Raw genomic sequence first — 56,276 nt, 5'->3', positions numbered from 1 at the left:
CCTGACCCTTCGAGCTCTTGCCCTCGCGGACGCGTGCGATCCGCTCTTCGAACTTCTCTCGGCCGCCGACGATCAGACGGCCGGGAATGCGGACGTCCTCCAGCACCACCTCGGCGGTGTGCGACGCCCTGATCCCGTGCTTGAGGAACTTCTGCCCCTGCCGGAATCCGGGTATGTCCGGCGGAATGATGAACGTCGCCTGGCCCCGCGCACCGAGTTCGGGATACACCGATGCGACGACGATGTGAACCTCCGCGATGCCACCGTTGGTCGCCCACGTCTTCGTCCCGTTGAGCACCCATTCGTCGGTCGCCTCGTCGTAACGCGCGCGGGTGAGAATCTCGCCGACGTCGGACCCGGCACCCGGCTCCGACGAGCAGAACGACCCCACCTTCGGGTCGTCGACGGTGCCGAACATCTGCGGCAGCCACTCGGCCATCTGCTCGGGTGTGCCGTTGCCGGCCAGCGACGCCGCGGCCAAGCCGGTGCCGAGGATCGACAGTGCGATCCCCGCGTCGCCCCAGAACATCTCCTCGAACGCGACGAGCATGCCCAGTCCGGACGGCTCGGCGGCCTGTTCGGCGAAGAACTCCATCGAGTAGACGCCGACCTTGGCCGCCTCCTGGATGATCGGCCAGGGCGTCTCCTCGCGTTCGTCCCACTCCGCCGCGGCGGGGCGAATCACGTCGGCGGCGAATTCGTGCACCCAGTCACGAATGTGCACCAGATCGGGGGACAGCTCCAGTGAGAAGGACATGCGCCTATCTTACTTCTGAGTAAGTTAGGCGGGAAGGTCTCTGTGGCCCACCTAACGTTCGCGACATGGCGATTTCGGCGTGCGCAGTCACGCTCAGCGTGACCAGCCACGCCGAAATCGCAAATCACGCACAATCCAGAAGATGACGATGGTCGAGGTCGAGCCCCAGCCGCGCATCGACACGATCGTGCGGCTGCTCGACGGCTCCGAGGCGCGGCGCACCGAGTACGTCGGCACCGTGTGGTTCGACGGGAAACCGCAGCTCGCCGGGCTGTTGCTGCGACGGGGTCCGAACGCGCCGCGCGGGATTCGCACGCCCAACTTCACGACGTCGTTCTTCATCCCAGACAGCCTGGCTTACGACCGGGCCAAGCTCGGCGATCCGACGTTGTCGATCTCGGTGGTGCTGCGGGCCGCGGGCGACACCAGCGCAATCGTCGACGCCGCCGCCACGTTCACCGACGATCCGTCTGGTACGCCGACGTGGATTCAGGTGCATCTTCAGGGCCACCTCGGCTGGCCGGCGGGTGTCGGCTACCGAATCGTGGCGATCACGCCGCCCAGCGCGGTTCGGTAAGGGGCAAACGTCCACGTAGACTCGTCGGTCGGACGTTGAGCACGACTTCTAGGAAGCGAGTAGTACACGCATGAGCGGCCATTCCAAGTGGGCCACCACAAAGCACAAGAAGGCCGTCATCGACGCACGCCGCGGCAAGAACTTCGCAAAGCTGATCAAGAACATCGAAGTGGCCGCGCGAGTCGGCGGCGGTGACCCGGCCGGCAACCCGACGCTCTACGACGCGATCCAGAAGGCCAAGAAATCGTCGGTGCCCAACGACAACATCGAGCGGGCCCGCAAGCGCGGCGCCGGCGAGGAAGCCGGCGGCGCCGACTACCAGAACATCACCTACGAGGGCTACGGCCCCAACGGCGTCGCGGTGCTCATCGAATGCCTGACCGACAACCGCAACCGCGCCGCGGGTGAGGTGCGCGTCGCGATGACCCGCAACGGCGGCAACATGGCCGACCCCGGCTCGGTGTCGTATCTGTTCTCCCGCAAGGGACTGGTCACCCTGGAGAAGAACGGGCTGACCGAGGACGACGTGTTGACCGCGGTCCTCGAGGCCGGCGCCGAGGAGATCAACGACCTCGACGACAGCTTCGAAATCGTCTGCGAGCCCACCGATCTCGTGGCTGTCCGTACCGCGCTGCAGGATGCGGGTATCGACTACGAGTCCGCAGAGGCCAGCTTCCAGCCGTCGGTGACGGTGCCGGTCGACCTCGAAGGGGCCCGCAAGGTGCTCAAGCTTGTCGACGCGCTCGAAGACAGCGACGACGTCCAGGACGTCTACACCAACATGGACATCCCGGACGACGTGGCGGCGCAACTCGACGAGGGCTAGCCCGGTCGCGCCATATGCCCAGCGCCGAGGAGGCACGAAACATCGCGGCGTTCAAGCGTTTCCACGACGCGGTGAACGCACACGATTTGGAGGCCCTCGCGCGAACCATCGACGACTTCGTTCTGCTCGATGCCGAGATCCGCACGCCGTTGCCGATCGACGCGACGGGCCCGGAGAAGCTCAAGCGGGTGTGGTCGATGCTCTTCGCGGTCTATCCCGACCTGCACCTCGCCGTCGACGACCTGATCGCGGCGGGCGACAAGATCGTCGTCCGCAACACCGTCACCGGCACGCAGCTGGGCGAGTTCATGGGCACCGCGCCCACCGGTACATCGGTGACCTACAACGAGATCTTCATCTTCCGCTTCATCGACGGTCACGTGGCCGAGACGTGGGGTGTGGTCGACGTTCTGGCGCAGATGCGACAGATCGGCCTGCTGGAGCGCTGAGAAACTCGCCGATCGCCCGCGCGGTCTCCTCAGGCTGGTCGAGCATGATCAGCACCTTCGCGTCGTCGACGTAACGCAGTGTGCCGCCGGTCAATTCGGCCAACGCCTCAGCGTGGGCCACGGGCATCACGCGGTTCCGGCTCCACAGCACCAGCACGTCCCCGCGAAAGTCGGCCAGCCGGTTGGTGGCACGCGCCAGATCGGCCTTGTCGAACTTGGTGCGCGCATACTTCAGCAGGTCGCGACGGATCCGGATGTCGGCGAGGCCGGCGTCCGTCCACGCCTCGGCGATGTCCTGGGGGATGGGCTTGGCGGCCATCATCCCGAACATGAAGAACCGGTTGCGCAGCCGGGCGATGCGCAGCTGCTGCATCGCCAGCTTGACGGTGCCGGTGCTACGCGTGGCCGCCCACGTGACCTTGCCGGGGAACCCGGGCGGGAAGTTCGTGAACGCTTCCGACGGGCAGATCACCATGCGCGCCACGCGACCGTCGCGACCCCGGTCGGTGAGGAACAGCGGGCCACCCCAGTCCGTGATCACCAGCGTGACATCGGTGAGATTCAGGGCGTCGAGAAAGTCCGCGACGACGTCGACCATCCCAGGCATCGTGAGGTCCGCGTCGTCGCGCATGGGGATCCGATGCCCGCCGATCGGCAGGACGGGAAGCAGATAGCGGAACCCCGTCGGCAGGTGGGGCAGCGCGAGGTTCCACTGCGTGTCGTTCATCAGCAGGCCGTGCAGCAGCACGACGGGCGCACCGGTGGGGTCGCCCTTCTCGCGGTACTCGATGGTCCCTGCGGTGACGTCGACGGATTTCATGGCGACCTCTCATTAGAACGTTGATTCTAGAACGTATGCTCTAGTCTGTCCTCAGGAGGTGCGAATGGCAAGGTCCACCAGGGAGGCGATCCTGACCGCCGCGGCCGAGCTGATGCGGCACAAGGGCTACGGCGCGGTCGGCATGAAGGACATCGCCGCGGCCTCCGGCGCCCCGATCGGCTCGCTGTATCACCACTTCCGCGGCGGCAAGGTCCAGATCGCACGCGAGGCGCTGATCAACGCCGGCATGGCGTACGGCCTGCTCATCCCGTCGATCGTCGACACCCACACCGACCTGGGCGAGGCGATCGACGCACTGTTCACCCAGGCCGCAGAGGACATGGCCCAGACCGGCTTCGCCAACATGTGCCCGGTCGCGAGCGTGGCCGCCGAGGTCGCCGACACCGTCGAGGAACTCCGCGAAACCTCCGCGGCCGTGTTCAGCAGCTGGATCGACGGCGGCGCCGCGTATTTCACCGCCCGCGGCCTGGACCCGGCGACGGCACGCGACGTAACGCTGACGATCGTCGGCGCGTTGGAGGGTGCGTTCGTACTGGCGCGCACGCTGCGTAGCACCGAGCCGTTGCTCGCCGCGGGGCGGGCGCTCGCGCCGCAGTACAGCGGCGTAGCGCTGACTCAGCGTGCACCCGCTAGCCGCGGTGTTGGCATCGTCACATCGACCTGATGCGTGGCCTTCAATCGTGCGGAATGCCCACTCTGACAAGCAAAATAGCTCCCCGTGGCAGTTATCACGGATCGCAACGGCGTCGAGTGGTCGATCAAGAGGCGGTGGTGGCCCTTCCCCAACGGGCTGCTCGATGTGACCTTCGGCTGGGTGGAGAGTCTCATCGCGCTGGTCTTCACGGTGCTGTGGCCGTTCTGGCTGCTGGCCAAGTTCTGCGGCGTGCGGTGGGTGATCACCGTCGAGCGCGACGGTGAACGGGTGCGCAAAGAGTTGGTGCGCGGGTGGACCACGTCGAAGCTCCGCATGAACGAGATCGCGCATGAAGTCGCGCCGGACGACCGTCCCGGGTACTTCCTCGTCTAGCCGCGTGTCCTCCCCGGTGCGGTCGGTGCTGCGGGCTAGTCTCTCGAACAGATGTTCACAGGAGGCTCTGACGTGCGGGTTATGGGTGTCGACCCCGGGTTGACGCGCTGCGGGTTGTCCGTCATCGAAGGCGGCAAGGGCCGGCAGGTCGTCGCCCTGGACGTCGACGTCGTGCGCACGCCCTCCGATGAGCCGCTGCAGCACCGCTTGCTCACCATCAGCGACACCGTCGAGCACTGGATGGACACCCACGTGCCCGACGTGATCGCCATCGAGCGGGTGTTCGCCAACCAGAACGCGAACACGGCGATGGGTACCGCACAGGCGGGCGGGGTCATCGCGCTGGCGGCGGCCCGACGGGGAATCGACGTTCACTTCCACACGCCCAGTGAGGTCAAGGCCGCCGTCACCGGCAACGGTAATGCCGACAAGGCGCAGGTCACCGCGATGGTGACGAGAATCCTTGCGCTGCAGACCAAACCGACACCCGCCGATGCCGCCGACGCACTGGCGCTGGCGATCTGTCACTGCTGGCGCGCCCCGATGATCGCGCGGATGGCGGCGGCGGAGGCGCTGGCCGCGGAGCAACAACGCAAGTTCAAGGCGACGATCAAAGCGAAAGCAAAGGCGACACGATGATCGCATCCGTTCGCGGCGAGGTCCTCGACATCGCCCTCGACCACGTCGTCATCGAGGCCGCAGGCGTCGGCTACAAGGTCATGGCCACCCCGTCCACCCTGGCGACACTGCACCGCGGTGACGAGGCCCGGCTGATCACCGCGATGGTCGTGCGCGAGGATTCGATGACGCTGTACGGCTTCGCCGACGCGGACGCCCGCAACCTGTTCCTGACGCTGCTGGGGGTGTCGGGCATCGGGCCCAGCATCGCGCTGGGTGCCCTGGCGATGTACGACGGGCCCACACTGCGGCGTGCGATCGCCGAGGGCGACATCGCCGCGCTGACGCGGATACCCAAGGTCGGCAAGAAGACGGCCGAACTGATGGCGCTCAGCCTGCGCGACAAGGTGGGTGCGGTGACGACGTCCGGCGCCGCCGCGCTCAACGGCCATTCGGTGCGTGGCCCCGTCGTGGAAGCGCTTGTCGGGCTTGGTTTTGCGGTCAAGCAGGCTGAAGAGGCCACCGACAAGGTGCTCGCCAACGAACCCGAGGCCACGCAGTCGACGGCGTTGCGCTCGGCTCTGTCGATGTTGGGTAGGAAATGAACAGGTTCGACGACGACGCGTCCGAGGAGCGGGAGGTCAGCCCGGCGCTGACCGTCGGCGAGGGCGACATCGACGCCAGCCTGCGGCCCCGGTCGCTTGCGGAGTTCATCGGCCAGCCTCGCGTCCGCGAGCAGCTGCAACTGGTGCTCGAGGGCGCCAAGAACCGCGGCGGCACACCGGATCACATCCTGTTGTCCGGTCCGCCGGGGCTGGGCAAGACCTCGCTGGCGATGATCATCGCGGCCGAACTCGGCACGTCGCTGCGGGTCACCTCCGGGCCCGCGCTGGAACGTGCGGGCGATCTGGCGGCGATGCTGTCCAACCTCGTCGAGCACGACGTGCTGTTCATCGACGAGATCCACCGCATCGCCAGGCCGGCGGAGGAGATGCTCTACCTCGCGATGGAGGACTTCCGGGTCGACGTCGTGGTCGGAAAGGGTCCGGGTGCCACGTCCATTCCGCTGGAGGTCGCGCCGTTCACCCTCGTCGGGGCCACCACCCGCTCCGGTGCGCTGACGGGCCCGTTGCGTGACAGGTTCGGCTTCACCGCCCACATGGATTTCTACGAACCCGCCGAACTCGAGCGGGTGTTGACCCGCTCGGCCGGCATCCTCGGCATCGAGTTGCAGGCCGACGCCGGAGCTGAGGTCGCCCGGCGGTCACGCGGCACGCCGCGTATCGCCAACCGGCTGCTGCGACGGGTCCGGGACTTCGCCGAGGTGCGCGCCGACGGCGTCATCACCCGCGACATCGCCAAGTCCGCGCTTGCGGTGTACGACGTGGACGAGCTTGGGCTGGATCGTCTGGACCGGGCCGTATTGTCCGCGCTCACAAAGAGTTTCGGCGGCGGGCCCGTCGGGGTGTCCACACTGGCGGTCGCGGTGGGGGAGGAAGCCACGACGGTCGAGGAGGTGTGCGAGCCGTTCCTCGTGCGTGCCGGCATGATCGCCCGTACGCCCCGCGGACGTGTCGCCACCGCCCAGGCCTGGACCCACCTCGGAATGACGCCGCCTGCCGGAACCGCCGGTTTCGGGCAGCCCGGTCTGTTCGAATAGGGGAATGGCGTTGATTTACGCAGGATTGGGGTTCGCGGGTCTCGCGGCCCTGTTGCACGTCTACATCTGGGTGATGGAGTCGTTGACCTGGACCTCGCCACGCACCAGGGCGACATTCGGGATCAGCGAGGAAGAAGCGCTGGCCACCAAGGAACTCGCCTTCAACCAAGGCTTCTACAACCTGTTTCTGGCGATCGTGACCTTCGTCGGCATCGTCGTCGGCGCGCTCGGGCACTGCGGCGTCGGGTTGGCTCTCGTCTTCGCCGGCACCGGATCCATGCTCGCCGCGGCGCTGGTGCTGCTGCTGTCGTCGCCCGACAAGGCACGAGCCGCGATCACCCAGGGCATTCTGCCCCTGATCGCGATCGTGCTCTTGGGCGTCGCGCTGGCGACGTAGCGCCGCTTACAGCAGCCCGAGCAACTGCAGGTCGGTGATGTACTTGACGATGATGTCGGCCGTGACATGTGGGATGTCTTTGTCCGGACCGATTTTCGCCTCCTGCACCGCGGCGCGGAACCGCTCGGTGGTGGCCAAGGCACCGCGAAGCGGCTTGGCGGGCTGCGCATAGCTGTGCAGCAGCGGCAGTAGCGACGCCTGACGCTGCCGATCCGGCAGGGCCCGCATGCTCGTCTCGAACCGCTGTAGCCACTCCGCGTAGTCCGCAACCCGGTCGATCGGGTAGCCGGCCTCGACCAGCCAGTCGACGTATTCGTCGAGCCCGATGCCGTCGTCGTAGGGGTTCATCACGTGGTAAGTCTCGAACCCGTGGGCTTGGCGCGCGCCCAGGGTGGAGATCGCCTCGGCGATGAAATCGACTGGGAGACCGTCATAATGGACCCGCTGCCGATGCCCCGCGGCGTCCAGTTCGTAGAACGATCCGGGTGCGATTCCCGTGGCCACCAGACTCAGCAGCAGCCGGGTGAACATGTCGGGCACGTTGAGCTGACCGGCGTAGCGGGGCTCGGCCAGGATCATGTCACACCGGAACACCGCCACCGGCAGACCGCTGAGATCGTGGGCTTCGCGCAGCAGCACCTCACCGGCCCACTTGCTGTTGCCGTAACCGTTGGCGTAGCCGTCGTTGACCGAGCGCGTCGCGCTCATCTGCCTAACGTCGGCGTCCTCAACGAACTTCGACGGTTCGACCTGATCACCGACGCCGACCGTGGACAGGTAGATGAACGGCTTCAACTTCGTGGTCAGCGCCAATTTGATCAGCTCGGCGGTCCCGACGACGTTGGGTCCGAACAGCTGGTCGTACGGCAGGACGTGGTTGACCAGTGCGGCGGGGTCCACGATCAGGTCGACGGTGTCGGCCAGTCGCTGCCAGGTCTTCTCGTCGAGTCCGAGATCTGACTCACCCTTGTCGCCGGCGAGCACCTCCAGATGCTCGGCCGCCAGTCGCCGGTAGTGGTTCAGCAATGCCGGGTCGCCGCTGTCGAAGGTTTCGTCGAGGCGCTGCCGCGCGGTGGCGTCGTCCTTGGCGCGAATGAGACAGATCACTTTGCCGTCGACGAGATGCATCCGCTCCAGCCATTCCAGGGCCAGATAACGGCCCAGGAACCCGGTCGCGCCGGTCAGCAGCACGGTGCGCACCTCTTGGCTGGGATACGGCAGTGCCGGTGCGGACGCCAGGGTGGCGGCGTCGAGGAACTTGTCCAGGGTCAGCTCGGCGGCGTGCACCGTGGTGGCACCGCGACCGTGCACCGACGCGAACGTCGGACGGCTGCTACCGGAGCGTTCGGTCTCGATGTAATCGGCAAGCGCGGCAAGGTCATTGGCGGGGCTCACGATCACGCCGACGGGGACCTCGATGTCGAAAATGTCGTGCAGCAGATTGGCGAACGTCAACGCCGACAACGAATCCCCACCCAAGTCGGTGAAGTGGGCGTCGGGTGACAGGTCTGCCGCCGCGGTACCGAGCTGCGCTGCGGCCGCCCGACTGACGGTCTCGATGACGGGCCGCGCGGCACCGTTCTGTCGCAACTCGCGCAACTCGGCGGCCTGGCCCTCCGCATGTTCGGAGTACAGCTCCTCCAGCCGAGGACCGTAGATCTCCTTCAGCTTGGGCCGGGCCAGCTTACGGATCCCGGTCAACAGACCGTTCTCCAACGTGAATGCCGTTGTCTCCACGATGAAGTCACGCGGCACCTCGAAGGATTGCAGACCGGCCGCCTTCGCGACGTCGGCCAGCGATTCGCTGATCGCGGCGCGCAGTTGCTCACCGTCATAGCGGGCGAGCGCTTCGGGGGTTGGCACGATCACCGCGAGCAGGTAGGCGCGGGCGCTGTTGCCGTAGATATAGATCTGCCGCACCAGGGGACTGGTTTCGAACACCGGCTCCAGCTTCGACGCGGTAACGAACTCGCCCTGCGACAGCTTGAGGACGAAGTTCCGCCGGTCCACATACTGCAGCTGATCCGGGCCGAGCTCGGCCATGACGTCGCCGGTCCGGTAGTAGCCGTCCGCGTCGAACACGTCGGCGGTCACCTCGGGACGCTTGTAGTAGCCGGGGAACATGTTGGTGGTCTTGAGCAGCAGTTCGCCTCGGGGATAAGGGCGGTCAGTGCTGAAGTAGCCCAGATCCGGCACGTCCACGAGCTTGTAGTCAAGGACCGGTGGGCGCTTCAACTGTCCGTCGAGGAGCACTCCGCCCGCCTCGGTGGATCCGTAGCCGTCGTGCAGGTCCAGGTCGAGGAAGGACTCGACCCAGGACGTCAGCTCCGGCGACGTCGGGGCGGACCCGGTGACCGCGGTCAAATACCGGTTGCCGATCAAGCGATCCCGCACCACGCCGAGGAATTCGGCGTCGGACAGGGTGTCGGCGCCGTCGGCCGCGTGACGGTTCAACTGGCTGTGCACTTCCGCGGACAGCATGTCCCAGACGCGCGGCACGAAGGACAGCTGTGTCGGCCGCACGAGACCGAGGTCGTCGAGGAAGGTCGAAAGGTCGCTCTTGGCGGCGAAATACGCTGTGCCGCCGTGGGCCAGCGCTCCGTAGAGGCCGAAGCGTCCCATGACGTGACTCATCGGCATGAAGCTCAGGATGATCGACGGTTCCAGGCTGTCGGCCCAGCCCCAATGGTGGGGCAGCCATAACTTGGCGAACAAACTGCGGGTGTAGATCGCGCCCTTCGGCGCACCCGTGCTGCCCGAGGTGTAGATCAGCAGTGCCAAATCCTCTGCCTCGCGATGAGCAACAGGCTTCGGGGGCAACTTCTTTCCGCGCTCCAACACGTCCTGCAGCGTTTCCACTACGACGGGGTGATCCGTTAGGTGAGCGCGCGCGGCGTCATAGGCCTCGCGATGGTCGGTGATCTCAGGGTCGTAGTCGAAGACGATCAGAGTGGTCGGCGTGTGGCCGGTCAACACGAGTTCGACTGCGTCGTCGACATAGTCGATGCTCGACGCGATGACGGTGGGTGCGGTTTCGGTGACGATGGGACGCAGCGATGTGAGCGGGGCGCTGGTCTGCAGCGGCACCGAGACGGCGCCGAGCGTGATGGTGGACATGTCGAGCACCGTGTAGTCGACGCTGGCGAAGCCGAGGATCGCGACGCGATCGCCGGGACGGACGTCGGCAAGGGCGCTGGTGACCGCGTTGACCCTGTTCCACAGCTCGCGATAGGTGATGGTGTTGAAACGGGGGAGAAGCTTTGCGGTGGTGCGACCCTGCGCGTCGGTGACGTGTTCAATCGCGCGTTCGCCGAGTGCGGGACGGTCGGTGTAGCCCTCCATCACCACGCGCACCAGCTCGTCCAGCGGCAACCCTGGCTGTTCGATGGCCTCGCTGATCGTCGCGTCGGGTTTGGCGGCGGCGAACTGTGGATCGGTGGCGTACAGATTTGCGATGCGGCGCTCCAGGCGCTCTTCACGGGTATCAGTGGACATCGAGGAATCCTTCGATAACACAAATCAATTGGTCGGGCGCCTCGTTGAGCCCACTACTAGAAGGATCGTTAGCGAAACTAAAGCTATTCCGGCTGGTTGCTGTCAGTTCGCTGTGAGCGCCTTGGATGGCCAGCTGGGCCACATGGGTGGTGGCGACTATCACAGGCGTCAGGTTTGCGGTGGCCACAACGGTTGTCGCGGCCGCCGGAGGCGGGTTACGGGTTGTCTGGTGCGGGTACTCCGACCTACATGACTGATACGCGAGTTCGGACCCGCGGGGGCCGCCTTCAGATGCAGCGCAGTCGGGGCGCAATGAGCGGTTTTCTGCTGGTACTTCTGGGCGCCTGGGGCGCTCTCATTCCGTTCGTCGGACCGTTCTTCGACTTCGCCTTCAGCCCCGACCGGGCCTGGACGTGGACCGAGGCGCGCGGGTGGCTCGAGGTGCTGCCCGGTGCGGTGGCGGTAGTGGGCGGACTTCTGTTGCTCGTTTCCCGCAATCGGGCCACCGCGATGTTCGGGGCGTGGCTGGCCGTGCTCGCGGGCGCCTGGTTCATCGTCGGTCGCGCGTCGGCAGGACTGCTGGGCATCGGTGACGTGGGTGCACCCGTCGCGGTGACGGAGACCAAGGCAGTGGTGCTCGAGTTGGCGTACTTCTACGGACTCGGTGCGTTGATCGTGTTCCTCGGGGCGGCGGCGGTGGGCCGCATTTCGGTACGCAGCGTGCGTGACGTCGAGTACGTCGACCGCCCGGTCGCTGCTGAGCAGGCGGAGTCGGCGCTCGCGGACACCGATGCGGTCACCGAGATCCAGCCGACGGCCAGTTCGACGGGGCGCCATCGCTGGCGTGACACGTTCAGCCGGCGGCGGACGCACGCGCACTGACGCTTCCTCGAAATAGCATTCCGGGTTGTCGGGCTACGGCTTCGACGGCCCGGAATGCTATTTCGCCGCCGATATTTGGCGTGGTCACGTCCGCCCCAACACCCGGCCGGTGGGACGAGCCTCACAAGCGGGATGTGACTTGCATGACTGACCACCGGGGCCGCAGAAGATAGCCTGACTATCTAACTCTGATCGAAAGTACGCCGACCGGCGGATGATTCGCGGCTCGGCGCAACCGATAGTCGACTTATCTACTCGTTTTCAAGGAGGCCGAGATGACCTACAGGCCGGGTACCACGGATTCCAATGCGGCACGCCAGCATTCGGTCGTCGCCATCTGCGAGGCGCTCGGCGTGCCTGAGCGGGACTGGCGCCTGTTCACACGGTGGGCCGAAACCCCGATGTCGTCGAAGTCGCGTGACGCGCTGCACCAGTACGTCGACGTCATGATCGCTGACCGCTGCACGCACCCCACCGACGATCTGCTCTCGCAGCTGATCGATGTCGAGATCGACGGACAGGCGCTGACGACCGATGACATCCGCCGGTTCGTCGCGGATCTCGTCGTCTGCGCCGGTTAACTCCTCGACTCTTTGGGGTCCAATTCGTCGAGCAGACGCTGCATCGTCCGCGTCATCTGCGCGAAGTTCCGCTCCCCGACGATCTGTGCCCACCTGCGTTCGATGTCGATGACGCGTTCGCCCGCGTCAACCATCAGCGCCTGACCCCGCTTCGTCAGGTCGATGAGCTTGGCACGGCCGTCCGCCGGATCCGGGCGGCGGGTCAGATAGCCGAGGTCGACGAGATCGTTCACCAATTCCGAAGCGGCGGCCAGGCTCAGCTGTGCACGGTCGGCCAGTTCGGTGAGGCGGATCCCGCCCATCCGGATATTGCCGAAGATCTGGAAGTGCGTCTCGCGTATATCGCTGTAACCGGCTTCGGCGCGCGGCGCGGCGAGGTCGTCACGAAACTCACGCAACAGCCTGACCAGGAGCTGCCCGATCGCCAGGCGGTCTTGCGCCCGATCCCTTGACGCGGCCATGACAGGTGAGGATACTACGGATACCGAAGTTTCGGTTTCCGAAGTAATTGGAGCGGCGCGATGATCACCCCGAGCCCGAATTTCGTCAGCACCGACCTCGGCCGGCTTCATGTCCAGCGCAGCGGAACAGGTCCGCCGGTTGTGTTGTGGCACAGCCTGTTTATCGATTCCCGCTCGTGGAAGCCGCTGGCCGTGGCCCTGGCGGCCGACCGCACGGTCTACTGCATCGACGGCCCGTCACACGGCAAGAGCGAAGAAGTGCGGCGGGATTTCACGTTCGAGGAAGTCGCTGCCGCCGCGGAGCAGGCACTGGACCGTCTCGGTCTGACCGGACCCGTCGACTGGTTGGGCAATGCGTGGGGCGGGCACGTCGGGATTCGGCTCGCCACGGGATCGCGGCTGCGGACATTGACCACGATCGGTACGCCCGTGCAGGGATTCAATCTGCGGGAAAAGCTCGCCACGGCGTGGCCGCTCGTCGCGATGTACCGACTCGCCGGGCCCAGCGGGTTCATCATGAAGCAGCTGTTCGACTCGTTGCTCGGCGCCGATGCGATCGCCGCACAACCGGAACTGGCCGAGACGATCATGGCGTCATTCCACGACGCCGATCGCACAGCGATGTATCGCGCGATGCGGTCGATGATGCTGAAACGCACCGGCATCGAAGATCTGCTGCCGCGCATCACGGTGCCGACGTTGGTCATGTCGGTGCGCGACGACGTCACCGGATGGCGCCCCGCCGAGGCCCGCGAAACGTGCACCAAGATTCCGGATTGTCGTGTCGAGGAGGTCGCAGGCACCGGTCACGTCTCGCCGTTGCTGCTCGACCGCGACCGGATCCTGCGGCTCGTCACCTCCTTTTGGCGAGCAGACGTGAAAACCCCCAAAATGCCGTCGAAATAAGGGTTTTCGCGTCTGCTCGCGCAGGAAAAGCTAGCCGGTGAAGGCCATCACGTGCTTGATGCGCGTGTAGTCCTCGAAACCGTACATCGACAGGTCCTTGCCGTGGCCCGACGACTTGAACCCGCCGTGCGGCATCTCGGCGACCAACGGAATGTGGGTGTTGATCCACACGCACCCGAAGTTCAGCGCTGCCGACACCCGTAGGGCCCGCGATACGTCCTTCGTCCACACCGATGACGCGAGTCCGTACTCGGTGCCGTTGGCCCACGCGATCGCCTCGTCCTCATCCGAGAACGACTGCACCGTGATCACCGGTCCGAAAATCTCCTGCTGCACCAGACGGTCGTCCTGGTGCAGCCCGCCGATGACCGTCGGCTCCACATAGAAACCCTTGTCGCCCTGGCGTTTTCCGCCGACAGCCAGGTTGGCGTGCGACGGCACATCCTCGAAGAACGACAGCACCCGCTCCATCTGGTTGACATTGTTGACCGGCGGCACCCAGGCGTCCTCGTCGTCGGCGGCCTTGCCGAACGTCGTCGTCGCACCCCGTGCCTGCTCGGCCAGCGCCTCGGTCAGATCCGAGGCCACCTTGGCGGTCGCCAGCACCCGGGTGGCCGCGGTGCAGTCCTGGCCGGCATTGAAGTAGCCAGCCGTCGCGATGCCCTCGGCGGCGCTGGCGATGTCGCTGTCGTCGAACACGATCACCGGCGCCTTGCCGCCCAACTCCAGGTGCGTGCGCTTCAGATGTCCGCCCGCGCTGACGGCCACCGCGCGGCCCGCGGCCACCGAACCGGTGATCGACACCATCTCCGGTGTCGGATGCGCCACCACCGCGGCACCCGTATTCCGGTCGCCGCACACGACATTCAGCACGCCTGGCGGGAAATGCTTGGCGGCGATCTCGGCGAGCATCACGGTGGTCACCGGCGTGGTGTCGCTCGGCTTGATCACCACGGTGTTGCCCGCGGCGATCGCCGGGCAGAACTTCCAGATCGCCATCATCATCGGGTAGTTCCAGGGGGAGACCTGGCCGATGACGCCGACGGGCTCGCGGCGGATCCACGACGTGTGGTTCTCCATGTACTCGCCGGCGGACTTACCCTCCAACAGCCGCGCCGCGCCTGCGAAGAACCGGATCTGGTCGAGCATCGGCGGAATCTCTTCGGCCGCGGTGACGTGGTTCGGCTTACCCGTGTTGCGTCCCTCGGCCTCGACGAGTGCCTGCGCGTTGCGCTCGACGTCGTCGGCGAAGTCGAGCAGCGCCTTCTGGCGATGCGACGGCGTCGTGCGCTTCCAGTCGGCGAACGCTTTCGACGCCGCCGCGTACGCGTTGTCGATGTCGGCCTCGTTGGAGATCGGCGCCGTGGCGTACTCCTCGCCGGTGGTGGGATCCACCAGCGGCATCGTGGCCCCGCTGACGGAGTCGACGAGCTCGCCGCCGATGAAATTCTGAACCTTCGTCATGGATGTGAACTCCTTCGGTTACTGGTCTTTGAGAACAAGGGCAAGGACATCGAGACCTTCGACGAGAAGGTCGTCGCTGATGGTCAGCGGTGGAAGGAATCTCAGCACGTTGCCGAATGTGCCGCAGGACAACACGATCACGCCCGCGGCGTGACAGCCCGCGCACAGCGCCTTGGTCAGATCGGCGTCGGGCTCGGTGGTGCCGGGCTTGACCAACTCCATCGCGATCATCGCCCCGCGACCGCGGACGTCGCCGATGCGGTCGTCCTCGGCCTGCAGCCGGCCCAGCCGGTCCTTCATCAGGGCTTCGATCTGACGCGCGCGCTCCACCAGGCCGTCGGCTTCGATGGTTTCGATCGTGGCCAGCGCGGCCGCGCATGCCACCGGGTTGCCGCCGTACGTGCCGCCGAGCCCGCTGACGTGCGGGGCGTCCATGATCTCGGCGCGGCCGGTGACGCCGGACAACGGCATACCGTCGGCGATGCCCTTGGCGGTGACGATGAGGTCCGGCTCGATGCCCTCGTGTTCGCACGCGAACATCGCGCCGGTGCGCGCGAACCCGGTCTGCACCTCGTCGGCGATGAACACCACGTTGTTCTTCCGGCACCAGTCCAACAGGGTCGGCAGGAAGCCGTCGGCAGGCACGATGAAGCCGCCCTCACCCTGGATGGGTTCGATGATCACCGCAGCGAGGTTGTCGGCGCCCACCTGTTTGTCGATCACCGTGATGGCGCGTTTGGCCGCGAGCTCACCGTCGGTGGCCAGCTCCTTGCCGAACTCCGCGTCGCGGAACGGGTACGACAGCGGGGCGCGGTAGATCTCGGGTGCGAACGGGCCGAAGCCGTGCTTGTAGGGCATCGACTTGGCGGTCAACGCCATCGTCAGGTTGGTCCGGCCGTGATACGCGTGATCGAACGACACCACCGCGGGCTTACGCGTATAGGTCCTGGCGATCTTGATCGCGTTCTCCACGGCCTCCGACCCCGAGTTGAACAGCGCCGACCGTTTCTCGAAGCTGCCGGGCGTCAGCCGGTTGAGCTGTTCGGCGACCGCGACATACCCCTCGTAGGGCGTGATCATGAAGCAGGTGTGGGTGAATCGGGCCGCCTGATCGCCGATGGCGGCGACGACGGCCGGCGACGCGTTCCCGATGGTGGTCACCGCGATACCCGAACCGAGGTCGATGAGCCGGTTGCCGTCGACGTCCTCGACGATGCCGCCGAACGCCCGCGACGCATACACAGGCATGGTGTTGCCCACCCCACGGGACACGGCGGCGCTCTTCCTGTCGATGAGCGCCTGCGACAGCGGGCCGGGTATCGCGGTGGCGAGGTAGCGGCTCTGCTCGAGGGTGCTCAATTCCGCCTCCTGACGAACTGGGGTTTCGACGCGCGACGCGTCGCGGTACGAGCCTAGTCGGCGGCGCACCGATCCGATTGAAAACTCCGGTAGGTCGTGGCGGAATCAACGGCTGCCGCGGGACGACGCAACGGATTTCGTCGCAGTTCGGTCAGCCCCGGTCGTAGTGGCACACGGCTTCGAGCATTACGCCCCACGGGTCGAGCCAGAACGTGGCGAAATACGGCTGCGGATATTGCGGAAAAGTTTGTGGCGGATGGAGCACCTGCCCGCCCCACCGCGGCGTCAACGCGGTGACGAGCTCATGGACCTCGTTCACCCGCGACCGGGTTTGACAATGAACGCGAGATGCTGGAGTCCGGCCTGGTGCCGTGAATATTGCGACGGCTCGGCCGACGGATAGAAGAAAAGATATGTGCCGGGCTTGCCGCCCGCTGGCCGGTAAGCGAACTCGTCCTCTGCGCTGAGGAATTCCTCGAAGCCCAGCAAGGGCATGAGTACGTCGTAATAGTTCTTGGCCGCGGTCAGGTCTTCGACGTTGATGCCGAGGTGACCGAGCACCCACGGAAGCTAGCACTGCCAGCTCTAGGGACGGGCGCACTCGGTGATCTGCGCCCGCAATGGCACACTGGTCCCTGACGAAGCGTCTGACCTGCCGGTCTTGCGCTGTGAACCGAGACCGATACGAAAGACAGCTGCTCACATGGATCTGGTCATTTTCCTGCCGCTCATCATCATCATGGGCCTCTTCATGTTCTTCGCGTCGCGCCGTCAGAAGAAGGCGATGCAGGCCACCATCGATCTGCATGAGTCGCTTCAAATCGGTGACCGCATCCACACCACGTCGGGCCTGGAAGGCACGATCACCGGCATCACCGACGACTCCGTGGACCTGGAGATCGCACCCGGCGTGGTCACCACCTGGATGAAGCTGGCGGTGCGCGACAAGATCGAGCCCGAGACCGACGAGGACGAAGATTTCGAGGACTTCGACGACGAAGAGTCGACGGCCACCGAAATCACCGAAAGCCCGAACAAGAAGGACTGAGGGCTGAGGACTCAGCCTCAGCACGTAACCTTTGCGGTGCTGACGAACTGATCTCGAGGAGACCCTAGAAACGTGGCATCGTCTTCGACGCCGGTGCACCCTGCCCGATACCTTGCGCTCTTCTTGGTATTGCTGGTCGGCGCATACTTGTTGGTGTTCCTGACCGGGGACAAGAAAGCCGAGCCGAAGCTCGGTATCGATCTGCAGGGCGGCACCCGCGTAACGCTCACCGCTCGCACGCCGGACGGCTCGCGCCCCACCCGCGACGCCCTGCTCCAGGCGCAGTCGATCATCAGCGACCGGGTGAACGGCCTGGGCGTTTCGGGATCCGAAGTCATCATCGACGGCGACAACCTCGTCATCACCGTGCCCGGCAGCGACAGCAGCGAGGCCCGCAACCTGGGTCAGACGGCACGGCTGTACATCAGGCCCGTCATCCATGTGATGCCAGCCGTACCGGCCGGCCAGCAGCCGCCGATCGAGGAGCCCGAGGGCGCACCTCCGCTTCCTCCGGAAGAGCCCGGGGCCCCGGCACCGCCGGGAGGCGCCGAACTTCCGCCAGGGGGCGCAGGAGTCCCGCCAGGAGCGCCCGCACAGCCCGCACCGCCTGCGCAGTCTCCGGCCCCGCAGCCGCGGCCCTACCCGGAGCAACCGCCCACCCAGCCCTCACCCGAGCCCTCGCCGACCCCAGCGCCGTCGCCTCAGCCTGCGCCTTCGGGCCAGCAGACCCAGCCCGCGCCTCCGGGACAGGAGCCGACCCCGGCCCCGCCACCCGGAGAACCCACGCTCCAGCAGCGCATCGCCGACGAGAAGGAACTGCGGCAGAGCACCGACCAACAGATCCAGATCCTCGCGCTGCAGTTCCAGGCAACCCGATGTGGCGAGGACGACGTGCTGGCCGGCAACGACGACCCGAACCTGCCGTTGATCACGTGCTCGCAGAACGGCAACGAGGTCTATCTCCTCGACAAGTCGATCATCAGCGGCGAACAGATCGAGAACGCGAGCTCGGGACTGGATCAGCAATCGGCCCAGTACATCGTCGACCTCCAGTTCAAGAGCGACGCCACCAAGATCTGGGCCGACTTCACCGCGGCGAACGTCGGCACCCAGACCGCCTTCGTGCTCGACTCGAAGGTGGTCAGCGCCCCCGAGATTCGCGAGCCCATTCCGGGCGGCCGCACGCAGATCAGCGGACAGTTCACCGAGTCGACGGCCCGCGAACTGGCCAACGTGTTGAAGTACGGCTCGCTTCCGCTGTCCTTCGAGTCCTCGGAAGCCGAAACCGTCTCGGCGACACTGGGTTTGACGTCGCTGCGGGCAGGTCTGATCGCGGGTGCGGTCGGGCTGGCACTGGTGCTGCTCTATTCGCTGCTGTACTACCGCGTCCTGGGCGTGCTGATCGCGCTGTCGCTGGTCGCTTCCGGCGCAATGGTTTACGCGATCCTGGTGCTTCTCGGCAGATACATCAACTACACGCTCGACCTGGCCGGCATCGCGGGTCTGATCATCGGTATCGGTATGACGGCCGACTCGTTCGTGGTGTTCTTCGAACGCATCAAGGACGAGATACGCGACGGCCGCTCGTTCCGCTCGGCCGTGCCCCGAGGCTGGAACAGGGCGCGCAAGACGATCCTGTCCGGCAACGCAGTGACGTTCCTGGCCGCCGCCGTCCTCTATGTCCTGGCTGTCGGCCAGGTGAAGGGTTTCGCGTTCACCTTGGGCCTCACAACCATTCTCGACGTCGTGGTCGTGGTCCTGGTGACCTGGCCACTCGTCTACATCGCGTCGAAGTCGCCGACGCTGGCCAAGCCGAGGCTGAACGGTCTGGGCGCGGTGCAGCAGATCGCCCGCGAGCGACGAGCCGCCGCACACCTGACGGGACGGGGGTAGCGAGATGGCCAAGAACAAGGATTCAGCGGAGCTGACGACCGAAGCCGTCGAGGCACCCGACCTCGAAAGCACGGCGACACCGCAGCACGGCTTCTTCACCCGGCTCTACACCGGCACGGGCGCGTTCGAGGTCATCGGTAAGCGCAAGCTCTGGTACACGGTCTCCGGCGTCATCGTGGCCGTTGCCGTCCTGAGCATCCTGCTGCGCGGCTTCACCTTCGGCATCGATTTCGAGGGCGGCACCAAGGTGTCCATGCCGGCGCAGACCGCGACCGGCACCGTGACCACGCAACAGGTCGAAGACGTGTTCAGCGAGGCGCTCGGCAAGGAAGCCGAGGCCGTGGTCCTCGTCGGCAGCGGCGATTCGGCCACGGTGCAGATCCGCTCGGAAACCCTGAACAACGAAGAGATCGAGAAGCTGCGCACGGCGCTGTTCGACGCGTTCCAACCGCGGGGACCGGACGGACAGCCCAGCAAGAACGCGATCAGCGATTCGGCGGTGTCGGAGACCTGGGGCGGGCAGATCACCAAGAAAGCTCTCATCGCCCTGGTGGTGTTCCTCGCGCTGGCCGCCGTCTACATCACCGTGCGCTACGAGCGCTACATGGCCGCGGCGGCGTTGGCCACGCTGGTGTTCGACCTCGTCGTGACCGCCGGGATCTACTCCATCGTCGGCTTCGAGGTCACGCCGGCGACGGTGATCGGTCTGCTGACCATCCTCGGTTTCTCGCTCTACGACACGGTGATCGTTTTCGACAAGGTCGAGGAGAACACCCACGGTTTCCAGCACACGACGCGCCGGACGTTCGCCGAGCACGCCAACCTGGCGGTCAACCAGACCTTCATGAGGTCGATCAACACCAGCCTCATCTCGGTGCTTCCGATTCTGGCTCTGATGGTGATCGCGGTCTGGTTGCTGGGTGTTGGCACGCTGATGGATTTGGCGCTCGTGCAGCTGGTCGGCGTGATCGTCGGAACGTATTCGTCGATCTACTTCGCTACGCCACTGCTGGTGTCGTTGCGGGAACGCACCGACGAGGTGCGGTCACACACCCGCCGGGTGCTCAACCGTCGCAAGGGGAGTGCCGCGCGGACGTCGGACAGCGACGACGAGCGATCGGCGTCGGAGGAAGCCAAGGCGCCGGCGAAGGCCGCGGTGGCGAGCACGTCCACAGCACCCACGACGACAGCACCCACGACGACGGCACCCGAGAAGCCCGCGCCCGGAGCGCGCCCGACCCGTCCCACGAGCGGCAAGACCGGGCGACCATCGGGTAAGCGCAACACCCGGCGGCGGTAGTCCCGATGATCACGGCCTGGACGCGACGTGCGGGTGTACTGGCCGCCGCCCTCGTGGTCGGCGCCGCAGGACTGTCATCGTGTTCGCGCGGCCCGGCCGACAGCATTGACTTCGCGGTCGACGGGATGCTGACGACCTACAACACCAACACCGTCGCCGGCGCCGCATCGGGCGGCCCGCAGGCGTTCGCGCGGGTGCTGACCGGCTTCAACTACCACGGTCCCGACGGCCAGATCGTCGGCGATCACGACTTCGGCAAGATCTCGGTCGTCGGGCGTGCGCCGCTGATCCTGGACTACGAGATCAACGCCAACGCGGTGTACTCCGACGGCAAACCCATCACGTGCGACGACATGGTGCTGGCCTGGGCGGCACAGTCGGGCCGGTTCCCCTTTTTCGACGCCGCCAGCCGCGCCGGCTACGTCGATATCGCTTCTGTCGACTGTTCACCGGGGCAGAAGAAGGCACGTGTCTCATTCGCGCAGGACCGCGCATTCGTCGACTACGGCCAGCTGTTCGACGCGACGTCGATGATGCCGTCGCACGTGATCGCCGACGCGCTCGGTCTCGGCGACGGCGGCGTCACCACCGCGATCACCAACAACGACGGCCCGACGATCGAGCGCATCGCGCAGGTGTGGAACACCACGTGGACCCTGAAGCCGGACCTCGATCTGAAGAAGTTCCCGTCGTCGGGCCCGTACAAGCTCGACTCGGTGACCTCCGACGGCGCGGTCGTGCTCGTCGCCAACGACAAATGGTGGGGAGCACCGCCCGTCACCTCCAGGGTCACCGTGTGGCCGCGCGGAGCCGACATCCAGGACCGCATCAACCAGGGGGCCTACGACGTCGTCGACGTCGCGGCCGGCTCGTCGGGCACGTTGAACCTGCCCGACAACTACGTCCGGACCGATTCGCCGTCCGCGGGTATCGAGCAGCTCATCTTCGCCTCGGCGGGCCCGATGTCCCAGACACCGGAGCGCCGCGCCCTTGCCCACTGCACACCGCGCGATGTGATCGCCCGCAACGCGGCGGCGCCGATCGCGAATTCGCGCCTCAACCCCGTCAGCGAGGACGCCTACAGCGCGGCCGAGAGCGCGGCCGAGGGCCGCCAGTTCACCGTCGCCAATCCCGACGCCGCGCGGGCCGCGATCAACGGACGGCCCCTGACCGTTCGGATCGGGTATCAGAGTCCCAACGCCAGGCTCGCGGCGACGGTCGGCGCCATCGCCAAGGCGTGCGCGCCCGCGGGCATCACGGTGCTCGACGTCGCGACCAACGACACCGGCCCGTTGACGTTGCGCGACAACAAGATCGACGTGCTGCTCGCCAGCACGGGTGGCGCTGCCGGCAGCGGATCGACCGGATCCAACGCGATGGATGCCTACACCTTGCATTCCGGCAACGGCAACAACCTGTCCCGCTACAACAACGAACGTGTCGACGGCATCATCGCGGCGCTGGCGGTGGCGGCCGACCCCAAGGAAGTGTCGCGGCTGCTCGGTGAGGGCGGATCGATCCTGTGGACTGACATGCCGACCCTTCCGCTTTATCGTCAGCAGCGGACCGTGGTGACGTCGAAAGACATGTACGCGGTGAGTAGCAATCCGACTCGATGGGGTGCGGGATGGAACATGGATCGCTGGGTGCTGGAGCAGTGACCCCTGGCGCGGCAAAAGCCGATAAAGACATCGCGAGGCTCGTCGCCTCATTGATGCGGGATGTGCCCGATTTCCCCGAACCCGGCATCCAGTTCAAGGATCTGACGCCGCTGCTGGCCGACGCGCACGGTCTGGCCGAAGTGACCGACGCCCTCGCCGAGACCGCAAAGGGCGCCGATCTGGTCGCGGGCATTGATGCACGGGGCTTCCTGCTCGGCGCGGCGGTGGCGCTGCGGCTCGGCACCGGTGTGCTCGCGGTCCGCAAAGGCGGCAAGCTGCCGCCGCCGGTGCACAGCGAGACCTACCAGCTCGAGTACGGCTCGGCCACGCTGGAATTACCGGCCGACGGCATCGAGCTCGCCGGCCGCACGATCGTCATCATCGACGACGTCCTGGCCACCGGCGGAACCGTCGCCGCAACGGAAAAGCTGCTGCGGCACTGCGGGGCGACGGTCGCCTCCGCGGCGGTCGTCCTCGAATTGGGTGGGCTCAACGGTCGCGAGGTGCTCGAACCCCTACCGGTGACGTCCCTGCTCACCATCTGAGCCGTATCCTCGAAGTCGCAATGAGTTATCGACGGGCGCGCGATCGGCGCTCGTCTGAGCGGACGGGAGGTGACCATGGCCGAGGACCCCGGTACGGGACAGGCTGTGCAGTCGCTGCCCGACGCCAAGGCGCCGGAAACGCAGCCGATGGAGCTGCCCAAGGCGGATTCGAAGACCGATTCCAAGACGGATTCGGCAAAAACGGGGACCAGCGCATCCCGACGGGTGCGCGCCCGGCTGGCCCGCCGGATGACCTCACAGCGCAGTGCCATCAACCCGGTGCTCGAACCTCTGGTCGCCGTCCACAAGCAGTTCTATCCCAAGGCAAACCTGGCGCTGCTGCAGCGCGCGTACGAGGTGGCCGAGGAGCGTCACGCCGATCAGTTGCGCCGCTCCGGTGACCCGTACATCACCCATCCGCTGGCCGTCGCCAACATTCTGGCCGAACTCGAGATGGACACCACGACGCTGATCGCGGCGCTGTTGCACGACACCGTCGAGGACACCGGATACACCCTGGAAGCGCTGATCGAGGAGTTCGGTGCGGAGGTCGGCCACCTCGTCGACGGGGTGACGAAGCTGGACAAGGTCGCGCTGGGCACCGCGGCCGAAGGCGAGACCATCCGCAAGATGATCCTCGCGATGGCTCGCGATCCTCGGGTTTTGGTGATCAAGGTCGCCGATCGGTTGCACAACATGCGGACCATGCGCTTCCTGCCGCCGGAGAAGCAGGCGGCGAAGTCGCGCGAAACTTTGGAAGTGATTGCGCCGCTTGCGCATCGGCTCGGCATGGCCACGGTCAAGTGGGAGCTCGAGGATCTGTCGTTCGCGATCCTGCATCCGAAGAAGTACGAGGAGATCGTGCGACTGGTGGCCGATCGGGCGCCGTCCCGCGACATTTATCTGGCGAAGGTGCGCGCCGAGATCACGGCCACCCTGAACGCCTCGAAGATCAACGCGGTGGTGGAAGGCCGGCCGAAGCACTACTGGTCGATCTACCAGAAGATGATCGTGAAGGGTCGCGACTTCGACGACATCCACGACCTCGTCGGCGTCCGCATCCTTTGCGACGAGGTCCGGGACTGCTATGCGGCTGTGGGCGTGGTGCATTCGCTGTGGCAGCCGATCGCGGGCAGGTTCAAGGACTACATCGCCCAACCACGGTTCGGGGTGTACCAGTCGCTGCACACCACCGTCGTCGGTCCCGAGGGCAAGCCCCTGGAAGTGCAGATCCGCACCATCGACATGCACAAGACCGCCGAGTACGGCATCGCCGCGCACTGGCGCTACAAGGAAGCCAAGGGCCGCAACGGACTTCCGGCCAGCTACGCCGCCGCCGAGATCGACGACATGGCCTGGATGCGGCAACTGCTCGACTGGCAGCGGGAGGCCGCCGACCCGGGCGAATTCCTCGAATCGCTGCGCTACGACCTGGCGGTCCAGGAGATCTTCGTGTTCACCCCGAAGGGCGATCTGATCACGCTGCCCACCGGGTCGACCCCGGTCGACTTCGCCTACGCCGTGCACACCGAGGTCGGGCACCGCTGCATCGGCTCACGCGTCAACGGCCGGCTGGTCGCGTTGGAGCGCAAGCTCGAAAACGGCGACCAGGTCGAGGTGTTCACGTCTAAGGCGCCCAACGCCGGCCCGTCTCGCGACTGGCAGACGTTCGTGGTCTCGCCGCGCGCGAAGGCGAAGATCCGCCAGTGGTTCGCCAAGGAACGGCGCGAAGAGGCGCTGGAGGCGGGCAAGGATGCCATCGCCCGCGAGGTACGTCGTGCCGGAATTCCGTTGCAGCGGTTGATGAATGCCGAACAGGTGGCGACGCTGGCCCGTGAGCTGCGGTACGCGGACGTGTCTGCGCTCTACACCGCGGTCGGCGAAGGTCACGTGTCGGCTCGGCACGTGGTGCAGAGACTGGTTGCCCAACTGGGCGGCGACGAGGACGCCACCGACGAGATCGCCGAGCGCTCGACGCCGTCCACCATGCCGGTGCGTCAGCGCAGCAACGAGGACGTCGGTGTGGCCGTGCCCGGCGCGCCCGGTGTGCTGACCAAACTTGCCAAGTGCTGCACCCCGGTGCCCGGCGACGTGATCATGGGGTTCGTCACGCGCGGCGGCGGGGTCAGCGTGCATCGCACCGACTGCACCAACGCGTCCTCGCTGAAGCAGCAGTCGGAGCGGATCATCGACGTGGAATGGGCGCCGTCGCCGTCGTCGGTGTTCCTGGTCGCCATCCAGGTCGAGGCGCTCGATCGGCACCGGTTGCTTTCGGACGTCACCCGCGTGCTGGCCGACGAGAAGGTCAACATTCTGTCCGCGTCGGTGACGACCTCCGACGACCGGGTGGCCGTCAGCCGGTTCACCTTCGAGATGGGTGATCCGAAGCACCTGGGACACCTGCTCAACGTGGTGCGCAATGTCGAGGGCGTGTACGACGTCTACCGCGTGACTTCGGCCGCCTGACGTTTTGAGCAAATAATCTCGCCGGATCCGATTTCTGTCATAATTCGGCGATGCGCACCGCTCTCGTGGCCACTCTCACGGCCGTCGCCCTGCTGATCGCCGGTTGCGGGTCGACCATCAAGCCCGAGGGTGCCGCGCAATCCGTCGTCGATCTGGTGAAGAAGCAAACAGGTTTCGAACCCAAGGACGTGAAGTGTCCAGAGGGTGTGGAAGCAAAAGTGAACACGACCTTCGAGTGCAAGTTCACCGGGCCCGAGGGCACCGAGTACACCGCCGACATGAAGATCACCAAGGTCGACGGTGATGACGTCGAGTTCTACATCGAGACGAAGCCCAGCAGCTAGGCCCAAGCGGCGCTAGTCCAGCCGCACCGACGCGATCGTCACGCTCTGCTTGGGCTTGCCGTCGTCGCTGCCGTCGGAGGTGCCTGCTGCGGCGATCTTGTCCAGAGTGGCCAACCCGGTCTTGTCGATGGTGCCGAAGACGGTGTACGTCGGCGGCAGCATCGAATCCTCGTACACCAGGAAGAACTGGCTGCCGTTCGTGCCGAGGCCCTTGTTCGCCATGGCGAGCGTGCCGCGCGGATACAGCAGCGGCCTCTCCAGCGCCGGGTCGGACAACCGGAATTGGTTGGTTGGGTACTCGTTCGGGAAGCGGTAGCCCGGACCGCCTGTGCCGGTTCCGCTGGGATCACCGCACTGCAGCACGCCGAGCGACGGGCCGGTGGTCAGCCGGTGACACGTCGTGTCGTCGTAGAAGCCCTGCTGCGCCAGGCTGGCGAAGTTGTTCACCGTGCACGGCGCCTTGGCGTTGTCCAACTGCAGCCCGATCCCGCCGCGGTTGGTCATGATGCTGGCGCTGACCTGCGCCGGTGTCGTGGGCACCCGACCGGTGCGCGGCGGCTTGGCGGGCTTGCTCGCCGGTTCCGTCGTGGCCGGATATTGGCAGTTGGACCCCAGCGTGGCGGGCGGCTTGAAGTCGGGTAGTGGGTCGGTGTCGACTCTAGGTGTCGGCTCGGCCGTGTAGGTGGTGTCGGGGACCATCCCGTCGAGGCTCTCCAGGGTGCGGCCCACCGCGATCAGGAACAACAGGCTCAGCACGACCACGAGGATGGACAGCGCCGTGATCACGTAGCCGATGATCAGGCCCGCCAGGGCCATTCCGTGGCCCTCCTCGCCGGTCTTCTTGATCTGCGACATGGACATGTGGCCGAACACGATCCCCAGCGGTGCGAACACGAATGCGCACACCAACGCCAGGACGGCCAGCGTGTTCGTCGACTTCGGCGCCGGATAGCCGGGGGATGTCGACGAATAGTCGTAAGGCGGCGGGTACTCGCCGTACGGCGGCGGGTAGGCGCCGTACGGAGGGGGTGGGTTCGTCACGGATCCAGCATCAACGACGTGATCTTGACCTCCGTCTTCGGCTTACCGTCCTCCGAGCCGTCGGCCGTGCCCGCCGCTGCGATCTTGTCCAACGTCGCAAGTCCGGTGTCGTCGATGGTGCCGAACACCGTGTAGTTGGGCGGCAGCTTCGAGTCCTGGTACACCAGGAAGAACTGGCTGCCGTTCGTGCCCGGTCCGGCATTGGCCATGGCCAGCGTGCCGCGCGGGTACACCACCGGCTCGGCGAGCTTGGGATCGTCGGGCTGGTACTGGTTCGTCGGATACTCGTTCGGGAACTGGTAGCCCGGGCCGCCGGTGCCCTGGCCGGTCGGATCGCCGCACTGCAGTACCGAAAGGAACTCCGAGGTGGTCAGCCGGTGGCAGGTGGTGTCCTTGAAGAAGCCCTGATTCGCCAGGCTTGCGAAACTGTTGACGGTGCACGGCGACTTGCCGTTGTCCAGCATCAGGCCGATATCGCCCTGGTTGGTCTCCATGCTGGCGCTGACCTGCGCGGGTTCGGTCGGCACCTTGCCCGTCCGCGGCGGCTTGACCGGCTTGCTGGCCTTCGAGGCGGAGGCGGGGTACTGGCAGTTGTCACCGAGGCCTGCCGGAGCGGCGAATGCGGGCAGGCCGCCCTCGGACGGCGCCGCGCTGGTCGTGGTGGGGCTGTCGGTCGCAGCGGTGTTCTTGCTGTCCGCGTTGTCCCTGGTGACGACGACGGCCACCACCGCGGCGACGACGATGACGGCGGCCACGGCGGATCCGACGATGGTGATGAGGCGACGCTTGCGCTCCTTGGCCGCCCGGCGTTCCAGCTGCCGCTCCAGTTTGCGCTTCGCTGTCGCCCGCCGTTGTTCGTTGGTCGGCACCGCCGGTGTCCCTCCTTGTGTTGATCGGTCGGCAACGAGTGTGCCAGGCGTTGCTGAGTGTGGCGTTGCGACCCACGTCAGTAGGGATGGAAAACTGGACGTGTGTTGGTCACCGGATTCCCGGCTGGCATGTTGGCGTGCAACTGCTACGTGCTGGCTCGGCGCGCAGGAACGGACGCGATCATCGTCGATCCGGGCCAGCGGGCGATCGGGCGGTTGCAGCAGATTCTCGACGACAACCACCTGACGCCCGCGGCGGTGCTGCTCACCCACGGGCACGTCGACCACATCTGGTCGGCACAGAAGGTGGCCGACATGTACGGCTGCCCGGCGTACATCCACCCCGAAGACCGGTTCATGCTGACCAACCCGATCAAGGACTTCGGGAGGGGGTTTTTCGGCGGACTCGCGCAGATCGCCTTCGGCGCCCTGTTCCGCGAGCCCAGGCAGGTCATCGAGCTGGACAAGGACGGCGACAAGGTGGAGCTGGGCGGCATCACGGTCACCGTCGACCACACCCCGGGGCACACGCGCGGCTCGGTCGTGTTCCGCGTTTCCGAGGGCCCCGACGAGGTGGTCTTCACCGGCGATACCCTGTTCCGGCAGTCCGTCGGGCGCACCGATCTGCCCGGGGGCAGCGGCCGTGACCTCCTCGGCTCGATCGTCACAAAACTATTGGTTCTCGACGACGACACCGTGGTACTACCGGGGCACGGCGAGAAGTCCACGATCGGACACGAACGCCGCACCAACCCGTTTCTCGAAGGCTTGTACTAGTGAGTGAATTTCAGGCGCCCAAGGGCGTCCCGGACTATCTGCCGCCCGACTCAGCGCAGTTCGTCGGTGTCCGCGACGGCCTATTGGACGTGGCCCGCCGCGCCGGCTACGGCGATATCGAACTACCGATCTTCGAGGACACCGCGTTGTTCGCCCGCGGCGTCGGGGAGTCCACCGATGTGGTCTCCAAGGAGATGTACACCTTCGCCGACCGCGGCGACCGCTCGGTGACGCTGCGCCCGGAAGGCACCGCGGGGGTGATGCGCGCGGTGATCGAGCACGGCTTGGACCGCGGGCCGCTGCCGGTCAAGCTCTGCTACGCCGGGCCGTTCTTCCGCTACGAGCGCCCGCAGGCCGGCCGCTACCGCCAGCTGCAGCAGGTCGGGGTGGAGGCCATCGGCGTCGACGACCCGGCCTTGGACGCCGAGGTGATCGCCGTCGCCGATGCCGGTTTCCGCTCGCTAGGACTTGACGGGTTCCGGCTCGAGATCACCTCGCTGGGTGACGACACGTGCCGCCCGCAGTACCGGGAGATGTTGCAGGACTTCCTGTTCAAGTTGGATCTTGACGAAGAGACCCGGCGCCGCGCCGAGATCAACCCGCTGCGGGTGCTCGACGACAAGCGGCCCAAGGTGCGTGAGATGACCGCGGACGCACCCGTCATGCTCGATCACCTCTCCGATGTGGCAAAGCAGCACTTCGACACCGTGCTGGCGCATCTGGACGCGCTCGGCGTGCCGTATGTCATCAATCCTCGGATGGTGCGCGGGCTGGATTACTACACCAAGACCACCTTCGAATTCGTGCACGACGGGCTCGGCGCACAGTCGGGCATCGGCGGCGGCGGCCGGTATGACGGCCTGATGCGCCAGCTCGGCGGAAAGGACCTGTCCGGCATCGGCTTTGGTCTCGGTGTCGACCGCACGGTGCTCGCGCTCAAGGCGGAGGGTAAGTCGGTCGGTGGATCGTCGCGGGTCGACGTGTACGGCGTCCCGTTGGGCGAGCAGGCCAAGCTCACCCTGGCGGTGGTGGCCGCGCGACTGCGCGCAGCGGGGGTGCGCGTCGATCTGTCCTACGGTGACCGCGGCATCAAGGGTGCGATGCGCGCCGCGGACCGGTCAGGCGCATCGATAGCCCTGGTTGCCGGCGACCGCGACATCGAGGCGGGGACCGTTGGGGTGAAGAGCCTCGCGACAGGCGAACAGGTCGATGTACCCGTCGATGACGTTCACAGCGTCATCCTCACGCGCCTGAGCCGGGTCTGATTCCGTATCCGCCGGGGTGATCGGGCCCGGAGCCCGCAGCGCCATGCAACCGGCGGCCACGTTGAGAATCAGCACCACCAGAACCGGCCAACCCTGGGACGGAACCTGCGCGAGCAGACCCAGCAGGGCACCCACCGCGGCGGACGTGACGGCCACCATCGCGGCCGCGAATCCGATCAGCGTCGCGCGGTGCTCCTCCTCGGCGAACGCGCCGATCCAGGAGATCGCCGCGGTGAACACCGCCTGAGCCGCCATGGCGGCCATCAGGATGATGGCGGTCTGCAACCACACGTTGGCAGTCAGCCGAAGTGTCTCGGCGACCGTGGAGGCAAGGGCGGCGAAAGCACTGAGTGCGGCACTGCCGAGCAGCATGCCCCGCACGCCGAACCTGCGCGAGACCGACTGCCACACAACCGATCCGGCAACCAGGCCGATGCTGGAGGTCACCACGAGCACATGCAGGGTCACGTCGCCGTCTGCGGCGCGCAGGGTGTGGAAGGTGGTGCCGAACAGGATCGGGACGTACGTCAGATGGGTGATTGCGTAGCGACGGAACCAGGGCTGCGTGCGAGCGATGCGAAGGCCCTTCCGGTAGGTCTGCAGAGACGAGCCGTGCGGCGCGGTCGCCTTCGGGCTGCACTGGGCCGGCTTGAGGAACAGCGCGGCGACCGCGGCGATTGCCAATACCCCGGCCCCGAGCCAGAGCACATGGACGTGACCGGCCGGCGAACCGCCAGGGAAGAGCATCGGCGCCACCACCAGTGTCGTCGCTGTCGCCAGCACCGAACCGGCAGCACCCTGGGTCAGCAGCAGCCGTCCGCGCCGTGCGTCGGACAGTTTGGTGCAGACCACATCGGAGAAGGCCACGGTGCTGATGCCGGCCGTCACCCCGATCCCTGCCGACGTCAGCAGCAGCAGCACCGCGTGATTGGTCAGTGCCTCGACCGCTTCGGATGCGACCAGAAGCGACATGATCAAGGCCGCCGCGGCGACGACCAGGTGCTTGGAATGGCGGGCCCGGTGCAGGATGACCGGCGCCGTGGTGTTACCGACGATGCTGCCGATGGAAAAGACGGGGAAGAGCAGCCCGGCGACCCACCCGAAGCCACGCTGAGCGCAGACGAACGGCAAAACCACTGACGCATTGCTCAACTGCACACCCGCGGTGTAGAACGCGCCCTGCGCGAACAGTGGCCGGCTCATGTCAGGCGACCCGCCCCGTGAGCCGACGGCTGCAACCCCGGCCCGACTTCTTGGCGCTGTACATCGCATGGTCTGCCGCGCGCAGCAGCTCGTCCGCATCGCGGTCTTCGCTGGGCGCGATTTCGGTGATACCGACGCTGGCGCCCAACTGCACCTTTGTTCCCCCGATGGTCGCCGACTCAGACAGCAGGGCGTGTATCCGTTCGCTGAGGCGGTCGACGTCGGCGGTCGTGAGGGATCCGCGCAGAACGGCGACGAACTCGTCACCCCCGAGACGACCCACCACGTCGTCGGGACGCACGGCGCGCCGCAGCCGATCCGCAACGATCTTCAGCGCGGTGTCGCCGGCCTCGTGGCCGAGCGTGTCATTGATACCCTTGAAGTTGTCCAGATCAATGAACAGTATTGCCGCCAAAGCGCTTTCGTCTGATGCGCTCAGCGCCTCGGTCAGTTTGGACAGCACACACGCACGGTTCGGCAGGCCGGTCAGCGCGTCGTGGTTTGCCTGATGGGCGAGCCGGCGGCTGGCCGCGAACTCGGCGGTGATGTCGGTGAACGACACCAGCAGCGGCGAGCGGTGGCAGTCGACCGGGTCCAGCAGGGACCAGCTGGTGGACAGCCACACTCGCTTACCGTCCGGACGGTCGACGCCCACCACCCGGCCGACAGCTTTACGGATGGTCCGCACGCGGCGGGCCATCGACCAGCGGTCGTCACCGATCCCGCGGCCGTCGGCGTCGAACATGCTCCGACTGATGGTGCCTGCACCCTGGCCATGGACCAGGTCGTGCGCCTCGACACCGAGAATCCGTTGGGCCGCCGGGTTGACGCACTCGATGTGGCCGTCGCGGTCGAACACCACCAAACCGGTGGCCAGGACGTCGACGACGGCCCGGTAGTAGTCCTTGGCCTCCGATCGGGCCCTGTCTCGGTTGAGCGGCGGGATTGTCACGATTTGGTCAACGGACATGAATTGAATCTAAAAGTCTGTGCAGCCGCTCAATATCCGCCGACCGGCGCATTTGCCCGGGGGACCCTCATGTCCCCCGATCGGAGGAACGACGCCGCTAACGCGCTGGCTGAAGCGGAAAGTCCATCGCCTGATCGCCCCAGCGCAGCCCGACGCGGTCGAAGACCACCGGACCCGTATATAACAGGTCGGTATCGGACATGCCGTAGCGAGCCGTCACATGCGGTATCCACGGATCGTGCTGGGGCGGCAGCGGATATAGCTGCGCGGCGGCATCGGTGAGGGCATCGCGAAGGTCCACGAGCTCGGGCGCATCGCCGATGAGATACACCTCGCATTCGCTTGGGGAGCCGGGACTGAATGTCGCATGCCCGAACGCCCGCGCCTTGATCTCGGTGGTCCACCGGGCCACTACCTCGCTGATCCGTCGCACCAACTCGGTGTCGGGGCGTCCGGTGACATCGAGGTCGAAATCGACGAGGGTGAGGTGCAGTTCCTCGGCCGGCTCACCACCGGGCACCGCCAACGCTGCGGCATCCCCGGGGCGGGGGAACAGGGCAATCATTCCGCCGGTCTCGAATGCCTCCGTGTCGTCGGCAAGCTGTACATCCATCGAGGGTGCGGGATGCGGCCACCACAGCAGGACCGCGAGCAACACTGCGAGAAGTCGAACCGCCACGGCGTCAGTCTTTCAGACCGCCGTCAACGACTCTCTGACTCAGCCCGCGCGGACGACCGTCGTCAGCACTTCATCGACGTTTCCGATCCCGCCGTCGAACGGGTTGCCGCGCTTGAGCACCTTGGTTCCGCCGGGGGTGAGGGCGACGAGTTTCGGTGAGCTGGAACCGATTTGCATCCTGCGGGCGAAGCGCACCTGGTCCAGCGGAACGATGGCGCCGCCGCCGTAGCTGAACAACCCGAGCTTGCGGTCGATGACCGCGACGGAGCGGCAGGCGTGCAGCGGCTGGCCGCGACGCCGGCGGATGTTGCGCACCACGAGGAATGTGATCACACCGACGGCGACTCCCGCGGCGAGGAAGATCGCGCCGAGGACGGTCGAGGGTGTTCCCGAGACGAGCGCCACCAGGCCGAACCCGCCGACGACGAACGTGAGTATGCCCAGCACGAAGGCCGCTATCGTCAGCGCTCCCGTGCAGCGGTCGAAGACGTTGACCCGACGGCCGTCGTCGGTGACGACGAGCCCGCCCGTATCGATGAGTACCTGGGTCTGTGCCGGTGCGTCCACGCATTGCAGCGTGCCACCTGACCGTCGACGGGTGGGCGCGAACCCGAAAATAGCTGCTAGATGGCCATGGCGGCGCGGACGTCGGCCTCAGACGCCGAGCCGCCTGTGCCGCTGGAGGTGACCCGGCCGGCCTCGAGGATGTAGTAGCGCTGCGCCGATTCGAGTGCGAAGCCGATGTGCTGTTCGACCAGCAGCACCCCGAGGTCGCCCCGCTGGGTCAGTGCGGTGATCGCGGCCTCGATCTCGGCGACCACCGACGGCTGGATGCCCTCGGTCGGCTCGTCGAGAATCAGGCACTTGGGCGTGGTGATCAATGCGCGGGCGATCGCGAGCTGCTGGCGCTGACCGCCCGAAAGCAGGCCCGCCCGCCGCGTGAGAAGTTCCTTCAGCGCGGGGAACAGATCGAGCTGCGCGTCGATCAGCTGCTTGCCGTTCTTGCGGCCGTCGGCGACGACCTGAAGGTTCTCGGCCGTCGTCAGCTGACCGAACGACTGCTGTCCCTGCGGGACGTACGCCAGACCACGCGCAACCCGTGCGCTGGGCCGCAGCTTGGTGATCTCCTCGCCGCCGAACAGCACCTTGCCGGAACTGCATTTGAGCAGCCCGACCGCCGCTCGTAACAGCGTCGTCTTACCGGCGCCGTTGTGCCCCATCACGGCGGCGACGCCGTCGGTCGGCACCTCGATGCTGACTCCGTGAATGACCTCGCTGCGGCCGTAGCCGGCATGGACGTCGACCAGTTGCAGCATCAGGAGTTCTCCTCGACGAGTTCGATTCCGTCGGCGCCTGCCGCGGCGGTGCCCAGATAGACCTCCTGGACCTTCGGGTTGGCCTGCACCTCGGCCACCGAACCCTCGGCGATCACCCGTCCGCGCGCCAGCACCGTCACCGATGTCGCGAACGCGCGCATGAAGTCCATGTCATGTTCGACGACGACGACCGTGCGTTCGGCGCCGATGCGGCGCAACAGGTTTCCGGTCTCCTCGCGCTCCTCGGTGCTCATGCCCGCCACCGGCTCGTCGAGCAGCAGCACGTCGGCGTTCTGGACCAGCAGCATGCCGATCTCCAGCCACTGCTTCTGCCCGTGGGCGAGCACCCCGGCCGGTTTATCGGCCAGGTGCGTGAGCCCGATGGTGTGCAACGCCTGCTCGATCGCGGGCAGCACGCCCTTTCGCCGCCGCAACAGGGTCCAGGCCGAGCGGCCCGCGCCCGCCGCGATGTCGAGGTTCTGCAGCACGGTCAGCTGCTCGAACACGCTCGCGGTCTGAAACGTACGGCCCACCCCGCGCCTGGCGATCTGGTGCACCTTCTTGCCGAGCAGTTCGACGCCGGACTTGTTCACCGAACCCGTCGCGGGCACCAGGCCGGTGATGGCGTCGATCACCGTCGTCTTTCCTGCGCCGTTGGGGCCGATCAGGAACCGCAGGTCGCCCTGAAACAGGGTGAGGTCGACGTCGCTGACCGCCTTGAAACCGTCGAAATCGACTGTCAGACCGCGGACTTCGAGGTACTGGGTGCCCATGCCGACGTTGCCGCCCTCGACGGGTTCCTTACCCGCAGCGCTTGCTTCGACCTCGGTCATGACGGGGCGCCCACCTTCTCTGCGTCGGGGTCGGAGTCGGCGGCCGCCTCCGGCGGTGGTTCGGCCTTGGCTTTGCGGCGGTACTTCAGGATCGCCCCCAGTCCGGCAAGACCGGCGGGGAAGAAGCCGACGACGACGATGAACAACAGGCCCTGTGCGTATGTCCATTCGGACGGAAAGCGTTCGGAGAACAGGGTTTGCGCCCACGCCACACCGATCGCGCCGAGTACCGGCCCCAGCAGCGTCGTGCGTCCGCCGATCGCCACACCGATCAGGAAAGCGATCGACGGCAAAATCCCGACCTGTGATGGTGCGATGAATCCGACGATCGGTGCGAACAGCGCGCCGGCGATGCTGGCGAACAGCGCGGCAACGGTATAGGCAACGACCTTGATGTTGGCGGGGTCGTAACCCAGGAAGCGCACGCGCTCCTCGCCGTCGCGGACAGCCACCAGCAGCTCGCCATATCGGCTCTGCATGAGCTGCCGGACCACCGCGACGACGAGAAGCAGCACACCGGCGGCGATGAAGTACAGCATCCGCCGGTTCGCAGGGTCGTTCAGTGCGAACCCGAAGAACGTACGAAACCTGTTGAGCCCGTTGCTGCCGCCGATGCTGGTCTGTCCGACCAGCAGGATCGCCAACGCGGCGGCCAGCGCCTGCGACAGGATCGCGAAGTACGCGCCCTTGACGCGACGCTTGAAGACGCCCAGACCCAGCGCCGCGGCGATGGCCGTCGGCAACAGCACGATCGCCAGCAGCGTGAAAGCGGGGGAGGCGAACGGCTGCCAATACCCGGGCAGTTCCCGCACCCCGGCGATCTGCATGAAGTCGGGCACGTCGTCGCCGCGGATCTGCGCGTCGGCGATCTTGAGGTGCATGCCCATCATGTAGCCGCCGAGCCCGAAGAAGACGCCCTGACCGAGAACCAGCATCCCGCCGCGGCCCCAGGCCAGCCCGATACCGACCGCGACGATCGCGAAACACAGGAACTTTCCGAGCAGCGACAGCCGGAAGTCAGACAGCACCGCAGGCGCCACGCCGAACAGCACCACCGCCGCGATGCCGAAGCCCGCCCACGTCTGCCACCGGCCGAGAACTGTCCTCACACCAAACTCCTTGTGCGAACGGTGAACAGGCCCTGCGGGCGGACCTGCAGGAAGACCACGATGATCACGAACACGATCACCTTGGCCAGCGACGCGGTGGTGTTGTACTCGATGAACGAGTTCAAGAACCCAAGGGAGAACGCCGCGATGACGGTGCCCTTGATCTGGCCAAGCCCACCGACCACGACCACCAGGAACGCGTCGATGAGGTAGCTCTGCCCGATCGTCGGACTCGTCGAACCGATGAGCGTCAGCGCGACACCCGCGACGGCCGCCAACCCCGAGCCGATGAAGAACGTGGTGATGTCGGTCTTACGGGACGAGATACCGCTGGTTTCGGCGAGGTCGCGGTTCTGCACCACCGCCCGGATGCGACGACCCATCGGGCTGACTTTCAGCGCGGTGGCCAGTGCCGCCACACACGCCACGGCGAGCACGAGGATGAAGATGCGGGTCTTGGGAACCACGGCCCCGAAGATCTCCACGCCACCCGACAACCACACCGGGGCAACGACGTTGACCGCGGGCGCACCGAAGATGTCGCGAGCGATCTGCTGCAGGACCAGACCCACCCCGAACGTCACCAGCAACGTGTCCAGCGGCCGATCGTACATCCGTTGGATCAGGGTGACTTCCAGCAGTGCGCCCATCGCGCCGCCGACGAAGAAGCCGACGATCAACGAAATCAACAGGGACGCACCGGCACTGGAGATGATCTGCTGCACCACGTACGCGGTGTAGCAGCCGGCCATGATGAACTCGCCGTGCGCCATGTTGATGACGCCCATCTGGCCGAAGGTCAGCGACAGCCCGAGGGCAGCCAGCAACAGGATCGAGCCGAGGCTCAATCCCGTTGCCAGCTGCCCGATCAGAACATCCATACCCGAATCAGCCGGAGAGGCCGGCGGCCCACGGGTACGACTTCAGGTACGGGTCCGGCTCGATGGGTCCGGGCGACTCCCAGATCGTGTAGATCAGGCCGTCCGGGCGGATCTCGCCGATGCGTGCCGTCTTGGTGATGTGGTTGTTCTCGCCGTCGATGGTGACGAGGCCCTCGGGCGCATCGAACGTGACACCGCCCGCGTTCTCCTGGATCGCCGCCACGTCGAACGACTTCGCCTTCTCGACGGTGTTCTTCCACAGGTACACCGAGACGTAGGCCGCCTCCATCGGATCCGAGGTCGGCTTGTTGGCGCCGTACTTGGCCTTGTAGGCCTTGACGAATGCGTCGTTCACGGGGGTGTCGATCGTCTGGTAGTAGTTCCAGGCCGTCAGCTGGCCGGTGATGTTCTGGACACCGATGCCGCCGACCTCTTCCTCGGCGATCGACACCGACACCACGGGCATTGCCTGCGGCGTCAGGCCGACGTTCTTGTACTCGCGGAAGAACGCCACGTTCGAGTCGCCGTTGAGCGTGTTGAACACGGCGTCGGCGTCGGCGGTGCGGACCTTGTTGACGATGGTCGAGAAATCCGTCGAGCCCAGCGGGGTGTAGTCCTCACCCTTGATCTCGATGCCGTTGGCCTCGGCGTAGGCCTTGATGATCCGGTTGGCCGTCTGCGGGAACACGTAGTCACTGCCGACGAGGTAGAGGGACTTGACGCCCTTTTCCTTCAGGTAGTCCAACGCGGGCACGATCTGCTGGTTGGTCGTGGCGCCGGTGTAGAAGATGTTCTTCGACGACTCCAGACCCTCGTACTGGACGGGGTAGTACAGCAGCGCGTTGGCGCTCTCGAACACCGGCAGCATCGCCTTGCGGCTCGACGAGGTCCACCCGCCGAACACCGCGGCCACGCAGTCGCTGCTGATCAGCTTCTCGGCCTTCTCGGCGAACACCGTCGGCTCCGAGGCGCCGTCCTCACCGATGATCTGGATCTGCTTGCCCAGCACACCGCCGGCTTCGTTGATCTGCTCGACGGCCAACGCGATGGCGTCGCGCACCGTCACTTCGGAGATCGCCATCGTTCCCGACAGCGAGTTCAGCGAGCCCACCTTGATCGTCGGACCCGAGGTGTCCACGCACGACTCCGCGCTTGCCGAATCGGATTCGGTCGCTTTGCTACCGCAGCCCGCCAGCAGCAGCGCGCTCGCGGCGAGGATGCTTCCCGTCGCAAGCGCCGACCTTCTCACCGAGGAGCGTCGTGGTAATCGCATTGACAGCCTTTCCCTTTGTCACCAGCGCACATCGGCGGTTGGTGTCGACTGAAGTGCAGAATTTGTGACACCGCCGGGTGTCGAATCGGGACGTTAGAGCGGCGAAGTTTCTTTTAAATTTCTGCGTGTGACGAACAAATTAACCTGTAGGCAGACAGGTGTTGGTTTGCCGTTGGTGGGTACCGCCGGAGCCGATCTTTCGTCCATGTAACGGTCGGGTACGGTGCGGCGATGTGACCAACATGCGAAGAGCGATATCCATGGTCGGGGCCGCGCTGGTGCTGGCGGCAGGTTCACTTGCGGTCAGTCAAGCTACGGGGAACGCGCAGCCATCCGAACCGAACGTCAAGTACGTCGTCACCGCGGACGCACCGCTGAGTTTCGACATCAACTATGTGACCAGTTCGCCCGCGGACCTCAAGGCCTTCAACGCCGACGCCGCCGCCTACTCGACGCGGGGCAGCTTCGTGGTGCCGTGGGAGAGCACCGTGACGCTCACCGATCCGCAGTGGGCGTACATCAGCGTGGCTCGCGCAGGCCATGCCATGGAGGCTCCGCCGAACGCGCATTGCGAGATCTGGGTCGACGGCCAGTTGGCTGTGCAGAACACGGGTCCCACCACGGCCTTCTGCCAGCTCGGTCGCTGGTAAGTCCCGCGATCACGTAGTCCCCAAGGGAGACAACAAAAAAGAAGGGGTGTACGAACCCCTTCCACTTTCAACATATAGCGCAGTGGGGGTCTTGCCGCAAGACCCCCGTCATGGCGCACAATCGGCAACCCAACGAAGTAACCAGCCGAAATGGGGGGCCGGAAATGCGAGTGTTGTTGTCGACGTGGGGGTCGCGCGGAGACGTCGAGCCGATGTTCGCCTTGGCGGTGCAGTTGCAAGCACGAGGCGTCGATGTGCTCCTCTGCGCGCCACCTGATTTCGCGGAGCAGGCCGCGCGCATCGGTGTCCCGATGAGGGCGGCCGGAAAGTCAGTGCGGGCGCTGGTGCACGGTGGTGCAGGCAACAAGCCGTCGACGCCCGCCGACGCGCCGCGCGTGGCGGCCGAATTGGTGGCCAGTCAGTTCGAGACGGTAGCGCCCGCCGCAGAGGGTTGCGACGCGATCGTGGCGACGGGCCTGATGCCTGCCGGCCAGCGCTCGATCGCCGAGTCTCTCGGCATCTACTACGCGTGTGTGGCGTTCATGCCGGGCGTGTTGCCCTCGCCGCATCAGACGCCTCTGTCGCGGCCCGGCCGCCCGTTCCCGCCGAGCGCGACGAACAAGGAGTTGTGGGAGGTCGACGCTGAACGTGTGCAGGCGCTCTATGGCGCTCCGCTGAACGCGCACCGGGCGGCGCTCGGGCTACCGCCGGTGGACAACGTCCGCGATCACGTCCACACCGACCGACCGTGGCTCGCGGCGGACCCGATCCTCGCGCCGTGGCCGGGTTCGCCCGACTTCGACGTCGTGCAGACGGGCGCGTGGATCCTGCCCGACACCCGTCCGCTGCCCGCAGAGCTGACCGCGTTCCTCGAGGCCGGCACTCCGCCGGTGTACGTGGGCTTCAGCAGCGTGCGGGCGCCGGAGGACGTCGCCTCGGTGGCCGTCGAGGCGATCCGCGCACAGGGCCACCGCGTGCTGATCTCGCGCGGCTGGGCCGACTTGGAACCGATCGACGATCGGGACGACTGCCTGGTGATCGGCGAGGTCAACCTCCAGGCGCTGTTCCCACGGGTCGCGGCCGTCGTCCATCACGGTGGGGCGGGCACCACGACGACGGCGGCGCGGGCAGGGGTGCCCCAAGTGGTGGTGCCGCAGATCGCTGATCAGCCGTATTGGGCCGGCCGGGTCGCCGCACTGGGGATCGGGGCGGCGCACGACGGCGCGAATCCGACGCGCGAGTCGTTGTCCGCTGCGCTCGCCACGGCACTGGCCCCGGATGTACGCGCGCGGGCCGCGGAGGTGGCCGGCACGATCCGCGGCGATGGTGCGGCGGTCGCGGCGAAGCTACTGGTCGATGCCGTCAGCGGCGTGGGCGCCGGGGCGTCGTTGCCTTGACATCGCCTCGAACATCAGTTCGAATAGACATATGCGGTGGGACGGCCAGGGGGTGGGCGTCGACGACGGCGCGCTGCCCGGTCTGCAGCGGATGGGCTTCATCCGCAGCGTTCGGTCGCCACAGTTCGAGGGGATGACGTTCCACGAGATCCTGTGCAAGTCAGCGTTGAACAAGGTGCCGAACGCAGCGATGCTGCCGTTCCGGTACACCGTCAACGGCTACCGCGGCTGTTCGCACGCCTGCCGCTACTGCTTCGCGCGCCCCACCCACGAGTACCTGGATCTGGACCCGGGCGCGGACTTCGACACGCAGGTCGTGGTGAAGACGAACGTGGCCGAGGTGCTACGGCGCGAGCTGTCGCGACGGTCGTGGCAGCGGGAGACCGTCGCGCTCGGTACCAACACCGATCCGTATCAACGCGCCGAGGGGCGTTACGCGCTGATGCCGGGAATCATTGCGGCGCTTGCCGATTCCGGTACGCCGTTCTCGATCCTGACCAAGGGCACGCTGTTGCGTCGCGATCTGCCGCTGATCACGGAGGCGGCTCGGCGTGTCGACGTGAGTGTCGCGGTGTCGCTGGCCGTCGGCGATCCCGACTTGCACAAGGACGTCGAACCGGGGACGCCGACACCGCAGGCCCGCCTCGGGCTCATTTCCGCGGTGCGCGAGGCGGGGCTGGACTGCCACGTGATGGTGGCGCCGGTCCTGCCGCACCTGACGGACTCCGTGGCGCATCTCGATGCGCTGCTGGGTGAGATCGCCGCGGTGGGAGCGACGGGGGTGACGGCGTTCGGACTGCACCTGAGGGGGTCGACGCGCGGGTGGTTCATGGCGTGGCTGGCGCGGTCGCATCCCGAACTGGTCGCGGTGTATCGCGAGTTGTACGGTCGCGGAGCGTATCTGCCGTCGGACTACAAGAAGATGCTGCACGACAGGGTGACTCCGCTCATCGCCAAGCACGGCCTGGCGCCCGACCGTCGGCCGTTTCGTGCCGCAGCGGCTCCGGCCGTCGACTGCGCCGAGGCGTTGCAACCCACGCTCTTCTAACGCCGAAACTGCTCACAGATCGCGGATTTCCGCGGCATCGCGATCTCTCAGCAGTCTCGGCGGAGGGTTAGCCCTTGTTGCGCTTCACCTGATTGAACGGCACCCCGCGGTCCGCGGCATACTCGCGGGGGAAGCCGAGCACGCGTTCACCGATGATGTTGCGCGCGATCTCGGTGGTACCGCCGCCGAGCGCCGCCGCCTGCCGCGACAGGTACCGCTCGCCATAGCGGAACATCTCGTCGCCGACGTCGACGACGCCCGAACTCGCGGTAAGCGAAATCGCCGTGTCGAACTCCAGGTGGTGCACATCGGCGTGCGTGACGCGAATGATCGAGCCCGCGGCCGGCGGCAGCGAGCCGTCGAGGACGCCGTGATACACGTGGTCGATGAGCTGTTCGCGCACCGCACGGTGCACCAGCGCGCGACCGGCGAGCTCCTGCGCCCGCTCGCTGTCCGCCTGACCCGTCGCCTCCAGCAGCGCGACGTAGTCGATCGGCACGTCGGACTTGCCTTCGGCGCCAATGCCGCTCGCGAATTCCGACCCGCCGCCGACGGCGCGGCGCTCGTGGTAGAGCTGCCGGGAGGCGACGTGCCAGCCGCCGTTGACCTCGCCGACGACGGCGTCGTCACCGAGCTCGAGGTTGTCGAAGAACTCCTCGCAGAACTCGACCGAGCCGTTCACCTGCTTGATGCGCCGCAGCGTGATGCCCTCGCTCTTGATGGGCACCAGGAACATGGTCAGACCCTCGTGCTTGGGCACATCCCAGTCGGTGCGGGCGAGCATCAACCCGTAGTCGGCGGCGAACGCGCTGGTGCTCCAGGTCTTGGCGCCGTTGATCACCCACTTGTCACCTTTGCGGTCCGCGCGGGTGATGACGCCTGCGAGATCCGACCCGCCGCTGGGCTCCGAGAGGAGCTGCACCAGTACCTCGTCACCCCGCAGGGCGGCCGAGATGTGTTGCTGTTTCTGCTCTTCGGAGCCGGTGTCGAGGATTGTCGCGGCGCAGATGGTGAAGGTCGGGGTGTTCAGGATGACCGGCAGTTCGTAGCAGCGCGATTCATTGTTGAACGCCTTCTGATACGCGATCGGCAGGCCGAGGCCTCCGTACTCGCGGGGGAAGCAGATCCCGGCGAACCCACCGTCGTACAGCTTGCGCTGCAATTCACGGGCACGCTGCCACGGTTCCTCTTCGCCACGGTCATGCTCGGGCGGGTTGGCCGGGTCGATCGGGGGCATGTTCTCCGCCAACCATTTTCGGGCCCTGGCCGCGAACTCCTCGACCGACTCCGTCGTCTCGGTAGGCGCCTGCGCGGTTTCCGTCACGATGCCTGCTCCAGGTTCTTGGTCAGCGCGTACACGCGGAGGTTGTGGTCCTCGGGGGTGCCGTACAGCGAGCGGTACAGCGTCACCCGCCGCAGAAATATGTGCAAGTCGTGCTCCCAGGTCACACCGATGCCGCCGTGCAGTTGGATGCAGTCCTGCAACATGCCCGGAGCATGTTCGCCGACATAGGATTTCGCGACGCTGACGGCCATCTCGGCGCCGGGGGAGCGCGCGGCGACCTCGGCGACCGCAGCGTTTGTCGTCGCCCGACACGACTCGAACGAGATCTTCAGGTCGGCGTACTTGTGCTTCAGCGCCTGATACGAGCCGATGGGCCGGCCGAACGAGTGCCGGTCGAACCCCCACTGGATGGTGAAGTCGAGCACCGTCTCCAGAATGCCGACGGTCTCCGCGCACTGCAGAATCGCGGCGATCTGGCTCTGCCGCGCGATGAGTGCCGGGGTCTGTTCGGCAGAGCCGACGACCGCGGAGGCGTCCACCTCGACGCCGTCGAATTGCACTCGGGCATAGGTCTTCACCATGTCGATCGACCGCTGCGATTCGACCGTGACCCCGGATGCGTCCGTCGGGACGAGGAACTGTCGTGCCGCTCCGTCGCAGTTCGCCACCACCAGCAGCACCGCGCTTTCGGCGCCCGCCTCGACGCGGTCCTTCACCCCGTCGATGCGGTATCCGGTGTCGGTGCGCGTCGCGGTCACCGACGCGTCCAGGGGTGACCACTGTTTACCCGGTTCGTAGACGGCCCAGGACGCCACGATCTCGCCCGAGATCAGGGATTCGATTGTCTGCTCGTGATTCTCGGGTGCTTCTGCCAACGCGGCCAGTACCACGCTGACGGGATGCAGCGGACCCGGTGCGACGGTCCGGCCGCACAGTTCGGCCACCAGCGCGAGGTCTGCGACACCGTCACCGGACACACTGCCGCCGCCGAGTTCCTCGGGCACCAGCAGGCTGGTCCAGCCGAGTTCGGCGGCGCGCCGCCACCAGTCGCTCTCGAACGGTGTTCCGGCGTCGTGGAGTTCGCGAACCCGGGCCAGCGAGGCGCCCTTTTCGAGGAACGACTGGGTGGTCGAGGCGAACAGCAGCCGTTCTGGGTTTACGACGTCGGTCACGGCGCGGGCTCACTTTCACTGACGCGTGAAGTGCGTGCCGGAAGACCGACACGCACGTTCACGACGGTTGCCGTTGGGGTCAGGCGGGGATGACGAGCGCGGGAACGTCGGGGTTGTGGACGATCTCGTTCGGCACCTTGAACAAGTCGATCATATTGCCGCCCATGACCTTTCGCTGGCCCTCCTCGTCGAGGCCCTGCAGGTCGTCGATCAGGTGGGTGGGCTCGGCCAACCCCTCGGGATGGGGCCAGTCGGAACCGAAGATCACCCGGTCGACGCCGAGCAGGTCGGCCATCTTCGCGAAGTCGTCCTCCCAGAACGGCGCGACGTAGACACCGCGCTTGAACGCGGCGATCGGCTCCTCGGGGAACTCCTGCGGCATCTTCTTGTAGGTGCTCTCGAACTGCTTGAACAGGTAGGGCACCCAATCCGCACCGTTCTCGATGGACAGAACCCGCAGATCGGGGTTGCGGGTCAATGCACCGTGACAGACCAAGGCTGCCATCGAATCCTCGATGGGCCGCTTGCCCATCGAAACCATGCGAAATGCGGTGGGCTTGAACGGCAGGTACTCGTCGGCGGGTTCCCAGTCGTTGAGGTATTCGGCGTAACCCGAGTCGGATGCGTGCATCGACACCGGGATGCCGGCCTTGACGCAGGCCTGCCAGAACGGGTCGAACTCGGGCAGCCCGAACGAGCGTGTGCCTCCGACACCGGGCACGGGCGCCGGACGCACGAGGACGGTCTTGGCGCCGCGCTCCAGACACCATTCGAGTTCTTCGAGCGCGCGGTCGATGATCCCGAGGTTGATCACGGGGGTTGAGAAGATCCGGTCCTCGTAGTTGAACTGCCACGTCTCGTACATCCACTGATTGAGCGCGTGGATGACGTCGGCGATGAGCGCCGGGTCGTCCTTCATGCGCTCCTCGACGAGGCTGGCCAACGTCGGGAACATCAGCGAGTAGTCGAGTCCGAGCCCGTCCATCACCTCCAGCCGCGCCGCGGGCTCACGGAACGCCGGGATGGCCTTCATCGGCTTGCCCATCACCTCGCGGAAGCTCTTGCCGCCGCTGCCGTGGCGGAAGTACTCCTCCTGTGCGCCGGGCCTGGCGACCACCTCGAACGTGGGGTTCGGGATGTAATCGCTGACCTGGTTGCGAACCATGATCTTGGTGCGGCCGCGCACCTCGATGTAGTCGATGACGTGCTTGCGGTGGTCCGGCAAGAACTGCGTCAGGGCCTCTTTGGGCTCATAGAAGTGGTTGTCGGCGTCGAACACCGGATAGGGGAGCGCGCGGGTCATGATTTCGCCTCCTGGGAATTTTGACTGGCTGTGGTGGTAATGACATTACCACTTCAGGACCAGCGAAAACACCGCCCCTGGTCGAGGTGATTTTCATGCGGTGCAGTGCAGGTCAGGCGGGGTCGCGGGCGGTGAGGCTGCTGACGCAGAAGTCGTAGATGTGGTCAGCCTCGACGGGGACACCGTTGAGTTCGGCGCCGAGCACGCGCAGCCGCATGGCGCCCAGCACCGACTGCATGATCAGCGCCGCGGTCGCGTCGATGTCGATGTCGGCGCGGAAGGCGCCCTCGTCGATGCCGCTGCGGATGATGTCTTTGATCAGCTCGTGCACCGGGGCGAGCACGCGGGCGTACTCGCTGGGCAGCGCCTCGGCCAGGCGGTCGTTGTAGAACGTTAGGCCCCGGTTGACCTTGTCCTGCGTCGTGGTCTCCGCGGGCGTGCAGATGCGGTCGATGAGGATCCGCAGGGCATCGGCGGCGGGCAGGCCGGCGGTGTCCTCGCGCCACTTACGCGTCGACTCCGACATGATCTTGTCGACCAGCGCCAGGAGCAACTCATCCTTGGTGGAGAAGTGCTGGTAGAACGACCGCAGCGAGGTCTTGGACCGTTCCACGACCTCCAGCACCGTGAAATCGGTACGACCGGTTTCGCCGAGAATCGCCAACGCCGACTTCATGAACCGCTTCGGGCGTGATTCCGGGTCCAGGTCGACGACCCCGTCCGCCGCCGGGCGGGCAGCCGTGCCCGGCGACCGACCGCTGCGCTTGGCCATGGGTCACCTTCCCGGTTGCTTGTTCACGACTGTCGGTAACGACGTTACCGCTTTTGTCGATCCTCGGTTACTGTTCCCACCCATGACCACAGACTCAGCGCAGACGCCGTGGACCGTCGAGAGCCTCCTCGACCTGTTCGATGTGAAGCCGGACGGCGAGAACAAGTTCATCGCCGAGGTGGGTCCCGCCGGGCAGGATGATCGCCAGGTCGTCGAGGGAACGCAGGTGCTTGCCCAGGCGATTGTCGCTGTGGCCAAACGCTTCCCGGCCAAGTCGGTGCGCTCGGTGTCCGCGGTGTTCGCCCGTGCGGTCATGGTGGGTGCGGGTCCGGTGGAGTTGGAGTTGGACGTGGTGAGCGAAGGTCGGTCGACGGCCACTGCGATCGTCGCGGCCAAGCAGAACGGCAAGCGGTGCATCACCGCGACCGTGCTCACCGACGTCCCCACCGCCGACGTCATCCGCCACCACCTGCCGCGACCTCAGGTCGTAGGTCCCGACGACGCGAACGTGTGCGAGATGCCGATGACCGGACGACAGGTGCGCCTGGTCGACGTCGTCGACGTGAACAGCCCCGACGAGGTGGGACCGCCCGAGCTGTATGCCTGGCTGCATTACGACCCGATTCCCGCGCGCGATGATCTGGCCAAGGCATTGATCGCGTATTTCACCGGCCACCTTGGTATTTCGACGACAATGCGGGCACACGAAGGTATCGGAACCGCGCAGTCGCATCTGACCGTGTCGACGGCGCCGATGACCGTGACGGTCAGCTTCCACGAGCCGTTCTCGTGGGACGGCTGGCTGCTCTACACCCACGAGAGCACCCAGGTGGGTGCGGGCATGTCCTACGTGCGCGGCACCGTTCACACGGAGAGCGGTGAGCTGATCGCATCGTTCAGCCAGGACGGGTTGATCCGTCCGCTGCGTACCACCGACACCGCGATCAAAGAACAGTCGCGGCTCTAGCGCGAGCAGACGCAAATTCACCCGACACGCCGTCAAAGTGGGCAACTTTGTGTCTGCTCGCGGGGGTCTAGCCGGGCCCCTCAGATCTTCAGATAGCCCTTGTCCGCGGGGATCTGAGCCGCCGTCACAAGTGACGACGCGTCGCTGGCCAGCCACAGCACGATGTCGGACACCAGATCCGGCGCGGCCAGCGAGTCGGTGGGCAGCGCGCCCGGCGAGAAGCTGTGGATGAAGTTCTGGTGGTCGGCGAACAGTTGCCACATGGACGGGTCGTTGCCCATCGGGGTGTCGGTGCCGTAGGGATGGACCGAGTTGACCCGAATTCCGAACTCACCCAGCTCGACCGCAAGCGAGTTCGTCAGCGCAACGACGCCGAACTTGCTTGCGCAGTAATGGCCGCAGCCCGGTACCGCCTTGATGCCTGCCGCCGAGCTGATGTTGATGATCGATCCGCCGTTAGCCGCCTCGATCATCGCGGGGACCACCGCCTTGAGGGTGTTCCACACGCCTGTCAGGTTGGTGTCGATGACCTCTTGAAACTGTCGGGCCGAAATCTCCCACAGCCGACCCCAATTCAGCACACCGGCATTGGCGACGACGATGTCGAGCCGGCCGAACTGCTCGATCGCGTCAGACACCACCCGCTGTTGGCCCTCGAGATCGCGCACGTCGACCTCTTCGGCGCGGATCTTTCGGCCCTCGCCCTCGACCAGGTTTACCGTCTCGGCGAGGTCCTCGGGCAGCGACGGGGGATAACCGTTGTGTTCGGCGACGGGCGCACATGCGTCGATCGCGACGATGTCGGCGCCCGCTCGCGCCAACCGAACGCAGTGTGAACGACCTTGTCCGCGCGCCGCTCCCGTGACATAGGCGACCTTGCCCGCCAACGGTTTGTCTTCAGCCATGGTCGACATCGTGCGCGTGATGGACGATGTCGTGCAAGTGGTAAACCGCAATCGAGGCGATTGTGAACTCGCTGCCGTTACTGCGAAGGCCGCGCCGTGACCACGCGTCGACGGGAACGCTCGTGTATGTGTCGGCGACGGTCTTGGCCGCATCGACCAACTCGTTGGCGACCGCGGCCGGATCCTGTGCGCCGTAGTTGTCGGCCAGCGCCGTCGCATCCTGATCCCAGTTCGGAAACAGCGGTTCGTGTTCGTCGAGCATCAGCCGGACTCGATGGTTGAAGATGCGGTGCACGTCGCGGATATGGCAGCCGTACTCCAGTGTCGACCACACCGTCGGCCGCGGACGCTCTCTGGCGTCGGCGCGCGCCAGTCGGGGCACCCACTGGGCCGCATCGGTGCGGATGGCCTCGGCGACGTCGGTGTGGTGCACCGTCTCCGGATCGAATCCGCAATCGGGGCATGGGTGCGATAGGACCCACGTCCAGTCCTTGGTGTCGGGTTCGATGGGGTCGCGCTCCGGCGTCACCCGATCAGTGTGGCAGCTGTGTCGCGGATCTGGATACGAGCGAGCTGTGCGGCGAAATCTAGCCCAGGTCGTTGGTGGCGAAGGTGTCGCAGCTGGCGATGTCGCCGGTGCGATACCCCTCGGTGAACCACTTCTGCCGCTGCGCCGACGAGCCGTGCGTCCACGCCTCGGGATTGACGCGCCCGGTGGCGGCCCGCTGGATGCGGTCGTCGCCCACCGATGCCGCGGCGGACAACGCATCGGCAATGTCTTTGTCGCTCAACGGCTCCAGGAACGGGACGCCCGTGCTCTCCTGCTTGGTGATGGTCGCGTAGTGCGCCCAGATGCCCGCGTAGCAGTCGGCCTGCAACTCGGTGCGCACACCACCGCCGGTGGCGCCCTCCGGGTCTCGTTGCGCACGCACGAGCGTGCCCTCGAGGTTCTGCACGTGGTGGCCGTACTCGTGGGCGACGACGTATTCCTGCGCCAATGGCCCACCGCTGGAACCGAACTGGTCGCGCAGCACATCGAAGAAACCGACGTCGAAGTAGGCCGTGTGGTCGCCCGGGCAGTAGAAGGGCCCGACATCACTAGTCGCAGGACCGCACGCGGTCTGAATCTGATTGGTGAAGATCTCCATGCGCGGCCGTTTGTAGCCGGGCAGAAGCTGTTGCCACACCGCGTCCACCGAGTTGCCGGTCGCGATCACCCGGCACTGCACGATGTTGTTCGCGTCCTCGGCGGTCTTGCACTGGCTGGTGTCGAAGCCGGGTGTGGCGACGCCGCCGGTATCGATCTGCTGCTGCGGTATCACGGTGCTGGGGTCAACGCCGAGGAACAGTGCGACGACGAGGATCAGGAGCCCGCCGACGCCGCCGCCGACTGCGATGCCACGCCCTGGTCCCCGGCCTCCTCCGCTGGTCGAGGTGGTGCTGGTGTCGATTTCAATGCCTTCGCGGAAGGTCATCGCACACCTACTTTCTGGAACGGGAGCACCCGGCGCACGGGGCCTTGATCCAGCTTTGCACACTACGATTCAGGCGTGTCAGTCGTTGTCGGACATTCCCCCGTCGTGCATACCGACCTGGGCGATCTGCGCGGTACGACTGAAGGCGGCGTCGGAGTCTGGCGCGGCGTGCCTTACGCCGAGCAGCCGGTGGGGGATCGTCGATTCCTCGCGCCCGGGCCGCCGCAGCCCTGGAGCGGTGTGCGCGACGCGCTGGAACACGGCCCGCTTCCGCCGCAGAGCAAATCGTTCGTCGGCGGGGGTCGGGACGACCCGAAGGTGCGCGACGAAGCGTGCCTGACGCTGACGGTGTGGTCGCCGGACACCAGCGCGTCGCTTCCGGTGATGGTGTGGATTCCCGGTGGTGCGTTCGTGTACGGCGCGGGCCAGTTCCAGCTCTACAACGGTTCGCGGCTGGCGGCCAACGGAAACGTCGTGGTCGTCAACGTCACCTACCGGATCGGGGTGTTCGGCGGGTTCGAGCTTTCCGACTTGGGCGACGGGTTCGACGACAATCTCGCGCTGCGCGACCAGATGGCGGCGCTGCGCTGGATTCGCGACCACATCGCGGCGTTCGGCGGCGACCCCGATCGAGTGACGGTGTTCGGCGAGTCGGCGGGCGCCACCTCGGTCCTGGCGCTGCTGGCGAGCCCGGCGGCCAGGGGACTGTTCAGCCGGGCGATCGCGCAGAGCCCTGCGCTACCGCTGATCGCCGACCGGGAGATCCGGGCCAGACAGGCACACGACTTCCTGAAACGGCTGGGCGTCGAGGCCGCCGAAGTGAAGGCCCTGCCGCAACGCCAACTGCGGCGCGCCGCCGGCATGCTGCAGCTGAAGAGTGCGTCGCGGACACCGACTCTCGCGTACGGGCTGACGTACGGCGTTGACCTTCTGCCGCAGCATCCCGTCGACGCCGCCCGAGACGGCGCGATCGAGCGGATGCCGTTGATCGTCGGGACCAACAGCCACGAGGCGTCGATGTTCGCGTGGACGAAACCGCCGATGCTGCCGACCACGAAGGCGTCCATCGACGCGTACTTCGAGCGTGTCGCACCGGATGCCAAGCCGGAGGTGCTTGCCGCCTATCCGGACTATCCGAGGCGCGGGGCGCTGATCGCGTTCGGCTCCGATGTGATGTTCGGCGGGCCGGCGTGGGCGTTCGCCGACGCGTACAGCGCGATCGCGCCGACCCACATGTACCGGTTCGACCACGTCGGCTGGAGCCTGCGGGTGCTGGGACTTGGCGCTACGCACGGCAGCGAGATCGTGCACATCCAGCACAGCTACGCGTCGTTCATCGGGCGCAAGCTCCACCCGCTCGGGCGTCGTTTCCAGCCGCCGGTCGGCAAGCGCATGCAGCAAGCCTGGCTCGACTTCGCCGCCAAGGGGTGGGACACCGGGGAGATCGCATGGTCCAACGGCCACGACTGGCCGGTCTACGACACCGACCGGCGCTTCACCCGCATCATCATGACGGCCCGCGACACCGTGGTGCAGGATCCCGACGCCGAGCGCCGTAAGGCCTGGGCCGGGCTGTACTAGCCGGTGCTGGTGGATCAGCCGGGACCGTCACTTGCCGCCGCCAGCAGCGGCACCAGGACGTCGCTGATGGGCGCAGCCAGGCCGTGCTCGGCGGCTTTTCGGGAGATGACGCCGTTGCGGATATCCCATTCCAGCGGCCGCTGCGCTTCACGGTCGGTCAGCATCGACGTCGTGATGTCGGCAGGGACATTGCTGAACAGGCTCATGGTCTCGTCGATCACCTCATCGCCGAGGTTCGCCCCATCGGCGCGGGCAACCGCGAGGCATTCGGCCAGATAGCGCCGCGCCAGGGCTGCGACGTCGTCGCGCTGGAACATGCCCATGCGCCGTCCGGTGAGGACCATCAGCCCGACCACGGCGTTGACCAGCAGTTTGCGCCAGGCCGCGGTGATGAAGTCCGGGTCGAGGCCCACCGAGATTCCTGCACTGCCAAACAGCTCCGCCAGCTTCTTCGCCGCATCCGAAACGGGCAATACCAGCCGAACGCCGGTGCGTTGCCGTATCCACCCTCCTGGGTCCGGCTCGGCCGAGATCCAGATGGCGGCGGGTACGACCGATGACGACGGGCAGTACCGGCCCACCCGCTCCACCTGCTCGACGCCGTTCTGAAGCGCACATACCACCGTGCGGTCGTCGCACAGCCGGGCCAGCCACGCGCCTGCCTGCGCGTTCTGGGTGTCCTTGACCGCGAGGAGCACGACGTCGACGGTGTCGGTGATCCGGATGGGGTCCGTCAGCACGGGACCCGGTACGACGATCGGGGCGCCCTCGTCGGGCCTGACCTCGATGGACTCACGTGCGGTCCGCCCGCACAGGGTGACCTGGTGGCCCGCGGCATACAGCAGGGCGGCGATCGTCGAACCGATCGCACCGGGACCGACCAGTGCAATGCTGCCACCCACGAACGCCAAGCTACCGGCCTCGGCGGCCCCACTACACTGTGGCAGTCATCCCAACAGGCCATTCTCAGGAGAGTTCGTGCTGCGCAGTCATCCCGCCGGTTCGTTGCGGTCCGCCGACGCCGGTCAGAAGGTGACCCTCGCCGGCTGGGTAGCGCGTCGCCGCGACCACGGCGGCGTCATCTTCATCGACCTTCGCGATTCGTCCGGGGTGTCGCAGGTGGTGTTCCGTGAGGCGGACGTGCTGGCGGACGCGCACCGGCTGCGCGCGGAGTACTGCGTCGCCGTCGAGGGAGTCGTCGAGATTCGACCTGAGGGCAACGCCAATCCTGAAATCCCTACGGGCGACATCGAAGTGAACGCCACGGCGTTGACGGTCCTCGGTGAGAGCGCACCGCTGCCGTTCCAGCTCGACGAGCAGGCAGGTGAGGAAGCCCGGCTGAAGTACCGCTACCTCGACCTGCGTCGCGAGGGCCCCGGGAATGCGATTCGCTTGCGTTCCAAAGTGAATGCCGCGGCGCGCGAGGTGCTGGCGCGTCACGACTTCGTCGAGATCGAGACGCCGACGCTGACGCGCTCCACCCCCGAAGGGGCGCGGGACTTCCTGGTGCCCGCGCGGCTGCAGCCCGGCAGCTTCTACGCCCTGCCGCAGAGCCCGCAGCTGTTCAAGCAGCTGCTGATGGTGGCGGGCATGGAGCGCTACTACCAGATCGCCCGCTGCTATCGCGACGAGGATTTCCGCGCCGACCGCCAACCCGAATTCACCCAGCTCGACATGGAGATGAGTTTCGTCGAGGCCGACGATGTCATCGCGGTATCCGAGGAGATACTGAAGGCGTTGTGGGCGTTGATCGGCTACGACCTGCCGACGCCGCTCCCGCGGATCAGCTACGCCGAGGCGATGCGCCGGTTCGGCTCCGACAAGCCCGACCTGCGCTTCGGGCTGGAACTCGTCGAATGCACGGAGTACTTCTCCGACACCACTTTCCGGGTGTTCCAGGCGCCATACGTCGGTGCAGTCGTCATGCCGGGTGGCGCGTCGCAGCCGAGGCGCACACTCGACGGCTGGCAGGAATTCGCCAAACAGCGCGGGCACAAGGGGTTGGCATACGTGCTCGTCGCCGAGGACGGCACGCTCGGCGGGCCGGTGGCCAAGAACCTCACCGACGCCGAACGCGACGGGCTCGCAGCGCATGTCGGGGCGAAGCCGGGGGACTGCATCTTCTTCTCGGCGGGGACGGCGAAGTCGGCGCGTGCGCTGCTCGGCGCGACCCGCATCGAGATCGCCAAGCGACTCGACATGATCGACCCCGACGCGTGGGCATTCACCTGGGTGGTGGACTGGCCGCTGTTCGAGGCCGCCGACGAGGCCACTGCCGCAGGCGATGTGACGGTGGGATCTGGCGCGTGGACGGCCGTGCACCACGCGTTCACCGCGCCAAAACCGGAGTCGGAGGCGACGTTCGACACCGACCCCGGTTCGGCGTTGGCCAATGCGTACGACATCGTGTGCAACGGCAACGAGATCGGTGGTGGGTCGATCCGTATCCATCGTCGCGACGTGCAGGAGCGCGTGTTCGCGATGATGGGTATCGGCCATGACGAGGCGCAGGAGAAGTTCGGATTCCTGTTGGACGCCTTCATGTTCGGCGCACCGCCGCACGGTGGTATCGCGTTCGGCTGGGATCGCATCACCGCCCTGCTCGCAGGCTTCGACTCGATCCGCGAGGTCATCGCGTTCCCGAAGTCCGGTGGCGGCGTCGACCCACTGACCGATGCGCCCGCGCCGATCACCCCGCAGCAGCGCAAGGAATCGGGAATCGACGCGAAACCCAAGTCCGACTAGGCGACCGACCAGTCGCATCCCGTCAGCTCGGCGGACAGCTCCCACAACCGGCGGGCCATCACGCGGTCGACAGCCTTGGGGCGCAACTTGGTCACCTTCGGCGGGCCCAGCTGATTGAACCGCGGCGCGAGATACGTACCGCTGGGCAGATCGGTCGACACCGCCTGCAGGCTGGCACGTGCACCCTGCTCGGGGGTGTGGAGCAGTCGCCGGATCCGGCGGTGCTCGCCCATGCCCATCGACCGGGTGATGTCGGTGTCCGTCGCACCGGGATCGGATGCGTAGGCGCGGATGCCGCGGGCAGCGAGTTCGCTGATAAACAGCAGGTTGGCCAATTTGGACTCGCCGTACGCGCTCCACTTCGAGTACCTGCGGATATGCCAGTTGAGATCCTCGAGGTGCAGCGTGCTCAACAGGTACGTCGCGCTCGCGACGGACACCACCCGGTCCTTGATCCGGTCACCGAGCAGACACGTCAATGCGAAATGCCCGAGGTGGTTCGTACCCATGTGGGCCTCGAAACCATCGACAGTGCGGGTCAATGGCATGCCCATCACTCCCGCGTTGTTCACCAGCACGTCAACGGATTCCACCGAATCGGCGAACGCTCGCACGCTGAAGAGGTCGGCCAGATCGAGGGCCGCCACCTCGACGTCGCCGCCGATCTCCGCTGCAGCGGCGCGGCCCTTGTCGACATCGCGGCAGGCAATCAGCACGCTGTGCCCGGCGGCGGCCAGCGCCGCCACAGTCGCCTTACCCACGCCGCTGTTGCCGCCGGTCACGATCACTCGCATGGCTGTTGATTATGCGGTGCGGAATACCTCCGGAATACTTGAGCCCGCGCTTGACTTAGATGAACAATGACCGAGATATCCGATTTCAAGTCGTTCAACGACGGCATCGTCGAGGAATTCCGCGCCAACGACGGCAAGGTCGGCGGCCCGTTCGAGGGCGCCACGCTGCTGATACTGCACACCACCGGCGCGAAGTCCGGCCAGACCAGGCTGTCGCCGCTGGCCTACTTCGAGGTCGACGGCAAGATCTACATCGTCGGGTCGTTCGCCGGCGCCGACAAGGATCCGGCGTGGGTGCACAACCTGCGGGCCAACCCGAACGCGCACATCGAGCTGGGAACTACCGAGTACGACGTCGTCGCCCGTGAACTTCCGCGCGCGGAGCGTGACGGGCTCTATCCGAAGGTGGTCGAGCGCGCGCCGGTGTTCGCCGAATACCAAGCCAAGACCAGCCGGATCATCCCGCTGTTCGAGCTCGAAAAAGCGTGATTTCGGCGTGCTAAGTCACGCTGAGCGAGACTCAACACGCCGAAATCGCTGGATTACAGCCGCTCGATGATCGTGGCGTTGGCCATGCCGCCGCCCTCACACATCGTCTGCAGCCCGTAGCGTCCGCCGCGCTGCTGCAGGGCATTGACAAGCGTCGTCATGAGACGCGCGCCGGATGCGCCCAGCGGGTGACCGATCGCGATCGCGCCGCCGTTGACGTTCGTCTTCGAAAGGTCCGCGCCGACGTCGTGCGCCCATGACATCACCACCGGGGCGAACGCCTCGTTGACCTCGAACAGGTCGATGTCCGCCAGCGTGAGTCCTGCTCTCTGCAAGACCTTTTCGGTCGCGGGGATGACGCCGGTCAGCATGTACAGCGGATCGGATCCCACCACGGTCGTCGTGTGAATACGGGCCAGCGGACGCAGCCCCCGCCGCTTGGCGACCTCACTCGTGGTGATCAGCACCGCGGCGCTGCCGTCGGACAGCGGCGACGAGTTACCCGGCGTGATCTCCCACTGGATCTGGGGGAAACGCGCCTCGTAGGCGGGGTTGTAGAACGCGGGCTTCAGACCCGCCAGCGTCTCCACCGTGGTGCCGGGACGAATGATCTCGTCGGTGGTGAGCCCCGCGATCGGAATCAGCTCGTTGTCGAAGCGGCCGTCTTTTGTTGCCTGCGCGGCCTTTTCGTGACTGCCCGCGGAGAACTCGTCGAGTTGCTGACGCGAGAAGCCCCATTTCGCCGCGATCAGTTCGGCGCTGATGCCCTGCGGCACAAGACCTTCCGGATACCGCTTCGCCATCGCGCCGAACGGGTCGCTGCCCGGCAGCACGCTCGAACCCATCGGCACCCGCGACATCGACTCGACCCCGCCCGCCACGACGATGTCGTACGCGCCGGCCAGCACGCCCTGGGCCGCGAAGCTGATCGCCTGCTGGCTGCTGCCGCACTGGCGGTCGACGGTCGTGCCGGGTACGGATTCGGGGAATCCGGCCGCCAGCAGCGCGTTGCGCCCGATGTTGACGGCCTGATCGCCCACCTGGGTGACGGCGCCGGTGATGACGTCGTCGATCTGCGCCGGGTCGACACCCGTGCGGTTCACCAGTTCGGTGAGGCTGTGAGCCAAGAGGTCGACGGGCAGCACGTCATGCAGTGCGCCGTTGGCCTTGCCTTTCCCGATCGGTGTGCGTACCGCCTCGACGATGACCGCATCGCGGCCTGCATATCCAGCCATTTCAGCCTCCTGAACTCACCACTGAGTAATGCTTCCTATACCCAGCTATAACACCTGGGTATACTTAAAACAACTCAGAGGGAGGGGACATTCCGTGACGATGCTGCAGGGCCGGCTGGCCGACCGCGACGCCTGGTCCGCGGTGGGTCAATGCCCCGTGGAGAAGACGATGGGCCTGTTGGGGACCAAATCGGCGATGCTGCTCATGCGCGAGGCGTACTACGGCACCACCCGGTTCGACGACTTCTGGCGCCGCATCGGTGTGACGAAGGCCGCAGCCGCCGCACGGCTCTCGGAGCTCGTGGAGGCCGGTCTGCTGGAACGGCGGCCGTACCAGGAGCCGGGTCAGCGCAGCCGCGACGAGTACGTGCTGACCGAGGCAGGCATCGACTTCATGCCGGTGGTTTTCGCGATGTTCGAGTGGGGCCGGCGTCACCTGTCCGACCACATGCCGCTGCGCCTGGCGCACGCCGACTGCGGTGCCCAAGCCGGCGTCGAGATCCGCTGCGAGAAGGGCCACCGCGTACCGGCCGACGAGCTGATCATCCGGGCGGTGCGAAGCTAGCTGGCTGTAGGTCGAGTCAAGTGTTTCAGCGGCCATAGGGGGTCTACGTCCCGTGCGGGGGCGTTTGGATGTTGTAGCAGTTGGCGTGCGTGTGTTGAGGGGCGGGAGCCTGGCGTCCAC

At 66.3% G+C, this 56,276-nt stretch carries 55 protein-coding genes and 2 pseudogenes (1 of these 57 running past the window's edge); 29 read left to right on the top strand and 28 right to left on the bottom strand.

All coding sequences use genetic code 11. From position 1 onward, the window contains the following. Nucleotides 1-757: the 5' portion of an acyl-CoA dehydrogenase family protein gene (locus H7J93_RS10530; RefSeq protein ID WP_267306240.1), read on the bottom strand. 455 nt of this gene lie to the left of the window's left edge; only the first 757 of its 1,212 coding nucleotides appear in the window; the start codon lies at nt 755-757; its stop codon lies off the left edge, out of view. Between the two features lie 142 nt (nt 758-899). On the opposite strand from H7J93_RS10530, the gene H7J93_RS10525 reads away from it, so the two are divergent. The 3 genes from H7J93_RS10525 to H7J93_RS10515 all read left to right on the top strand — a co-directional run bounded on the left by H7J93_RS10525 (nt 900) and on the right by H7J93_RS10515 (nt 2,609). After that, complete coding sequence (locus H7J93_RS10525) at nt 900-1,334, top strand: hypothetical protein (RefSeq protein WP_267306239.1); 435 nt, start codon at nt 900-902, stop codon at nt 1,332-1,334. A 70-nt stretch (nt 1,335-1,404) separates the two neighbouring features. After that, entirely contained in the window at nt 1,405-2,160 is a 756-nt protein-coding gene (locus tag H7J93_RS10520; protein ID WP_267306238.1) for a YebC/PmpR family DNA-binding transcriptional regulator, read from the top strand. 14 nt (nt 2,161-2,174) lie between these two features. Next, nucleotides 2,175-2,609 carry an ester cyclase gene (locus H7J93_RS10515; protein WP_267306237.1) on the top strand — a complete coding sequence of 145 codons (435 nt, stop codon included), beginning with the start codon at nt 2,175-2,177 and terminating at the stop codon, nt 2,607-2,609. Here the strand turns inward: H7J93_RS10515 and H7J93_RS10510 are convergent. After that, nucleotides 2,527-3,429: an alpha/beta fold hydrolase gene (locus H7J93_RS10510; protein WP_267306236.1), complete on the bottom strand. Its 903-nt coding sequence runs from the start codon at nt 3,427-3,429 to the stop codon at nt 2,527-2,529. The two genes, H7J93_RS10515 and H7J93_RS10510, sit on opposite strands and share 83 nt — an antisense overlap. Before the next feature lie 64 nt (nt 3,430-3,493). On the opposite strand from H7J93_RS10510, the gene H7J93_RS10505 reads away from it, so the two are divergent. From H7J93_RS10505 to H7J93_RS10480, 6 genes are all read left to right on the top strand, one after another. Next, nucleotides 3,494-4,114: a TetR/AcrR family transcriptional regulator gene (locus tag H7J93_RS10505; RefSeq protein ID WP_267306235.1), complete on the top strand. Its 621-nt coding sequence runs from the start codon at nt 3,494-3,496 to the stop codon at nt 4,112-4,114. A 54-nt stretch (nt 4,115-4,168) separates the two neighbouring features. Continuing rightward, on the top strand, nt 4,169-4,477 hold the full coding sequence (locus tag H7J93_RS10500) for a hypothetical protein (RefSeq protein WP_267306234.1): 309 nt from the start codon (nt 4,169-4,171) through the stop codon (nt 4,475-4,477). Between the two features lie 72 nt (nt 4,478-4,549). Then, nucleotides 4,550-5,116 (top strand): crossover junction endodeoxyribonuclease RuvC, encoded by a 567-nt coding sequence (gene ruvC / locus H7J93_RS10495; RefSeq protein WP_267306961.1) that lies wholly within the window; start codon nt 4,550-4,552, stop codon nt 5,114-5,116. Continuing rightward, nucleotides 5,113-5,700, top strand: coding sequence for a Holliday junction branch migration protein RuvA (gene ruvA, locus H7J93_RS10490; protein WP_267306233.1), 588 nt, complete (start codon nt 5,113-5,115; stop codon nt 5,698-5,700). Before ruvC ends, ruvA begins: the two co-directional genes overlap by 4 nt. Further along, nucleotides 5,697-6,755 (top strand): Holliday junction branch migration DNA helicase RuvB, encoded by a 1,059-nt coding sequence (ruvB, locus tag H7J93_RS10485; RefSeq protein ID WP_267306232.1) that lies wholly within the window; start codon nt 5,697-5,699, stop codon nt 6,753-6,755. Before ruvA ends, ruvB begins: the two co-directional genes overlap by 4 nt. Before the next feature lie 10 nt (nt 6,756-6,765). Next, entirely contained in the window at nt 6,766-7,152 is a 387-nt protein-coding gene (locus tag H7J93_RS10480) for a DUF1304 domain-containing protein (RefSeq protein ID WP_267306960.1), read from the top strand. Between the two features lie 6 nt (nt 7,153-7,158). Here H7J93_RS10480 and car read toward each other — a convergent pair whose 3' ends face one another. After that, entirely contained in the window at nt 7,159-10,647 is a 3,489-nt protein-coding gene (gene car / locus H7J93_RS10475; protein WP_267306231.1) for a carboxylic acid reductase, read from the bottom strand. 249 nt (nt 10,648-10,896) lie between these two features. Here car and H7J93_RS10470 point away from each other — a divergent pair, with 249 nt between their 5' ends. Together H7J93_RS10470 and H7J93_RS10465 are read left to right on the top strand one after the other, a co-directional pair. Then, nucleotides 10,897-11,529, top strand: a complete 633-nt coding sequence (locus H7J93_RS10470) for a hypothetical protein (RefSeq protein WP_267306230.1) — start codon at nt 10,897-10,899, stop codon at nt 11,527-11,529. A 275-nt stretch (nt 11,530-11,804) separates the two neighbouring features. Beyond that, complete coding sequence (locus H7J93_RS10465; RefSeq protein ID WP_267306229.1) at nt 11,805-12,110, top strand: cytochrome P450 family protein; 306 nt, start codon at nt 11,805-11,807, stop codon at nt 12,108-12,110. Here H7J93_RS10465 and H7J93_RS10460 read toward each other — a convergent pair. After that, nucleotides 12,107-12,571 carry a MarR family winged helix-turn-helix transcriptional regulator gene (locus H7J93_RS10460; protein ID WP_267306228.1) on the bottom strand — a complete coding sequence of 155 codons (465 nt, stop codon included), beginning with the start codon at nt 12,569-12,571 and terminating at the stop codon, nt 12,107-12,109. The two genes, H7J93_RS10465 and H7J93_RS10460, sit on opposite strands and share 4 nt — an antisense overlap. A 60-nt stretch (nt 12,572-12,631) precedes the next feature. On the opposite strand from H7J93_RS10460, the gene H7J93_RS10455 reads away from it, so the two are divergent. Further along, nucleotides 12,632-13,477, top strand: a complete 846-nt coding sequence (locus H7J93_RS10455; RefSeq protein ID WP_267306227.1) for an alpha/beta fold hydrolase — start codon at nt 12,632-12,634, stop codon at nt 13,475-13,477. A gap of 30 nt (nt 13,478-13,507) precedes the next feature. Here H7J93_RS10455 and H7J93_RS10450 read toward each other — a convergent pair whose 3' ends face one another. From H7J93_RS10450 to H7J93_RS10440, 3 genes and pseudogenes are all read right to left on the bottom strand, one after another. Further along, nucleotides 13,508-14,941 (bottom strand): gamma-aminobutyraldehyde dehydrogenase, encoded by a 1,434-nt coding sequence (locus tag H7J93_RS10450; RefSeq protein WP_267306226.1) that lies wholly within the window; start codon nt 14,939-14,941, stop codon nt 13,508-13,510. A gap of 18 nt (nt 14,942-14,959) precedes the next feature. Then, nucleotides 14,960-16,300, bottom strand: coding sequence for a 4-aminobutyrate--2-oxoglutarate transaminase (gene gabT / locus H7J93_RS10445; protein ID WP_267306225.1), 1,341 nt, complete (start codon nt 16,298-16,300; stop codon nt 14,960-14,962). Nucleotides 16,301-16,451: 151 nt separating this feature from the next. After that, nucleotides 16,452-16,861: pseudogene (locus tag H7J93_RS10440) on the bottom strand (VOC family protein). 142 nt (nt 16,862-17,003) lie between these two features. Between H7J93_RS10440 and yajC the strand changes: the two are divergent. The 7 genes from yajC to H7J93_RS10405 all read left to right on the top strand — a co-directional run bounded on the left by yajC (nt 17,004) and on the right by H7J93_RS10405 (nt 25,557). Next, on the top strand, nt 17,004-17,348 hold the full coding sequence (gene yajC / locus H7J93_RS10435) for a preprotein translocase subunit YajC (protein WP_267306224.1): 345 nt from the start codon (nt 17,004-17,006) through the stop codon (nt 17,346-17,348). Nucleotides 17,349-17,420: 72 nt separating this feature from the next. After that, a complete protein-coding gene (gene secD / locus H7J93_RS10430) occupies nt 17,421-19,241 on the top strand; it encodes a protein translocase subunit SecD (protein WP_267306223.1) in 1,821 nt (606 codons plus the stop codon). 4 nt (nt 19,242-19,245) lie between these two features. After that, entirely contained in the window at nt 19,246-20,541 is a 1,296-nt protein-coding gene (gene secF / locus H7J93_RS10425) for a protein translocase subunit SecF (protein ID WP_267306222.1), read from the top strand. A gap of 5 nt (nt 20,542-20,546) precedes the next feature. Next, nucleotides 20,547-22,202 (top strand): ABC transporter substrate-binding protein, encoded by a 1,656-nt coding sequence (locus H7J93_RS10420; protein ID WP_267306221.1) that lies wholly within the window; start codon nt 20,547-20,549, stop codon nt 22,200-22,202. Beyond that, on the top strand, nt 22,169-22,747 hold the full coding sequence (locus H7J93_RS10415; protein WP_267306220.1) for an adenine phosphoribosyltransferase: 579 nt from the start codon (nt 22,169-22,171) through the stop codon (nt 22,745-22,747). The genes H7J93_RS10420 and H7J93_RS10415 overlap by 34 nt, the downstream gene beginning before the upstream one ends. A 147-nt stretch (nt 22,748-22,894) precedes the next feature. Then, nucleotides 22,895-25,213, top strand: a complete 2,319-nt coding sequence (locus H7J93_RS10410; RefSeq protein ID WP_372507880.1) for a RelA/SpoT family protein — start codon at nt 22,895-22,897, stop codon at nt 25,211-25,213. Nucleotides 25,214-25,263: 50 nt separating this feature from the next. Beyond that, complete coding sequence (locus H7J93_RS10405) at nt 25,264-25,557, top strand: DUF4333 domain-containing protein (RefSeq protein ID WP_267306218.1); 294 nt, start codon at nt 25,264-25,266, stop codon at nt 25,555-25,557. Nucleotides 25,558-25,569: 12 nt separating this feature from the next. Here H7J93_RS10405 and H7J93_RS10400 read toward each other — a convergent pair whose 3' ends face one another. Both H7J93_RS10400 and H7J93_RS10395 read right to left on the bottom strand, forming a co-directional pair. Then, on the bottom strand, nt 25,570-26,598 hold the full coding sequence (locus H7J93_RS10400) for a peptidylprolyl isomerase (protein WP_267306217.1): 1,029 nt from the start codon (nt 26,596-26,598) through the stop codon (nt 25,570-25,572). Beyond that, nucleotides 26,595-27,467, bottom strand: a complete 873-nt coding sequence (locus tag H7J93_RS10395; RefSeq protein WP_267306216.1) for a peptidylprolyl isomerase — start codon at nt 27,465-27,467, stop codon at nt 26,595-26,597. Before H7J93_RS10395 ends, H7J93_RS10400 begins: the two co-directional genes overlap by 4 nt. A 102-nt stretch (nt 27,468-27,569) precedes the next feature. Here H7J93_RS10395 and H7J93_RS10390 point away from each other — a divergent pair, with 102 nt between their 5' ends. Beyond that, nucleotides 27,570-28,244 (top strand): MBL fold metallo-hydrolase, encoded by a 675-nt coding sequence (locus H7J93_RS10390; protein WP_267306215.1) that lies wholly within the window; start codon nt 27,570-27,572, stop codon nt 28,242-28,244. Next, complete coding sequence (gene hisS, locus H7J93_RS10385) at nt 28,244-29,509, top strand: histidine--tRNA ligase (protein WP_267306214.1); 1,266 nt, start codon at nt 28,244-28,246, stop codon at nt 29,507-29,509. Before H7J93_RS10390 ends, hisS begins: the two co-directional genes overlap by 1 nt. A gap of 30 nt (nt 29,510-29,539) precedes the next feature. On the opposite strand, the pseudogene H7J93_RS29420 reads toward hisS, so the two are convergent. The 9 genes and pseudogenes from H7J93_RS29420 to urtA all read right to left on the bottom strand — a co-directional run. After that, nucleotides 29,540-30,256, bottom strand: a pseudogene (locus tag H7J93_RS29420) (MFS transporter); the annotation flags it as partial. Between the two features lie 457 nt (nt 30,257-30,713). Continuing rightward, nucleotides 30,714-31,682 (bottom strand): diguanylate cyclase domain-containing protein, encoded by a 969-nt coding sequence (locus tag H7J93_RS10380; protein ID WP_267306213.1) that lies wholly within the window; start codon nt 31,680-31,682, stop codon nt 30,714-30,716. 97 nt (nt 31,683-31,779) lie between these two features. Next, the gene (locus H7J93_RS10375; RefSeq protein ID WP_267306212.1) at nt 31,780-32,361 is read right to left on the bottom strand and encodes a 2'-5' RNA ligase family protein; all 582 of its coding nucleotides are present in this window, start codon (nt 32,359-32,361) and stop codon (nt 31,780-31,782) included. Between the two features lie 39 nt (nt 32,362-32,400). Beyond that, nucleotides 32,401-32,928 carry a hypothetical protein gene (locus H7J93_RS10370; protein WP_267306211.1) on the bottom strand — a complete coding sequence of 176 codons (528 nt, stop codon included), beginning with the start codon at nt 32,926-32,928 and terminating at the stop codon, nt 32,401-32,403. Between the two features lie 56 nt (nt 32,929-32,984). Then, a complete protein-coding gene (urtE, locus tag H7J93_RS10365) occupies nt 32,985-33,677 on the bottom strand; it encodes an urea ABC transporter ATP-binding subunit UrtE (RefSeq protein WP_267306210.1) in 693 nt (230 codons plus the stop codon). Beyond that, nucleotides 33,677-34,510, bottom strand: a complete 834-nt coding sequence (urtD, locus tag H7J93_RS10360; RefSeq protein ID WP_267306209.1) for an urea ABC transporter ATP-binding protein UrtD — start codon at nt 34,508-34,510, stop codon at nt 33,677-33,679. Before urtD ends, urtE begins: the two co-directional genes overlap by 1 nt. Further along, entirely contained in the window at nt 34,507-35,619 is a 1,113-nt protein-coding gene (urtC, locus tag H7J93_RS10355) for an urea ABC transporter permease subunit UrtC (RefSeq protein ID WP_267306208.1), read from the bottom strand. The genes urtD and urtC overlap by 4 nt, the downstream gene beginning before the upstream one ends. Then, nucleotides 35,616-36,500 (bottom strand): urea ABC transporter permease subunit UrtB, encoded by an 885-nt coding sequence (gene urtB / locus H7J93_RS10350; RefSeq protein ID WP_267306207.1) that lies wholly within the window; start codon nt 36,498-36,500, stop codon nt 35,616-35,618. Before urtB ends, urtC begins: the two co-directional genes overlap by 4 nt. 7 nt (nt 36,501-36,507) lie before the next feature. Then, nucleotides 36,508-37,773 (bottom strand): urea ABC transporter substrate-binding protein, encoded by a 1,266-nt coding sequence (gene urtA, locus H7J93_RS10345; protein WP_267306206.1) that lies wholly within the window; start codon nt 37,771-37,773, stop codon nt 36,508-36,510. Between the two features lie 242 nt (nt 37,774-38,015). On the opposite strand from urtA, the gene H7J93_RS10340 reads away from it, so the two are divergent. The 3 genes from H7J93_RS10340 (at nt 38,016) to H7J93_RS10330 (ending at nt 40,868) form a co-directional block, all read left to right on the top strand. After that, the gene (locus H7J93_RS10340) at nt 38,016-38,423 is read left to right on the top strand and encodes an Rv2576c family protein (protein ID WP_267306959.1); all 408 of its coding nucleotides are present in this window, start codon (nt 38,016-38,018) and stop codon (nt 38,421-38,423) included. A gap of 164 nt (nt 38,424-38,587) precedes the next feature. Further along, the gene (locus H7J93_RS10335; protein WP_267306205.1) at nt 38,588-39,820 is read left to right on the top strand and encodes a glycosyltransferase; all 1,233 of its coding nucleotides are present in this window, start codon (nt 38,588-38,590) and stop codon (nt 39,818-39,820) included. A 31-nt stretch (nt 39,821-39,851) separates the two neighbouring features. Further along, complete coding sequence (locus H7J93_RS10330) at nt 39,852-40,868, top strand: Rv2578c family radical SAM protein (protein ID WP_267306204.1); 1,017 nt, start codon at nt 39,852-39,854, stop codon at nt 40,866-40,868. 67 nt (nt 40,869-40,935) lie between these two features. Here the strand turns inward: H7J93_RS10330 and H7J93_RS10325 are convergent, their stop codons facing one another. From H7J93_RS10325 to H7J93_RS10310, 4 genes are all read right to left on the bottom strand, one after another. Continuing rightward, the gene (locus tag H7J93_RS10325; protein WP_267306203.1) at nt 40,936-42,192 is read right to left on the bottom strand and encodes an acyl-CoA dehydrogenase family protein; all 1,257 of its coding nucleotides are present in this window, start codon (nt 42,190-42,192) and stop codon (nt 40,936-40,938) included. Next, nucleotides 42,189-43,325, bottom strand: a complete 1,137-nt coding sequence (locus H7J93_RS10320; RefSeq protein WP_267306202.1) for an acyl-CoA dehydrogenase family protein — start codon at nt 43,323-43,325, stop codon at nt 42,189-42,191. Before H7J93_RS10320 ends, H7J93_RS10325 begins: the two co-directional genes overlap by 4 nt. A 79-nt stretch (nt 43,326-43,404) precedes the next feature. After that, nucleotides 43,405-44,628: an amidohydrolase family protein gene (locus H7J93_RS10315; RefSeq protein WP_276021788.1), complete on the bottom strand. Its 1,224-nt coding sequence runs from the start codon at nt 44,626-44,628 to the stop codon at nt 43,405-43,407. A gap of 112 nt (nt 44,629-44,740) precedes the next feature. After that, nucleotides 44,741-45,400, bottom strand: coding sequence for a TetR/AcrR family transcriptional regulator (locus H7J93_RS10310; protein WP_267306201.1), 660 nt, complete (start codon nt 45,398-45,400; stop codon nt 44,741-44,743). Nucleotides 45,401-45,482: 82 nt separating this feature from the next. Between H7J93_RS10310 and H7J93_RS10305 the strand changes: the two genes are divergently transcribed. Further along, a complete protein-coding gene (locus H7J93_RS10305; RefSeq protein ID WP_267306200.1) occupies nt 45,483-46,367 on the top strand; it encodes an acyl-CoA thioesterase in 885 nt (294 codons plus the stop codon). Between the two features lie 80 nt (nt 46,368-46,447). Here the strand turns inward: H7J93_RS10305 and H7J93_RS10300 are convergent, their stop codons facing one another. From H7J93_RS10300 to ypfJ, 3 genes are read right to left on the bottom strand one after another with little or no spacing between them, the layout of a single operon-like run. Continuing rightward, nucleotides 46,448-47,281 carry a mycofactocin-coupled SDR family oxidoreductase gene (locus H7J93_RS10300; RefSeq protein WP_372507844.1) on the bottom strand — a complete coding sequence of 278 codons (834 nt, stop codon included), beginning with the start codon at nt 47,279-47,281 and terminating at the stop codon, nt 46,448-46,450. Next, entirely contained in the window at nt 47,265-47,801 is a 537-nt protein-coding gene (locus H7J93_RS10295; protein ID WP_267306198.1) for a DinB family protein, read from the bottom strand. Before H7J93_RS10295 ends, H7J93_RS10300 begins: the two co-directional genes overlap by 17 nt. Nucleotides 47,802-47,859: 58 nt before the next feature. Next, a complete protein-coding gene (ypfJ, locus tag H7J93_RS10290) occupies nt 47,860-48,747 on the bottom strand; it encodes a KPN_02809 family neutral zinc metallopeptidase (RefSeq protein ID WP_267306197.1) in 888 nt (295 codons plus the stop codon). Between the two features lie 75 nt (nt 48,748-48,822). On the opposite strand from ypfJ, the gene H7J93_RS10285 reads away from it, so the two are divergent. Then, complete coding sequence (locus tag H7J93_RS10285) at nt 48,823-50,328, top strand: carboxylesterase/lipase family protein (protein WP_267306196.1); 1,506 nt, start codon at nt 48,823-48,825, stop codon at nt 50,326-50,328. Nucleotides 50,329-50,342: 14 nt separating this feature from the next. On the opposite strand, the gene H7J93_RS10280 is transcribed toward H7J93_RS10285, so the two are convergent. Further along, nucleotides 50,343-51,230, bottom strand: a complete 888-nt coding sequence (locus H7J93_RS10280; RefSeq protein WP_267306195.1) for an oxidoreductase — start codon at nt 51,228-51,230, stop codon at nt 50,343-50,345. A gap of 76 nt (nt 51,231-51,306) precedes the next feature. On the opposite strand from H7J93_RS10280, the gene aspS reads away from it, so the two are divergent. After that, nucleotides 51,307-53,073: an aspartate--tRNA ligase gene (gene aspS, locus H7J93_RS10275; protein ID WP_267306194.1), complete on the top strand. Its 1,767-nt coding sequence runs from the start codon at nt 51,307-51,309 to the stop codon at nt 53,071-53,073. Here aspS and H7J93_RS10270 read toward each other — a convergent pair. Next, nucleotides 53,070-53,867 (bottom strand): SDR family NAD(P)-dependent oxidoreductase, encoded by a 798-nt coding sequence (locus tag H7J93_RS10270; protein ID WP_267306193.1) that lies wholly within the window; start codon nt 53,865-53,867, stop codon nt 53,070-53,072. The genes aspS and H7J93_RS10270 overlap by 4 nt on opposite strands. 66 nt (nt 53,868-53,933) lie before the next feature. Between H7J93_RS10270 and H7J93_RS10265 the strand changes: the two genes are divergently transcribed. Beyond that, a complete protein-coding gene (locus H7J93_RS10265) occupies nt 53,934-54,356 on the top strand; it encodes a nitroreductase family deazaflavin-dependent oxidoreductase (protein ID WP_267306192.1) in 423 nt (140 codons plus the stop codon). A 53-nt stretch (nt 54,357-54,409) separates the two neighbouring features. On the opposite strand, the gene H7J93_RS10260 is transcribed toward H7J93_RS10265, so the two are convergent. Next, on the bottom strand, nt 54,410-55,591 hold the full coding sequence (locus H7J93_RS10260) for a thiolase family protein (RefSeq protein ID WP_267306191.1): 1,182 nt from the start codon (nt 55,589-55,591) through the stop codon (nt 54,410-54,412). 94 nt (nt 55,592-55,685) lie between these two features. On the opposite strand from H7J93_RS10260, the gene H7J93_RS10255 reads away from it, so the two are divergent. After that, nucleotides 55,686-56,156, top strand: a complete 471-nt coding sequence (locus H7J93_RS10255; RefSeq protein ID WP_267306190.1) for a winged helix-turn-helix transcriptional regulator — start codon at nt 55,686-55,688, stop codon at nt 56,154-56,156. Nucleotides 56,157-56,276 lie beyond the last annotated feature (120 nt).

It is taken from the genome of Mycobacterium barrassiae (genome assembly GCF_025822765.1).
Classification (GTDB): domain Bacteria; phylum Actinomycetota; class Actinomycetes; order Mycobacteriales; family Mycobacteriaceae; genus Mycobacterium; species Mycobacterium barrassiae.
This window is presented reverse-complemented; position numbering and strand designations above follow the sequence as displayed.

Excerpts from the sequence above, each read along its gene's own strand:
- H7J93_RS10455 (WP_267306227.1), top strand. The coding sequence starts at position 12,632 with ATGATCACCCCGAGCCCGAATTTCGTCAGCACCGACCTCGGCCGGCTT.
- H7J93_RS10315 (WP_276021788.1), bottom strand. The coding sequence starts at position 44,628 with ATGACCCGCGCGCTCCCCTATCCGGTGTTCGACGCCGACAACCACTTC.
- H7J93_RS10405 (WP_267306218.1), top strand. The coding sequence starts at position 25,264 with ATGCGCACCGCTCTCGTGGCCACTCTCACGGCCGTCGCCCTGCTGATC.
- H7J93_RS10520 (WP_267306238.1), top strand. The coding sequence starts at position 1,405 with ATGAGCGGCCATTCCAAGTGGGCCACCACAAAGCACAAGAAGGCCGTC.
- urtE (WP_267306210.1), bottom strand. The coding sequence starts at position 33,677 with ATGCTGCAACTGGTCGACGTCCATGCCGGCTACGGCCGCAGCGAGGTC.
- ruvA (WP_267306233.1), top strand. The coding sequence starts at position 5,113 with ATGATCGCATCCGTTCGCGGCGAGGTCCTCGACATCGCCCTCGACCAC.
- H7J93_RS10470 (WP_267306230.1), top strand. The coding sequence starts at position 10,897 with ATGACTGATACGCGAGTTCGGACCCGCGGGGGCCGCCTTCAGATGCAG.
- yajC (WP_267306224.1), top strand. The coding sequence starts at position 17,004 with ATGGATCTGGTCATTTTCCTGCCGCTCATCATCATCATGGGCCTCTTC.
- ruvB (WP_267306232.1), top strand. The coding sequence starts at position 5,697 with ATGAACAGGTTCGACGACGACGCGTCCGAGGAGCGGGAGGTCAGCCCG.
- H7J93_RS10415 (WP_267306220.1), top strand. The coding sequence starts at position 22,169 with ATGGAACATGGATCGCTGGGTGCTGGAGCAGTGACCCCTGGCGCGGCA.
- car (WP_267306231.1), bottom strand. The coding sequence starts at position 10,647 with ATGTCCACTGATACCCGTGAAGAGCGCCTGGAGCGCCGCATCGCAAAT.
- urtB (WP_267306207.1), bottom strand. The coding sequence starts at position 36,500 with ATGGATGTTCTGATCGGGCAGCTGGCAACGGGATTGAGCCTCGGCTCG.
- urtA (WP_267306206.1), bottom strand. The coding sequence starts at position 37,773 with ATGCGATTACCACGACGCTCCTCGGTGAGAAGGTCGGCGCTTGCGACG.
- H7J93_RS10260 (WP_267306191.1), bottom strand. The coding sequence starts at position 55,591 with ATGGCTGGATATGCAGGCCGCGATGCGGTCATCGTCGAGGCGGTACGC.
- H7J93_RS10515 (WP_267306237.1), top strand. The coding sequence starts at position 2,175 with ATGCCCAGCGCCGAGGAGGCACGAAACATCGCGGCGTTCAAGCGTTTC.
- H7J93_RS10525 (WP_267306239.1), top strand. The coding sequence starts at position 900 with ATGACGATGGTCGAGGTCGAGCCCCAGCCGCGCATCGACACGATCGTG.
- H7J93_RS10300 (WP_372507844.1), bottom strand. The coding sequence starts at position 47,281 with ATGTCGACCATGGCTGAAGACAAACCGTTGGCGGGCAAGGTCGCCTAT.
- H7J93_RS10335 (WP_267306205.1), top strand. The coding sequence starts at position 38,588 with ATGCGAGTGTTGTTGTCGACGTGGGGGTCGCGCGGAGACGTCGAGCCG.
- H7J93_RS10460 (WP_267306228.1), bottom strand. The coding sequence starts at position 12,571 with ATGGCCGCGTCAAGGGATCGGGCGCAAGACCGCCTGGCGATCGGGCAG.
- H7J93_RS10305 (WP_267306200.1), top strand. The coding sequence starts at position 45,483 with ATGACCACAGACTCAGCGCAGACGCCGTGGACCGTCGAGAGCCTCCTC.
- H7J93_RS10330 (WP_267306204.1), top strand. The coding sequence starts at position 39,852 with ATGCGGTGGGACGGCCAGGGGGTGGGCGTCGACGACGGCGCGCTGCCC.
- H7J93_RS10340 (WP_267306959.1), top strand. The coding sequence starts at position 38,016 with ATGCGAAGAGCGATATCCATGGTCGGGGCCGCGCTGGTGCTGGCGGCA.
- H7J93_RS10465 (WP_267306229.1), top strand. The coding sequence starts at position 11,805 with ATGACCTACAGGCCGGGTACCACGGATTCCAATGCGGCACGCCAGCAT.
- H7J93_RS10450 (WP_267306226.1), bottom strand. The coding sequence starts at position 14,941 with ATGACGAAGGTTCAGAATTTCATCGGCGGCGAGCTCGTCGACTCCGTC.
- H7J93_RS10380 (WP_267306213.1), bottom strand. The coding sequence starts at position 31,682 with ATGTCCGTTGACCAAATCGTGACAATCCCGCCGCTCAACCGAGACAGG.
- H7J93_RS10510 (WP_267306236.1), bottom strand. The coding sequence starts at position 3,429 with ATGAAATCCGTCGACGTCACCGCAGGGACCATCGAGTACCGCGAGAAG.
- secF (WP_267306222.1), top strand. The coding sequence starts at position 19,246 with ATGGCCAAGAACAAGGATTCAGCGGAGCTGACGACCGAAGCCGTCGAG.
- ypfJ (WP_267306197.1), bottom strand. The coding sequence starts at position 48,747 with ATGACCTTCCGCGAAGGCATTGAAATCGACACCAGCACCACCTCGACC.
- H7J93_RS10505 (WP_267306235.1), top strand. The coding sequence starts at position 3,494 with ATGGCAAGGTCCACCAGGGAGGCGATCCTGACCGCCGCGGCCGAGCTG.
- H7J93_RS10270 (WP_267306193.1), bottom strand. The coding sequence starts at position 53,867 with ATGCGAGTGATCGTGACCGGCGGCAACAGCGGCGTGGGTAAGGCGACT.
- H7J93_RS10265 (WP_267306192.1), top strand. The coding sequence starts at position 53,934 with ATGACCGAGATATCCGATTTCAAGTCGTTCAACGACGGCATCGTCGAG.
- H7J93_RS10410 (WP_372507880.1), top strand. The coding sequence starts at position 22,895 with ATGGAGCTGCCCAAGGCGGATTCGAAGACCGATTCCAAGACGGATTCG.
- H7J93_RS10420 (WP_267306221.1), top strand. The coding sequence starts at position 20,547 with ATGATCACGGCCTGGACGCGACGTGCGGGTGTACTGGCCGCCGCCCTC.
- H7J93_RS10310 (WP_267306201.1), bottom strand. The coding sequence starts at position 45,400 with ATGGCCAAGCGCAGCGGTCGGTCGCCGGGCACGGCTGCCCGCCCGGCG.
- urtD (WP_267306209.1), bottom strand. The coding sequence starts at position 34,510 with ATGACCGAGGTCGAAGCAAGCGCTGCGGGTAAGGAACCCGTCGAGGGC.